We start from the raw sequence: 48,621 nt of genomic DNA, 5'->3' as shown, positions 1-48,621 counted from the left end.
CTCTGTCATAAAACCTACCATGACACTTTTAAATAGTTCTCGTTCATCAATTCTCATTTTACGCTCCGTTTCTTTCTTCTGAAAGAGTATCGTAAATGAAAATTGCGAACTTTATTTTACACTATCATTAATGAAGTCAGAACTCACACGGAAAGCATATTGATAATCATATTTCTTTGCAAGGTATAGCCTCTGGGATAAGACGAGAAAATTAATGGGAACAGAATTAATGTTCCCATTTACTGCCATTTTACCAAGATTAGGGTAAACTTCGAGCATGAAGATTATAGACTTGGAAAATCAAACTGACCTACCCGTAGATATAGATGCACTTGAAGAGATAGCCCAGAGTCTTACGACCAGGGAAATTGAACTTATACTCACAGATAATGCATCGATCCGGGAACTTAATCAGGAACATAGGGAAAAAGACAAGCCTACTGATGTACTCAGTTTTCCTATGGATGCCCCTTTTACGGAACAATCCATATTCGGTATGCCTCTGGGGTCGATCGTGATCTCTGCGGATTTTGTAAAAGAAAAAGCCAAAGAGCTAGGACACACTGTCCAAGATGAGCTCTCTTTGCTATTTATCCATGGAATGCTTCATCTTCTTGGTTTTGATCATGAATCTGATCATGGAGAAATGAGGGAAAGAGAAAAAGAGATCATTGAACAGTTCCATCTCCCTTCAAGTCTCATAGTAAGAACAAGTCACTAAGGAAAATTATGAATTTTGTCATTTTTATTATCTCTATGGGTGTATTGATCTGGGGTGCGGAGCTGCTGATAATTCAAAGTGAGCGTATTGCTTTAAAATTTAAAATACCTGAATTTATTATTGGAGCGACACTGATAGCGCTAGGAACATCTTTACCTGAAATGGCAGCCAGTATGGCGGCAAGTGCATCAGGAAAAGCAGATATTGCCATAGCCAATGTCATCGGAAGCAATATACTCAACATCACTCTTGTACTGGCAACTGTTTTTCTCATCGCTACAAAGATCAACCCCAATAGAGACTTCTTTGCAAAAGACAGTACCTGGGCGCTGGTTCCGGTACTTGTATTTGTTTTAATGATACTAGACGGTGTGATCTCAAGATTTGATGCTGCTTTGCTGCTACTTCTCATGGGTGCCTATCTGCTCTTTTTACTTCAGGATGCCAAAAATATTCCGGAAGAGGATCTTGATGAGATAGATATCAGTCATTTTTCATGGCTCAAAACCGGTAGCATTCTTTTGGGTGGTTTTATTCTAGTGATCATCGGTGCCCATTTTACAGTAGAAAGTGCCTCTGAAATCGCCAGAAATTTTGGTATCAGTGAATGGGTCATTGGTATTATTATGATCTCTTTGGGAACATCTCTTCCCGAGTTGGTTGTCAGTGTTTCTGCCGCGATGAAAGGAAAAGTCGACATGGCAATAGGAAACATCATCGGATCAAACATGGCAAATACAACAGTGGTTCTAGGTGCATCTGCTTTAATAAACCCACTGCATATCAATGCAGCTGCCAATCTTTTTGATATCGCAACAATGATCATTGCTACAGTTATTCTTGTCTTTATCACAGCGAACAAACTCTATAACAAATCGGCAGGGATCAGTCTCATCATTATTTTGGGGCTCTTTTTAAATAACACTTTACAAAGTATGTAAGTCAACGTAAACCATGCTATTTTGAATTATTTACATCTATATTTACTGTATTCTTTGGGGGCTTCTTTTTAAAATATCTGTTTCTATAAAGCCACTTATAAATATCTGCGGCAATAGGACCTGCTGTACTTCCTCCATGTCCTCCATGTTCTACCAGTACCGTTACAACGAACTCCGGATTATTAAATGGTGCATTCCTCGTTCCCACGTTGCACGTGGGAATGCATACTGCAATTAGAAATTAAATGACAATATGACATATTTTTACACCTTCGCATTTTATTCAACTATAATACAAGAAAAAAGACAGGGTACCCCCTTGAGGGTATAAAACTATGGGCAGAAGCAGATATAAAATATATGAACCAACACATCCACACTTCATTACATGTACGGTACTCAACTGGATACCACTCTTCACAAGGAAAGAAAGCGTAGAGATACTACTTGAAAGCTTTAGATACCTACAAAAAACTGATAATTTCAAACTCTATGCTTATGTGATACTTGAAAATCATCTACATATCGTAGCCCAAAGTGATGACATAGGTAAAAGTATAGCAAAGTTTAAAGGGCATACGGCAAGAGAACTCATTAAGCTTTTACAAAGAGAAAATGTAAAAACCATACTAGAACAACTTGTTTTCTATAAAAAAGCCCACAAAGTAGACAGAGAGTACCAATTATGGCAAGAAGGCATACAACCAAAACTCATGCAAACAGATGCGATGATGATAAGCAAGATTAAGTATATCCATCATAACCCTGTCAAGCGTGGGTATGTAGATGAGGCATCATATTGGAGATACTCCAGTGCTAGAGATTATGAGGGGATTGATGGGTTATTGGAGGTTGAGCGTTTTTGGTAGTTTTAGTTGATGTATGCATTCCCACGTGCAACGTGGGAACGAGGAAACTATAGCATTAGCATCACCCGACCCCTATGCCAGACCCCTATGCCGCTATGCCCTAAGGGAATGATAGTCCCCTTTATTTTATGTCCCCATACAATATATATCCTGCTCTAATTCAATATTTGTATCATTCAAAAATGAAATAATTTTATGTTTATAGACAAAACTTGGCATTGATTTTTTTGAGTATACAATAATACTGATTTTTTTAATTCCATCTTTTAAATTAATTAATTTTTTTTTCTTGGGCAAAAGTAAAATCATCAGTTCTTCCAAAAACTCATCTATGTGCATTACATTGTCTTTTTTTAACTCTATTTCCCAACCATTACTTTTGTACTTAATGGTTCCTTTATTGGTCTTCAAATCTCCTTCTACCCATGTTTTTGAAGGTTCAATATTTAGATAACTAGTAATTTCAAAATGCTTTTTTTTAAATTTTTGTATTGAAAATTTTATAAATACTTCATTATCTGCATTATCTATCATTTCTTATTCCTTAGAAGTCATTTATATTTAAACCTGTCGGTTCGCCAGGTCCTTTCCCGCCTTTAGGCTTTACAACTATATTTCCATTTTTATCTTTATATAAATCTTGTCTTGCATTTTCTTTTAAATCATGGGGATGAACTCCACCTTTTTTAAGTTTATCAATTTCCCCTGGAGAAAGCATCTTGTCTCCTTTCGCATAACAAACATAATCATCCATTACAGAGTCATTCTCTCCATAATGATCCCACCATTCTGCCAAAGCGTAGCCTGTATCATAACCCAACATAGCAGATTCATACACCATACCTGCACCAAGTGTTGGGAAAATTGTAACAGGGCTTATTGTAGGGGTGAACGGAATTGCAATTGCTGTCAATCCATTCTCATCAATCCAGTTAACTGGATCAGCCCAAACATATCCATACAAATTCGAGTCCCCACCGGCAAACCCGCTAGGGTCTTTACTCGTCCACTTGCCGGTATAAGCATCATACTCTCTAAATCCAAAGTGCGTCAGCTTCGTATCGGGATCATAAAGCCCTCCAGCAAAACCAAACGGCACTTTTAAAGAACGATTTGTATCGTTTATGATATTACCATAAGTATCATAGGTTATTTCTTTGACGATATTGTGATTGGTATCCGATACCGCACGAAGGCTTCCTACCTGATCATAATGCAGATAATATCTATTACCACTCTTATCGGTCATGGAGACGGGCATCCTACCATCGGCATATTCGAAACGCCATACGAGGTTATCCTCTTTGTCATAGACGGCAAGCAGTGTCGTGAGGTCTTCCCAAAGGTACTTTTCTGTAATCGTGCCGTTTACCTCTTTGGTGATGCGTCTGTTCATCGGATCGGTAATGTAGTGTATCTGTGTGCCGTCAGGCAGTGTGGCATCGGTGAGGGCTCCGAGGGTGTTGTAGTCGTAGGTGTAGCGGCTGCCGTCTGGGAGGGTTTTGGCTATGAGGTAGCCGTCTTCGTCATAGCTCTGCTCAAGCTGTCCGATGAGGGTGATCTCATCATCGGCATTGTAGGATTGCAGCTGATTGGTGATGTTGCGCTCTTTGCTTGTGGCGGTGAGTCTGTTGCCGTTACTGTCGTAGGTATAGTGCTCTACTACTTTTCTGTTCTTTCTGACAGTAGTAAGTCTGCCTCTGGCATCATAGCGGTAGGAGTAGGTGGTCTTGTTGCCTTGGAGGGTCTCACTCTTTTTGGTGATCTGTCCTGCTTTGTTTCTGTAGAGCTTCACCCCAAAGAGTGCATCAGACTGCCTGCCAAGCTCTCCGTAGAGGTTGTAGTGGCTTGTCTGTGTGTAGCTGCCGTCTGTGATGTTGATATCCAAGCCGAAGTGGATGGTGCGGGTGATGGTGGCTGAGTTTGGTGCAAGTCTTGGATTGTGGGACATGGGGTTATTTTAGCGTAGTGTGGCTTTAGGTGGGGCTACCACGTGAAACGTGGGAGCTAGAGAAAATGGGAGCCAGAGAACACCCTGCTGACGACCATGAGGCTTCCTACTTGGTTATAGGTATGTTTTATGAGGTTCTTGTTATCTCCTCTATATTATTATAAATAATATACCTATCAGAATTGTAAAATACATTGAAAAACAATATAGACTACTTTGGACATTACTATTTTTATTCTCTGATAGTAATTCTAAAAAATCATCTCTTCCAAACGATAAAAATATAATTAGAAACAGAAATTTTAATCCGATGTACAAAAATTCTTTTGAAAAAAGTGTATCCAGTAAGATTATTGAGATCAATAAAAATAAAATTAACTTATTTCTTGATATTTTATTAAACCAAGCAATTTGTTTGACTAGTATGTTTAATTTATTGGGCAAGTAATCACAAGACATGCGTCAAGTCCTCCTTCAGCACCTAAGCCTATGTTTTACAATATTTTATAAAGCACAAATAGAATTGAGATATATGGATATGTACTTTTAAAATAGTTTGGAAAATATCCTAAAAAAAACATAACTAAAGAGATAATACAAACAATAGGGAGGGCAATCATTGCAAATAGATACAGTAAGTAGGTCACTCCTCCCAATATATCATTTTTTGGTAGATAATCCAGCATAAAAGGAAACAACAAAAAGATAAACAAAATAACCGGTACAAAATTTATAATTTTCATAATCACTGTCCATACAAAGGAATCAAATGACATTCCCAAAAACACACAGGATGATCACTATAATAATAAGAGAAATCAGGATCATCACCGTTACATCCAACTTTTTTAGCTAAACATTTTCTAGTGCAATTAAAGTAAGGAGTACTTGGAAAACTTTTACAAATAGAATGTAATGCTTTTCCTTCGATAGTTGTGCTTGGATATTGTGAACAAGAAATATATGTTGGATCATATGGCAATTGGTCGGAAGGGAAAGGGTGGTAGTTCCTGTTATGCCCATGTCCACCGCTACGGTTTATCAATCCATCTGGGTCAAAAAAGCTTACCGGATCCCCCAACACATACCCATACAAATTTGAGTCCCCACCGGCAAACCCAATGGGGTCTTTGCTCGTCCACTTCCCGGTATAGGCATCATACTCTCTAAAGCCGAAGTGCGTCAGCTTCGTATCAGGGTCGTAGAGTCCGCCGGCGAAACCAAACGGTACTGTCAAAGAACGGTTGCTGTCGTTTATGATATTACCATAAGTATCATAGGTTATTTCTTTAACCAACTTGATGGTGTTGTCGGGGGACAACACCCTACTGATGGCTCTTAGGCTTCCCACCTGATCATAATGCAGATAGTATCTCTTACCGCTTGCATCGGTCATGGAAATAGGCATCCTGCCATCAGCATATTCAAATCTCTGAATCAAATTATTATTACTGTCATAAACTGCCAATAGTGTCGTAAGGTCTTCCCAGAGATACTTTTCTGTTATCGTGCCATTCACCTCTTTGGCGATACGTCTGTTAAGAGGGTCGGTGATGTAGTGGATCTGTGTGCCGTCAGGGAGTGTGGCATCGGTGAGGGCTCCGAGGGTGTTGTAGCTGTAGGTGTAGCGGCTGCCGTCGGGGAGGGTTTTGGCAGTGAGGTAGCCGTCTTCGTCGTAGCTCTGCTCAAGCTGTCCGATGAGGGTGATCTCATCATCGGTATTGTAGGATTGCAGCTGATTGGTGATGTTGCGCTCTTTGCTTGTGGCGGTGAGTCTGTTGCCGTTGGCATCATAGGTGTAGTACTCTACTACTTTTCTGTTCTTTCTGACGGTAGTGAGTCTGCCTCTGGCATCATAGCGGTAGGTGTAGGTGGTCTTTTTGCCTTGGAGGGTCTCTATCTTTTTGGTGATCTGTCCGGCTTTGTTTCTGTAGAGCTTCACCCCAAAGAGTGCATCGGATCGTCTGCCAAGCTCTCCGTAGAGGTTGTAGTGGCTTGTCTGTGTGTAGATGCCGTCTGTGATGTTGACATCCAAGCCGAAGCGTTTGGTGCGGGTGATGGTGTAGCTGCCGCTTTGGATCAGTTCGTTGTCTTTGTTGTAGCTGTAGGCGGTCTGTGATCCTGCGTAAGTGATGGAGAGAGGCAGGAAGTCGTTGTTGTAGCTGTAGGCGATGCTTTGGCTTAGGGTACCTGAGAGTGCGATACCTGTTATCAGGGTACCGTCGTAACTGTAGGCGATGCTCTCACTGCCTTTGGTGATGGCAGAAGGGTAGCTCTGGCAGGCGTAGGTGTAGTCTATGGTATCTTCTGGGGTTGTGACTTTGGAGACCCTGCCGTTTGTGTAGGTCGTCTCGATGCTTTTGCCGCTTGGCTTGGTGAGCTTAACAAGCCGTCTTTGCTTGTCGTAGCTGTAGGTGGTGACCTTTTGCAGCGGGGTGGTGTAGGCGGTGCGTTTGTTCACGCCGTTGTAGCCGAAGGTATGGTCTGTTGGGATTGGTGTCTGCAGCAGTGTCATGTTGCCGTTACTGTCATAGGCGTAGTGCAGACTGGTACCGTCCGGGTAGGTGACCTCTGTGAGGCGGTCACGGCTGTCGTAGCCGTAGTGTGTCGTACGCCCGAGAGGGTCGGTCAAGCTCTGCATGTTGCCTCTGTCATCATAGCTGTAGGTTGTTGTGCGGAAACCGGTTTTGGCTTTGGTGACCCTGCCTTTGTCATCGTAGGTGTAGGTCGTTTTGTACTGCGCATAGGGCTTGATGGAGAGGAGATTGACATTGCGGCTGTCGTAGCGTGTCGTGATCTTTTTGCCAAGAGGCGAGATCTGCCATGCACGGTGGCGCAGATAGTCTCTCTTGGCTTTGTAGCGTTTGGCGTTTGTGGTGGTGGCGGTATAGATGTTCTTCAGTGTGCCGTTGTCATCTGCTCTGTAGCGCTTCTCTACTGTCGTGACTTTTTGCAAACCGCCTGGTGTTCTGACCGTACTGCTCTCTAACATGCGTCTGTTTGTGTAAGGATCCTTATAGAGTGTGCCGTCGGCATTTTTCTTGTAAATCCTGGTTGTTCGCATCCCACAACTTGTCACGGTACTGTTGGTATCATCTATTGCATTTTCATACGTGATAATGTCACCTGTTGGCAGTCTCTTCTCTGATTTAAGTACACCGTTTTGTACAAAGTGGTTTTTGTAATAAATCATATCTCCAGAGGCTTTTGTGACGGTATGGCTACCAAAGTCAGTACCTATGGCTGAAGCAAACTCCCACTCTGCCTGCTCGGCATCAATGACTTTAAAGACCTTACCGTTGGCATCAAAGAAATGTAAAAAGGCATTACCGTTGGGTTCTGTCTCTTTAGTCATTAAATGGCGCTCATAGCTAAAGGCATACGAGCTGGTATCTTCATACTGTACTTCTAGCAAATCACCGTTACTGTCTATATGTAAAAGCGTTCTCTGCCCCGTAGGAGCGACGATAGCCGTTACCGTACCATTGGCATCGCGTTCTAGTGTTGAAATTTCTCCATAAATATCGGTGATTGTTACCAATCTACCCATATTATCGTACCCAAAGGTGTTTTTTGTCTCTTTTGTGTAGAGATCACGGGTTTGTAGCAGTGTGCCATTGTCATCAAAAACATACTCCATGTTGCCAGAGGGCATCAAAGTATGGTTATTCTCTCCAAATACGATTGTTAATGTATAAATCTGCCCGCTTCCATAGTAGAGCCTGTCTCCATCCAGTCTCGCATAATTACTGAGACTCCAGCCATGGGCGATGTTCATATCATCAACATTGGCAGAGGAGTAGTGCAGACCAAAGTCTGCTCCCGTCACTTCAATGTCTTCATGGAAGACACCATCACGAGGAGAGACGTAAGAGCTGATAGGTTCGTTTTTTTCTAAAGGACAACTGTCTGTGGTTTTTACACAACGGTATTGCTTTTTACAAGAAACACGCTTCTCCTGTACTGTACCCTTGTTCTCACTACACTGCGCACTTCTGTCTTTTGGTTCAGACCATATGTCTATGACTTCTTCATTACTTGCCTGATGTGGGAATGTGGTATCAGGCTCATGACACACTGGTGTAGACTTCCAACACTTAGTGTTTGTACCACAACACCCAGTTTTCCATGTTTGCACCAAAATGTCTGAAGTGTTGTTATCACTACATTCCTGCGGTAGAGCAGTATTGTCTTTACATGATTTTTCTGCTAAGAGTTCCCATTGGGTTGTGTTGGTATCCTGCGGAGGGTCTGGTACCGGATCGGAGGGCTCGGTACAAGCAGCACAAACATAATTATCAACAACAACATGACCTGTTAAATTAGTAAAACAATAAGCTGTCCCATTAATATATCTTGTATCATCACATTTTGTATTAGTATACCACTCAAGATGCAAATGATTAGTTCCCATTTTAAAACAATCCATAAAAAAAGCTGGAGGGAAATACCCAGTTTGTTTATAATAATCTGAATCAGTTGTATGAGGTGATTGTACCAGTTCCCAAGTGGTATTACAAATACATTTTTCTCTATCTGATAGGTCATTACTACGGAAAGCATAAAGACTTTCAAATTGAAAAAAAATAGCAACAAATATAATAAAATATTTCATGTTTTGTTCCTCCTATAAAATATAAAGCATAACCAAAAAACGGGGGGGGTGTCAAGGATAGAGATACTCCAATCTATTATAACCTACTCACATTCGTATCTATTACTCTAGGTGTGTATTGCTGCCCCTTAAAATACTTGTTTCTATAAAGCCACTTATAAATATCTGCGGCAATAGGACCTGCTGTACTTCCTCCATGTCCTCCATGTTCTACCAGTACCGTTACAACGAACTCCGGATTATTAAATGGTGCATAGGTAGTGATCCATGCATGGGATCTGAGAAAATATGCCAACTCATCCTCTTTGAGACGTTTCTTGGTTGACTGTGGAACAGAAGTGACTTGCGATGTTCCTGTCTTCCCGGCAACAATGATAGGTAATTTACTCATCGTTCTAAATGCCGTTCCTTTTTTAACATTACAGACATCATACATCCCATTTCTTATCTGATTCAGATAATAAGGATTGAACTTCATAGGAATAATCTTTCTTGATGTTGCGTTATTATCAACAACACGTGCAATACGTGGTGTTACCAGTTTGGATGTTGCAATAAGTGCAGTATAGCGTGCTACCTGTAAAGGCGTTACAAGGTCATATCCCTGTCCTATTGCAGCTATTACTGTTTCACCTTTATACCAAGGCTGCTTATAACGTCTCATTTTCCATTGTTTATCGGGAATGACACCAGAGTACTCACGAGGAAGATCTACTCCTGTTTTTACACCTAGACCAAAAGAACGTAGGTTTTTCGCCATTGCATTGATACCTACTTTGAGACTCTTATTGTAGAAATAGACATCGCAACTCTCTCGTATAGCTTTCCTTAGTCCAACAGTTCCATGTCCCCATCTGGACCAACATCTGAATTTATGCTTACTTGACCCAAGTGTAATAAATCCTACACAATGCTCAGTAGTTGCAAGGATATTGGGTTGTGCTTTTTCAAAAGCCAATGCCATTCCCATTTTAATAGCTGATCCAGGAGGATAGGTTCCATGAATGAACTTGTTTGTGAAAGGATGGGCAAGATTGTCCTGAAGTGCTTTCCAGTCTTTAGAGCTGATCCCGCCTACAAAAAGATTAGGATCATAAGAAGGGTAACTTACTGCAGCAAGTATTTCACCGTTTGTACGCATCACTATGGCTACACCTGTTGCATTTCCAAAACGTTCATAGATCATCTTCTGCAGGTTTATATCAATATTGAGTTTAATATTTTTATTGTCTATTGGTTCCTTTTTCTCTAAAATATCTATGGCTTTATTGGTTGCCGTTACCTTACTGATCTTATATCCTAATTCACCCTCAAGTACACTATTATAGTATCTCTCCAATCCACTTTTTCCGACTTTCCCGACTTCATTGACCACCGGATCTTTTTTATTCTCTTTTTTATTGGATCTTCCCGTATATCCTACAATATGTGCAGCATATTTTCCGTAGGGATAATAGCGTTTGGTCTCTGCCTCTATTTTGATCTCTTTATGCAGACTCAGTTTAGGATAGGCACCCATCATATCAGGGTAATGAATAAAATCCACCACCTTAATGAACTTATGATTATAGGGTGAGTTATGCTTCCTATAGACTTTGACCATAACCGTTTTATTAAGATCAGGGAATGTTTTTACAAGTATATCCACAACCCGTTCCAAGGTATGATCTCTCTGTTTTAAGTGAGGCATAATAGAGATAGAAAAACCTATCTGATTCATAGCAAGCAGATTCCCATTAAGATCAGTAATCTCTCCTCTCACAGGTTTTATGAAGCGTTTTCGCTCTATATTATCTTTTGCCAGCTCTTCGTAGTAGAAATTGGATTTAATGCTCACATGATAGAGTCTGGCGATCATAATTCCCCAAATAAGCAAGAATATCGCTATAACGATCTTATATCTCATAGGATCACCACGACCAAAAGATCAACTATCAGTGAATAGAGCAATATGTTATCAAGCACTATACTGTGTGACTGAAAAATAAAATCATAGGAGAGCAAAGAACCCAGGTAAAGAGCATCTAAAAGCAATACACTTAAGATGGGTCTGCATATTCTGCATCTTCTAAAATAGGTTAAATGGCGATAAAAAAGCACATACACAAGCAAAGAAGAGATAATGGTCAGGAAAAAAGGCAGAGAGAGGTTCACTTCAAGGTTAATGAAATAGACAACGGCAATCAGAATATAAGAGAGTTTTCCTTTCTCGATACCCTGCATCAAAATATATCCCATAATACCGATCAATAACGGCAAGAACACATAAATAGAGATGAGCATTGGATAGAAAATAATAAAAAATATGACCGATATCCAGATAATCGGCAATTGTATTGACTTATATACTGTATCCATTTTTATACGTACATACTTTAGGATAGTTTATATACTAATGCTATTTCATTGCATACAGGGAAATGAATACATTTAATACAATCTGCCCAGATCTTATGCTCAGGGATGACCTCTTTGTTGATCTCTTTAAAGCCTAGTTTCTCAAAAAAAGCAGGCAGATAGGTTAAAACAAGTACATCCTCCTCCACCCCCAGTTCTCTGGCTTCTTCCAGGGCAAATTCAACCATCTTCTGCCCGATCTTCTGCCCACGGTATTTTTCATCGACAATGAGGCTCCGGATCTCCGCAAGTCTTTTGGAATGGATATGCAGTGCCGTATACCCGACAAGCTTTTCATCCTCTTTTGCCAAGACATAGGAGCGTATATTGGTTGCCACTTCATCCTCACTGCGATTGAGGATCACCCCTTCTTTTACCTCTGAAAGGACCAATGCCTGCATAGCAGAGATGTCACTCAGTTTTGCTTTTACCAATTTTATCACGTATCACTTGCCTCACTCTTATTTTTTGCTCCATCATCTACTCCAAATATCGTTTGAAGTATTTTATAATGTACTCTCTCATGTCCATTTTTTTTAAGATTTGAAAGGGTAATAGAACCGGGAAATTCCCGTTTGAGTTTTGCACGCTCTTTTTGATTAAGTTTGTCTATTTTGGTAAAAACCGTAAGATATCTTTGATCAGGACGAATAAACTCTGCAATGTAACTCTTTACATCATCATCAATCTTCGCATGAGGATGACGGGCATCACGCAGGTGAATGAAAAGTCGTATAGAAACACGGTGCTCTATGAACTCAACAAGGTTCTTCTGCCATACTTCTTTAAGTGTTTTGGAGACTTTTGCATATCCAAATCCGGGAAGATCCACAAATCGGACAGGATAACTCTGTTCATTGTACAAATAGCGTGTCTCGAAAAAATTGATGAGCTGTGTCTTCCCCGGAGTAGCTGAACTTTTTGCAAGACTCTTTCTTTGTGTCAGAGAATTCAGTGTGGAACTTTTACCCACATTTGAACGCCCCAAAAAGACTACTTCACTCATATTTTCAGGCAAAGAATCTGCTATACTTTGTGCTGATTTAATGAATTCAGCTTCTACTACACGTGGTGTACTCACTTTTTCTTCTCCCCCATATCAAAAATAAATTTTACCGGTCTTTTCTTATTGCCTTTCACATTTGCATTGCCTGTTATCATATCAAGTGTGATCTCATCACCATTGACATGACGTTTGTTGATTAGATCATCTATCACTGCTTTCCCTGTCAATATATATTGTGATTTTACAGGATAGTAGGTTACTTTGTCTGCACTTCCCTTATAATGACTCTTCTCTTTTTTAAATTCAAAAGTTACTGTGCCTATAGCTTCATACTTGTTTGTTTCATTATTTTCATCAAAATAAACAATGACCGTATCGCCATGTAACCAACTTTGTGACTGCTTAACCATAACATTACCCATGAAATGTACCTCTTTTTGTACATCCTGTGCTTTCATAGCATCAGAGGTCACTTCAACCTTTTCTGCAAAAAGCATACCTGTAAGAGAAATCAAAAATATTATTTTTAGAAAATTCAATGTAAAACCTTTATAAAAACATGATTATATCATTTTTCAACCGTATAAACGACAGCATCTATATCTTTGGCAAAAGCCTCTTTTTTCTTTGTATCATAACGCAGAGTATTTCCATGTATGATATTCTTATTCATTATCGCAGTGAAAGTAGATGTAATGTTCAAAATTTGGGTTTTTTTGTCATAGACCGCATGTTCTGCACAGTAATCAAAACCTTCTTTCTGATTTAGTGTAATGTTATGATCCAAATATACTTTGTTATCTTTATAGATACCTTTTTTTGCCCGAAGCAGGTTTATAGTATCTGTATGATATTTCAGATCATACAAGGTCAGAACTCCGGCATCCCGAATGCCATAGGTACTAAAAGCTCTTCCTAATGTTTTATTTGTATCTGTTTCTATAAATGTCGTTTGTGTAAATTCAAGCTCTTTGGTCGGGTATTTCCTCGTAGAAGTATGATCTGTAAACTTGACCATATATGACCCCATGAGGATAGACAGGATCGCAAAAATAAGAATGATCTCTAATTTTAAGCCCATAATTCCAGATACTTCTCTTCAAGTCCCTCTTTTTTTATAAGATACTCTATCATCTCACGCACAGCACCGTTCCCTCCTTTTTTAGAAAGGATAACAGTTGCCATTTTGTCAACATAGGCACTTGCATCTCTTGGCACAAAAGAGATCTTGGCTGATTTTAGCATCTGCAGGTCATTAAGATCATCACCGATTGCTGCAACATTTTCCATAGTAAGATCCAGCTTCTCAAGTAATACCTCAAGCACCTCTTTTTTGTTTTCAATTCCCTGGTAAAAATGTTCGATGCGTAACTCTTTGGCACGACGTGCCACGATATTTGAGGAACGTCCTGTAATGATGGCTACCTGCCTGCCAAGTTTTCTCCAACTGGCAATAGCCAATCCGTCCTTTACATTGAAAGATTTGATCTCATCTCCATTCTCACTGTAGGTAATACGGCTGTCGGTCATCGTCCCATCCACATCAAGTACGATCAGTTCTATACTCATAGTACACCTTTCGTACTGGGAATACCCGCATTCTCATTGACAGTAACTGCTCTACGCAAAGCAACTGCAAGCGCCTTAAATGCAGCTTCTATAATATGGTGTTTATTCCTGCCGCGATTATAAATCAGGTGAAGCGTAAGAGGAAGATTAAAAGCAAAAGCTCTAAAGAACTCCTCTACCAACTCTACATCAAACTCCCCTACTTTTCCTCCAATAGGAAGTTCATAGACTAAAAAGCCGCGACCGGAGAGGTCAATATCACAAGTAATACTTGCTTCATCCATAACCACCGTAGCATTACCGAAACGCTCTATACTCTGAACAGGGTAGATCGCTTTGTTCAATGCCTGACCGATAACAATACCTACATCTTCCACCGTATGATGGTCATCAATATGTGTATCTCCTGTACAATTTACTTCCATATCCATATGCGCATGTTTTGTAAAAGCTTCAAGCATATGATCAAAAAAACCTACACCTGTATTTATCTTGGCTATACCTTTTCCGTAAAGATCTAATTTTACAGAGATCTGTGTCTCTTTTGTCTCTCTTTTGACTTCAATCATCTCTCTTCCTTATTGATTATTTTCTTACGATAAATGCACCCGGCATTGCATGTTGTGCTTTAAAATCCCTTGCTTCCTGCTCTGATCCGAATCCCATGAGCCATACACGGTACAGAGGCGCTCCATCTACAGCAGAGAATTTCTTGATGATAGGCTTATATCTATGATCGAAATTCGCATATTTTCTTTTGTATATCCGAGCTCCCTCATAGCGTCTGAATGCACCGACCTGTACTCCAAAGTTGCTTAATCTTATACGTGTCTGGGTATGTCTGTTTTTCGCTTTTGCGATCATGGCTGCAGAGTGTACTTTTCCGGCAAAGCCTACTACCTGTACCTCGACTCTGGCGATCCCCATTCTATCTAGTCCAAGCTCCTTGCCTGCTGCATAACTACAGTCAATGATCCGTCCTCTTACAAAAGGTCCTCTGTCATTGATGCGTACGATCGTACTTTTTCCGTTCTGAAGATTCTTTACTTTAACCATGGTATCCATGGGCCATGTTTTATGTGCCGCTGTTCTTGCATGCATATTATAGACCTCACCGTTACTGGTATATTTTCCATGAAAATTGGGTCCATACCAACTTGATATACCATACATCACCTGCCCTACCTCGACGTATGTAGGATTATATCTTTTACCTAAAACTTTATAAGATCGCATTGTGGCTCTTTGACGTGCAGCACTTGTATATTTTGTTGCTCCAGGTTTTTTATATATCATTCTTTTTTGAGAGCAGCCTGTAAGAGAAAAAATGAACATAAATAGGATGATAGAAGATAGGAACATAGTCAGTTTTTTCATGAAACATTATCTCTTTATTTGACTTTATATCTGCTTTTGTATATCAATAAAACTGAAGAGATTCTACTCTTCTTTTAAGAAATTTTCCGATAGAACTTTGGCAATCAGGTCATTCTCTTCTGAGGCTTCTCTCTCTTTTGCAAGATCAATACAGTATTTTTGTATTACTCTTTTTACCTTACCAAGATCAAAAGGTTTTGTGATCGTATCATCCATGCCTATTTTTTTATATTTTTTCTGTTCATCATCCACTGCATTCACGGCCAATGCAATAATAGGTACATGCTTGAACTGATTTATCCCTTCATAGTATAATATTTTTCTCGTTGTCTCTATGCCATCCATTACTGGCATATCAATATCCATGAATATAATATCAAAATCATTTTCCCGACGCATTTCAAATGCTTCCTGTCCATTGGAAGCAACTGTCACTTTCAAACCGAATTTTTCCAGATCATTTTTTATGAGTTTTTGACTGATGATATTATCTTCTACGACCAAAGCATGAATATTTTCAAATTCTTTACCGTTTTGATGTGCTTCCTGTGCTATACGTGTCTGTTCAAGCTTGCTTTTGGCAAGTATTCTTACTATTTTACTCATTGTGATCGGACTATAAACGATATTTGAAAAATAATATTTATCGCTGTCTATACGTGATCGTAATGTACCGGTTGTAATAAGTGCGATTTTACATCCTAAGTTTGAAAATGCTTCCAACTCACCTTCAAGCCGTGCATAATTGTGATATACAAGCATAACATCCGGTAATTCTATCTCTTCTTCAGATTCGAACAGTTCATCTTGATAATAGATTTTAAATACTCCTCCAAGATAGGTAACATAGAATTCGAGATTTTTATCTATCTGACGATCTACCTCACGGGAAGGAAGAGCCAAACCGACTCTCAAATCTTTGAAGTCAGGATAGATATTCTCTTGTACTGTTTTGTTACTTTTTTCCAAAGTAAGAGTAAAGAAAAAGATCGTCCCTTCTCCTTTTTTACTCTCTATTTCAAGTTTTCCTCCCATACGCTTAATGATCCTGTCACTAATACCAAGATTTTGTATATCAATACCTGGTATAATTTTTCTGGAATTTGGTTCATTAAATGCCGCAAAGATACTCGCTAGCTCTTCTGGATCAAATCCAATACCGGAATCTTTCACTAAAAATTTTATAGTTGTACTGTCACTGTCCGTATGCATTTTTTCAACAAAGAGATCTACTGTACCGTAAGCACTTGCTGATTCCAGTGCATTATTGATTAGATTGGTAAGTACTTGTGACAGCCGTGTGGCATCACCTATGACCTTTTCAGGCAATGCCGGATCAATAAATGCACCTAAAACAATATCTTTCCGATCAGCTTTTATCGCAAAAGTCTCTACGATAGATTCCATTTTTTTAATTAGATTAAAGGTACTGTTCTGGATCTCCAATTTCTTATCAATGATCGTATGCTGCGTAGTTACTTTAGAAACAAGTTTATTGAGATTTTCTGAATTATTTTCTATAATAGAGACAAAATCACTCTGTTCAATATTCAAAGATGTCTCTTTTAATAATTTTATATATCCCAAGATACCGTTAAGCGGTGTGCGTATCTCATAGAAGGTATTGGCAATGAAGTTGTTTTTTACCTTATTTTCTTCACTTGCTTTTTTCTCTTTGTCATACAGTTCCCGATAATTGGAAAGAACATAATCATAAGCCAATTTAGGATCTTCAATACTCTCTTTTCCCACTGCAGTCTGATTGTTCTCTGAAATATCGCGTACTTTGGATGCAAGGTCATCAAGCAGTCCCTTTTGCGCATTTGTATTACGATAATAGCGTATCAAAATGAAGAAAGCAAGGATACTAAGCAGGAATGATACCAGACTCAATAGAGATACCCAGAACTCCTTTTGTATACGTTTATCCACACCGTTAAAAATATCATTGAGTAGTAAAACTTCTACACTATTAAGTACTTTTTGTTTCTTGTTTACGAGGTCGACCCACTGTGCTACATCCGATTTATAATTTCCACTTGAAGCATGAGACATAATATCCATACGTATATCTTCAATACTGCGCAAAGTACTTTGAAGTTTCTGATCCTGCCAAATTTTTTCCAGTTTAGCATAAAGAGAAAAAATATGATCCTTATTCATCTCCGGAATCTCCGATGCAGAAACTACATTACCCCAATAAATAAGATTTTTAGCCGGTATAGGTTTTTTTAAAGAGAGATAATATGCTACAAGAGCCTTTTCTGATTCAGTGGCATAAGATATATCCGATATCTCTCCATATAAGCGGATGGATTCTTTCTCACCTATGTCATTACTGTAGGTTTTAAGCTTTGAAGTATAGAATTGAAGAAATTTCTTCATCTGCTTGTCAAGATCACCATTGACTAACTTTTCAACAGCAGTTACACCACTGTCTTTAATAGAGTTTCTAATGTTATAAAGTACTTTTTCCAGTCTATATAAAGATTTGTCATTTGTCTGATACATGATCTGCTGCATAAATTCGTCTGTTGTTTTCTTTGTCTTGCTGCATACCTTAGCCATAATATCTTTATGTTCGCTCATCGTCGCAACACATACGATCTCATTGAGTAAAGAGTGTTCAAATGACTGCAAGAGTTTTGCATTATTAAGCTGTGCTTTCAAATCGACAGCAGTATGATATTTTTGCCAGGCATGATATCCAATATAGCTGCTTGCTGTGAATAATATTGTGATCGGTAATACGATAATCAAAAGTTGCATCATTTTTTTAAACATAAAATAAATCCCCAATTATTAATAAAAAGTAGAAAAAAGTCCCCCGTAACTATAATTACAGTTATAAAACTTATTCTATCATAAATATATTTGAACCCTCTGAATAACCTAGGCGCTCACAACATTTCTAAGTTATTCAGAGGGTTCAACTATTTATGACGCAATATTGTATTTTCAAAAACTTTTTTGGGAACGGGGATCACTAAAAACTGATCCAAGATCAAATAATCATTTTTCAGATGATTCACATTTTTGATCTCTTCTGCATCTGTATGGTATTTTTTTGCAATACTCTCAAGTGTTTCCCCCAGACTTACATAATGAGAAAGCATATGAGGTTTGATGGAACACCTCTTTTCAGGAAGTTCATAGCGCAGATAGAAAGCATATACTTTTTCTATAGGGATCGTGATCCTATAGCGTTCTTTCTCCTTGGGAACAATACCGTTTTTCATTTTTTTGTTAAGTTTTAAGAGTATTTCGCTTTTCATTTTTAAAAGCTTCGCTAGTTTTTCTAAAACTGTTCCACCTGCAACCTCTACCTCTATGAAAGCATTTTCTAAAATATCACTCTTCTCATTACCGATCTGTAAAGTAGCATTCTCCCCTATCATAGCAAGAAGCAGGATCTTCTTAATATATTCTCGCGTTTCATAGGGAAGATATTTTGATCTCTCATCAGTCAAAATACTTAAATCATCTGAACTTGCCTTTTTAATGGCCTTTTGTACGCATCCTTCTCCACAATTGTATGCTATAGCAGCAAGATACCATTTCCCAAACTGTTTATGCAGTTTATTGAGATAGGCTATTGCTGCGGAAGTTGAACTTGCTGTATCACAACGTTCATCATAACTCTTACAGACAGTAAGATGATAATGCTTAGCTGTTGCAGGCATGAATTGCCATAGACCAACGGCCTTTTTGGGAGAGACAGCAGTAGGAGAAAAACCAGATTCAACCATGGAGAGATAAATAAAAAGATCACTCACCCCGTCATTTGCAAGCTGTCCCTGTATGGTAGGAAGTATCTGTTTGCCTCGTTTCAGGGAACGTTTATAGAACTTCTTCAATTTCTCTTCATACTTTGAGACAAAGTAGATGAACTCTGCATCATAAAGATAGGACTCATCTACATTAAATTCATGAAAAACATATTTATAGCTGGGGTACTTTTGTGCAAGAGAGAGCGCAAAGGCATGACTTGTAAAACAAAAAGAGAGAAATAACACCGTTACAAAAAAACTTACAAACTTTCCCATTTCAAATACCAAAAAGCCTCTGTGCATTTTCTGTAGTGATCTTGGATATCTCTTCTTGAGGCAGAGAAGAGAGTTCAGCCATTTTTTCTGCTACCAATGTTGTATATGAAGGTTCATTCCGTTCACCACGATGCGGATGCGGTGTCAGATAGGGAGCATCCGTTTCGATCAGCAGCTTCTCTAACGGAATTTTGGGATAAACATTAATAAGCTTTCTTGCATTTTTGAAAGTAAGCACACCCCCTATGCCATAATAGAAATTATACTTGGCAAGCTTCAACAAAGACTCATCTGCATTATAACAGTGTAATACACCGCCTTTATCTCCGGTATACGTTTCCAGCAGTTCCAAACAGTCACTGCTGGACTCTCTGATATGCACGATCAAAGGTTTTTTGTATCTCTTTGCCAGAAGTATCTGGTCAATAAAAACTTCTTTTTGTAATTTTTTTTCACGCTCGATTTTTTCTTCATCTTCAGGCAGTCTGTAATAATCAAGCCCACACTCACCTACTGCCACACACTTTGGATGAGAAATATATTTTTCAAGGAAGTTTCTGTCATAATTTTCAGCATCATATGGATGTACTCCCACGGCAAAGTAGACATACGCATACTGTTCAGATATCATCACTGCTCTTTCCAAACTTTTGGGGTCAGCCCCAGGGATGATAAATTTTTTTACCCCTTTTTGTCTGGCATTTTCCAAAACATTATCCAGATCATCATTGTAACGTGCATCATCTAGATGACAATGTGTATCTATTATCATTTTCAGCCTATTTTTTTAATAGAATTATAGCAAAATTCTTATTTTTCATCATAGATGCATCTTATTCTAATTTTAAATAAGTTATAGTTTATCTTTTAAATTTTATTTTTATGGAGATATCTAATGTCATTTTTCTGGTTCATTATTTCCATCTTTTTGATCATACTTGGTATATTTATATATAGAACCAATAAAAGAACCCATCTGCATCAGAAACAAAAAGAAGAACACTATCCCAAAGATGAAGAGTCGATATCGATAGAAGCTCCTTCTCCTGAAGAGAAAAGTAAGGTAGCCAAATATCCTCAAGATATAACAGATACAATACAGGTCAGAGAAAAAGCAGAACTTTCCACAACTCCCCCTGAAACACAAAGAGAAATGATCAAACTGCCTAGAGCAGACTATCCAAGATTCGATCATTCACGTCTTATAGACATGGGGCTCTCCCAGGAAGAGGCAAAAACATTCATTCAGGAGCTCATTACACAAATAAAAACACAAATTCCTCTGATAAAAGAAGCAATGTATGATCTTGATTTTCACAACATGGAGCGTTTGACACACAGTATCAAAGGTTCAGCAACCAATATAGGAACAGGCGGTATTTCGGATCTTTTGGTTGATTACAATACTTATCTTAAAACAGGTACGGAGATCACTGTTGCCCAAAGATACTTTATGTATCTGCAATATCAGCTCAAAATGCTGGAAAAGCAGTATGCTGTTTAAGCCTTTGGGAAATCTCTTAGCTTTTTAGCAAATGCCAATGCCGCAGAGGTAGGATTCTCTCCTGCTATGATACGTGCGATCTCCTGTACTCTTCCCTCCTGATCCAACACTGTGACACAGCTTGTTTCACGCTCCTTGGTAACTACAATATGCTGCTGTGCTTTTGCAGAAAGATGTGGCTGATGGGAAATAGCAAATATCTGATAGACCAAAGAGAGCTTTGAGATCATTTCAGCAATCGCAATGGATTCATCTCCACTTACATTGGCATCTATTTCATCAAGTATAAGAATACCCTGCATGGTCTCATCTTTGGAAATGGACGCTGCCATTAATGCCAAACGCAGACGATTGAACTCTCCACCGCTGAGTGTTGTTGTTCTTGAATTTCCAAGCATAACATCGACACTGTCCATACCGCTTTGAGAAAGTGCTTCAGACTCAAAACAGAAGCTGAGTTCCGGCAATTTCAATGTCTCAAGATATCCCTTTAAAATCTTTTCAAGTTCTTTTGCTTCTTTTTGACGCACCACAGAGAGTCTTGCAGCAATGATATTCAGCTCCGTGAACTCTATTTGCAAAAAAGACTCCAACATACTTTTATCTTGTTCAATATGCTCATATCCTGCAAGTTCCTGGCTCTTTTGTGCTTTATATGCCAAAGCCTCTTTTATGGAACCGTAGCGATGTTTCAACGAAGTCAAGTCACTCAATCTGTCAAGCACCTCTTCCACATTTACTTCTGCAAGTTCATCCGCAAGTGTTTGGGTATCTTCAAAATCCGCACGTAACTGGTTCATCATCTCAGAAAAGAGCAAGTTTTCTTTATCTAAAAGCCGATAAACCTCTTCTATGGAGGTCTCATAATTAAATATTTCACTTGCATGACTCAAAGCATCTTTTATTTTTTCCATACGTGAAAGATGCTGTTTGATCTTTAGCAATTCTTCCTCTTCCCCTTCCTGAGGGTTGATCTTTTTGATCTTTTCGATCTCATACTTGGCAAATTCTATACGTTCAGCCAGTTTTGCTTCATCCTCCTTGATCTTTGCCAACTGCTCTGTTTTGAGTTTGTAGTTCTTATAACGTTTTTTATACTCTTTGAGTGATTTCTTGAATGTTTTGTCTTTAGCCGATAGAGATTTATCTATCATTTCCAACAGAGTTTCAGATTCAAAGCCACCTTTATCACGTACGGAAAGATATTGGACATAGGGAGAAAATAGTGTTTCTAGAGCTTTTTTAGAGATATTCTGTCCCTCAATAAAATAACGCAGTTTCTCTTTTTTGAGTGTTTTAATGGTAAGTTCATCTTCCAGTTCATACACATCACTCTGCAGTTTTACAGGTTTTTTCAAAGTAACTTCACACAATGCAGCTGCACCCTGTGCAGTATATCCGAAACTTGAAAGGATGGTTGACATAAGCACAGATTTACCTGCTCCGCTTGGACCGGTAAAAACAACAAGTCCCTTATCAAACTCTATTTCTACCTCTTTAAAGGTAACAAGATCACGAAAAAAAAGCCGTTCTACCACTGTCTATCACCCCAATGCAGTTTTTCTCGGAGTATTGAGAAATAGTTTCTCTCTTTTCTATGTAAAAGTTTGGCATTTCTTCTCGCACCTCCAATATAGAGAATATCACCTTCTTCTATCTCATATCTCTCCTGTCCATCTACCATTGCGATGGCTTCATACTTTTCCGTATCGAGTTCAATGTCAAAATCTGCAGGGACGACCAACGGACGCTGATTGGTAAGAGAGTGTGCTGAAATAGGTGTCATGATGAATGCTTTGGTCAAAGGATAAACCACCGGTCCTCCCGCTGCCAAATTATAGGCGGTAGATCCTGTCGGTGTAGAGATAATAAGTCCATCACCTCTATAGCTGTTAAACCGTTCCCCGTCAATAGACGCATTGACCTTTACCATTTTTGAAGGCTGAGGACTGGTGATTACCACATCATTAAGTGCAAAAAACTCTTTTTTCTCACCGGAACTTTTTTTCAAATATCCCTCTATCATCATACGATCATCGATCCGATACTCTTCGCTAAGCAGCTGCTCCAAAAAGATATCTACTTCATCAACAGTAATATCTGCCAAGAAACCAAGGTTTCCAGCATTGATACCCACAACCGGTTTGCGATACATATAACTACGACGCACTAAAGAAAGTAATGTACCGTCACCACCGAGAGAAACAAGAAAATCAACTTCTTTGCACATTGTTTCAAACGATATGCCTTTTTCATCTATCATATTGGCAGAACGCTCTGCCAGTACTACAGCTATTTCTCTAGCTTCAAACTGTGCTTTTATTTTCATATAAAGCGGTTTTATCTCCGGCGCATCCGGCTTAAGTATGAACCCGGCTGTTTTGATCTGTTCTAATTTCTGATGACGCATTGTTTTCCTATCTGTTTAAGAAATAATAGTGTTAGGGTAGCATAATCTTGCTTTGTGGTCTAAAAATATGTCATATTGTCATATATTTACACTGCCGTTAATAAATTCAACCCTAAAGTAGTTTTAGCTATAATCGCGACCATATTAAATAGAGGATTACGTATATGAGAACACATTATTGTGCAGAAGTAAACGAAACACATATCGGACAGGAAGTCACTGTAGCAGGTTGGGTTGCAAGCCGTAGAGACCATGGTGGACTTATCTTCATTGATCTTAGAGACAAAGATGAAGTCATCCAACTTGTCTGTGATCCGGCAGACAATGCCCAGGCACACAAACTTGCAGAAGAAGTACGTGACCAGTTTGTACTTGTAGCTACCGGTAAGATGAGAGCCAGAGGCGAAGGACTTGAAAATCCTAAACTCAAAACAGGTAAAGTGGAAATGGTTGTAGACAAACTGACTATTGAAAACCGTTCTAAACCAATGCCATTTGACTTAAATGATGACAAAGTAAATGAAGAGATCAAACTTAAACACCGTTATCTGGAACTAAGAACGCAAAAATCTTACGATATTTTTAAGCTTCGTTCCAAAGCAACAATCGCGGCACGCAACTCACTGGATGAACTGGACTTCCTTGAAGTAGAAACACCTATTCTTACAAAATCAACACCTGAAGGGGCGAGAGACTACCTTGTGCCTAGCCGTGTACATGGTGGAGAATTTTATGCACTTCCTCAGTCGCCACAGCTTTTCAAACAGTTGCTTATGGTAAGTGGTTTTGACCGTTACTTCCAGATAGCAAAATGTTTCCGCGATGAAGACCTCAGAGCAGACAGACAGCCTGAATTTACACAAATAGATGTTGAAATGTCTTTCTGTGATCAGGAAGATGTTATCAAAGTAGCAGAAAAACTTATTAGTGATGTATTTACAGCCTGTGGATTCAACATCCCTGCGACATTTAAACGTATGCCTTACTCTGAAGCTATGGAAAAATACGGTTCAGACAAACCTGATATGCGTTATGGTCTTGAAATGGTAGATGTCATAGACATTTTTGAAAGATGTGATAACGAAATTTTTTCAAGCATTGCATCAACACCTAAAAAGAACCGTATCAAGGCACTTAAGGTACCAAAAGGTGACGAAATATTCTCAAAACGTCAAATGAAAGGATTTGAAGAGTATGTACGTAAATTTGGTGCCTCAGGACTTGGTTACTTCCAAATGAAAGAAGATGGTCTTAAAGGACCACTTGCCAAATTCTTTACTGAAGAGGATCTTCAAGCTATTATAGACAGATGTGAACTTGAAGTAGGTGATGCAGTATTTTTCGGTGCCGGTGAGAAAAAACTGGTATGGGACTACATGGGACGCTTTCGTATCTACCTTGCAGAGACAATGGATATTATCCCTGAAAATGTCTTTGAATTCCTATGGGTTATGGATTTCCCTATGTTTGAAGTGGAAGATGGTCATGTCAAAGCACTTCACCATCCATTCACTCAACCTAAATCACTTGACTTCAATGATATTGAAGAGATAGAATCTATTGCCTATGACATTGTACTTAACGGTACAGAACTTGGTGGAGGCTCTATCCGTATCCATAAAGAAGATATGCAGGCAGAGATCTTTAAACTTCTTGGTATTTCCGAAGAGGAAGCACAGGAGAAGTTTGGCTTCTTACTTGATGCACTCAAATATGGTGCACCACCACACGGTGGATTTGCATTGGGATTAGACAGACTTATTATGCTTATGACAGGTGCAAGCTCTATTAGAGAAGTAATCGCCTTCCCTAAAACACAAAGAGCCCAATGTCTGCTTACACAGGCACCAAGTCCGGTAGATGCTGAACAACTCAAAGAGTTGAGCCTCAGAATACGTCAACAACCTGCTACCTAACCGTAGGGTGTTGTCCCATGACAACACATTTTATGGAGATACAAATTTATTGGTGTTGTGAGGGCACAACACCCTACATTAGATAAGGAACCAAAACATGAAAAAACTATTTTTAATCATCGGAGCACCAGGCTCAGGGAAAACAACAGATGCCAGCATCATTGCTGAAAAACATGACAATATTGTGCACTATTCTACAGGAGACATGTTACGTGAAGAGGTAGCAAAGGGAAGTAAACTGGGTCAGGAGATAGAATCTTACATCTCCAAAGGGGCTTTGGTACCGCTTAAAATCATTGTAAACACGATTGTATCTGCTATTAACAATGCACCCGTAGACAATGTGCTTATTGATGGCTACCCAAGAAGTACTGAACAGATGACTGCCTTTGATGAACTTGTAAGTAAAGAAGAAAATATTACTTTGGCATCCGTGATCGAAGTACGAGTCTCAGAACAAGTAGCCCGTGAAAGAATTTTAGGTCGTCGAGCAGAAGCTGCTCCCGGTGAAGAGAGAAGTGATGATTCAGAAGAAGTATTTAACGACAGAATGAAAATATATACTGATCCGTTGGCTGAAATCCAAAAATTTTATACAGACAAAGGTCTTTTGACAGTGATCGATGGAGAGAGAACACTGGAAGAAGTAGTAGAAGATATGGAGAAATTCATTCTTTCTAAAATTTAATATATTATTTGAGATAAGAATTACCTTATCTCTACTTCCATCTTTATGTAAACACTCTTTCTCAAAAAAATCAACAATCTTTTTTCTTTGATAATGTCTCTCAAAATATCCAACACCTGTCAATACTTCATTAAGAATAATAGGCATATTTTTCCTTCTGCAAAAGAATTTTGTATCTATTCCGTTACTCTATAATGAAGATATCCTTCTTCTCTTAAATTATCAGGTTCTAAAAACTTTAAGTGTTTCAAAAAGTGCATCAAACTTTCTAGTTTTTGGTGTAAATTGTGGAATACAATAAAGTATTTTAAAATTTATATTCCTTTTTTAATAGCATTAGTAAAATCAAAGAGATATTAGAGTATCTTTCGATTAAAATTAACATTTTGGTAATAAACTATTATTATAATAATTTATATATAAAATATAATAAAGGAAATAAATGGAAGAACTTATCATAGAAAATATACATGAAACATATAATTATAAACTTCTTAAAGAAGTATATTTTGACATATTAGTACCATGTTTCCCTGATCCTGAAGACCATATGACATGGAAAGAAATGAAAAATATGGCAAAAAATAGCTTTGAGAATCCAGAACAAAATGAACATATTCTTATTAGTATTTCAAAACAAACCATGCCTGACAGATCAATAAAACCTGTTTCTTTTTTCGTAGGTGTATATTATGAAAAAAGCTCTACAGGACTTATCTCTTATATGGGTATGAGAGCTGGATGTAAAGGATTATCTGCCTCAAATATACAAAAAAAAGTTTTGATGGAAATGGAAAAAGAAGCATTGAAATATAAACAAGAATTAAGAGCTGTTCTAAGTTTAGTAGATCTTCCTGAACATGTAAATCCTAAATACGTTACCTTACCTCCTACACAACGTATTATGATCATGGAAAAAAATGGCGCTTCATATATTCCTATTGATTTCTATTATCCTATATTTAAAAACACTTTTCTCTCATTCTTTAAACCAAAGATAAAGTATAAGAAAGATGCTGCCCTCTTAGGATATAAACTTTATGGAAAACTTCCTACAGAATTACCCGAAGCTCTAAAGGATTTTTTAGATGATTTCTACCGATTTTATGGCATAGATCCTAGAAAAAATGCTGTAGTAAAGCAAATGAAACATGAAATTGATTTTATTCCACATGGCATTAATATTAAGCTTTCAAAAAGATATCGTCTAAAAGAAAAAGAAAAAAAGAAAAAAAGAGTTTATTAACTATTCTAATATCTCTTCTAACAAAATAATAAATGATTTGTTTGTTCAATAGTCTCATTCTATAATAATTATAAGTCAATTCTATAATTCTACAATATCTATAGATTTACTTGACATTAAAAGATAATTCAACTATACTGCTTACACACAAATAAATACTTCAAGGAAAATGATGAAAAAAAGTAAATTACATTTACTCGGAACAGGTATTGCTTTGTCACTTATGACTTCGACACTTCTGCATGCAACAAATGGAGACAGTCTTATTGCTGTAGGTACAAAAGCCAGAGGTATGGGGGGAACCGGTATTGCTATTAGCCATGGTGCCGAATCAACTTTAGTCAATCCTGCCTTGATCACAGGTATTGAAGATACAGAAATTTCATTTGGGGGTATTTTATTTATGCCTGATATTTCAACAAATTTTGCTGGAGCACCTTCATATAGCAGTGATGCAGATACAAGTTTTACTCCCGAAGTTTCCATTGCACATAAACTGGATGACAACTGGTTCATCGGTGTAGGTATTTGGGGAACAGCCGGTATGGGTACCGACTACAGCAATGCACCTGCCGGTGCAAATTTCAATATGGTAACCAATCTGCAGCTTCTACAGTTTGGTATTCCTATTGCCTATAAAGCAAATGGATTAAGCCTCGCTGTAACCCCGATTCTTCAGTATGGTAATCTTGACATAGATTATGGTATGCCAACTCCGGGTGGTATTCAAAAAATAGGTGCCGGTTTGGCACAGGATTTTGGTTTTGGATACAGACTGGGTGCAACTTATGACTTTTCATCTCTTGGTGTAAATGGACTTACCGTAGGTGCTGTCTATAAATCTGAGATCGACATGGAATACAAGCACCAGATCACAACAGCTACAGGTCCCTTTGGTCTGGCACTCAGTGATCATCTTGAACAGCCTGCAGAAATAGGTGTAGGTATTGCCTATACTATGAAACAACATACACTGGCATTTGATTATAAAAAAGTCAAATGGTCTTCTGCCAAAGGGTATGGTGATTTCGGTTGGGAAGACCAAAATGTATATTCACTAGGTTACGAGTTTTCACAGGACAACTGGGCACTTAGAGCCGGGTATAACTATGCCAAAAGTGCTGTAGTGGAAGGTCGTGATCCTCGACTGAACCTCTTTAATCTTTTAGGCTTTCCTGCAACATCAGAACAACACTATACAGTAGGTGGCACATATGGATTTACCGACAAATTCTCTTTGGATCTAGCATACGTTTATTCACCCGCATCAAACAAAACATATGATATAAGTGCTTTAGGTATGCCTAGTTCGTCCATCAGTACTGAACATAAAGAAAACAGTGTTTCATTCCAGCTAACTTATAAGTTTTAATTATTATTCCTGCCTTACATGGCAGGATAATATTATGGAGGTAATCAATGCTTAAAATTATTCTTCTTTCCCAGCTTCTCACACTCTTTCTCGTTGCAAACAGCTTTACTGTCACAGGTACGGTTGTATCCGATAATAAAAAATATATCGGTGCCCGCTACATGGGGTATGTCAAAGAAGTCTATGTAAATATAGGAGACAAAGTCAAAAGAGAAGATGATCTCTTTAAAATGGAGTCAGCTGAATTTGACATTCTCAAAGAACAGGTCAATCTGGGTCTGGAACAGGCAGAGATCCTGACCGATGTCTACCGTAGTAAACTTGACGAGATACGTCGTAACAAAGCAGTGCTTTCACGCAACAGAAACAACGCAATGAATTTTGAAGATATGAGTGAAAATCTTTCCATTACCGCAGAACATACCGAGTCCATGCTCAAAGCAATGAAAGCGATCGTCAAAAGTGCTTCACAAAAAGCCAAAGAGGTCAGTATCATATCACATTATCTGGAAGTGAAAGCACCCAGCAACGGGATCATTGTACAGAAAAATCTGCATGTAGGTGACATGGTTATGCCCGGTTTTCCTGTCATGATCCTGGTTGATCTTGATCATTTGGAAATAGAAGCCCAAATTTCAGAGAGTGATATATTAAAGATCAATGAGGGAGATTTTATAAAATTCCAAATACCCTCTATCAGATATAAAGGAAGAGGACGCATCAAATCTATTGTACCTTCCGCCAATCCTATGACACATACTTTTACCATTCGTATTTCATTTAAGCGTGACCATAAGAAGATCTATCCTGGAATGTATACCAAAATCACCATTGAGTATATACCTTCCACACACAATCTTTACAAATAATCTACCCAGATTTTATTTCTGTTTTTGGTTTAAGAGATCTTTTTTACTTGAACCAAATATATACTTTTCATCTATTTTTTAAAGACTTTTTGTATCTTCTCAATAAATACTCTGATCCTGTCACGCCATTTTGTAAAGATGTCACGCTCTCTCAAAGGTTCGTTTCCGTCATCACTACACTCTTTTCTTGGAAAAAGAATCCCTTTGATATTATCAGTAAGTACACATAAGCGTCCCGGTATCTCCTCTTCATCCTGACATTCGGACTCTTTTTCTCTATGCAGTTCCATCGCTTTGGTATTGGACATTAGCACAGGAATAAAAAAGAGTGCCACAACCGTTGCCGCAATACTTCCAAATATAAGTGCGATTCCAAGACCTCCAAAAATAGGGTCTGTCGAAAGCAGTAAAGAACCGAGAATGATCGCCACAGCAGTCATTAAGATCGGTTTGGCACGTGTTGCCGTAGAGAGCGCGATTGCACGGTTCTTCTCCATTCCCTCCAACATCAATGCTTTTGAAAAGTCTATCAGCAAAAGAGATCCTCTTGCACTGATTCCCATGAGAGAGATAAATCCTATCAGCGAGGTTGCTGTAAGGAAAAAGTTAATATCTGCAAAAGCAAGCGATATTTTATCAGTCACCCAATGCCCGACGATCACCCCTATAATAGAAAGAAAACTTCCGGCAAGTACAATACCGCTGAGTGCAAATGACTTATAGTAGACTACCATCAGCAGAAACATAAGGATCAGAGCAGCAATAAAAGCACCACCCAGATCACGAAACGTATCGAGAGAAACTTTCATTTCACCATCCCAACGTATGAGTACTTCTGCTCCTGTTAATTTATCTTTGGCTTTCAAATCAAACATATAGGTTGTGATACCGGGTATTTTTTCTACATCATAATAGTTTTTGAGTACCTCAAGCATCTTGTCACGGGCATCAAGCAGTGGATAGACCTGAGATACCATATCACACTCCGCAGTGATCACTGCCATATTCTTCAGATCTTTTCTTAAAATAGAGGGGCTGGAGTCACGCTTATGAATATCTAAAATTTCAATAAGTGGTACCATCATCCCTTTTCTATTCATAAGCTTGAGTGATGAGAGTCTCTTCTTTAGCGCATCCATATTCTCACCGGAAATGACACGGAACTTTTCCTGTAATCTCAAAAAGATCGGGATCTGATCCTGTTGGTCTTTGCTGTTCTTCACAGCAATAGGCATACCTTTGAATGCCAGGTAGATGATCTTATTCACCTGATCCACACTCAACCCGCTGCGAATGATCTTCTCCTTGTTGGGTGAAAGCATATAGGTCGGATAGATATCATCAAGCATCACATCTACATCAACAAGACCTTCAGTATGAGAAAGTATAGCTGAAACTCTCTGTGCCATATCTCTTAAAACTTTATTATTTTTAGAATAGAGTTCTACTACCACCGTTGCCAACGTAGGAGGACCAGAAGGCATTTCAATAAATCGGATACTCGTTGAAGCATGTATCTGACCGCATGCTTTTTGAATGACCGGACGTATACGATGCACCATTTTAAAAGAGGGTTCATCACGATGGTGTTTATCAGTAAGATTAACCACGATCTCAGCCTGATTCTGCGTACGTTTAAAGGCACTTCCTTTGACAAGACCCGCATAGTCAAGCGGTGCACCCTGCCCCAAAAATACTTCCATATCAGTCACTTCCTGCTCTTTTTCCAGTGTATGCACGATACACTGGGCTACTTCTTTTGTCTCCTTTACCGAAGCATTGGTTGCCGTATCAATATAGATAGAGAATGTATTGGCACTTTTACCCGGAAGCATTTTTGCCAGTACAAGTTTAGTCGGAATCATCATTACCGAGCCCATTAAGGCAAGAAGTATCAATCCAATGACAATCCATTTTTTACGTCTGCTTTCAAGAATACTGTAAAGAAATTTCTCAAATTTCATTATACTTTTTCCTCGTTGGATTCTTTATGAGATTTTTCACACTTTTCATGATGTGCCAGTACATCTGCTTTTATCTTTTTAAAATTGATGAACTTTCTTGCCAAATAAGGTGCAAAGACATATGCCACAAAAAGCGATACTGCAAGTCCAACCGGAACATTCAGAGGAATAGGCTTCATAAACTGTCCCATCATTCCTCCGACAAATCCCATAGGTACCATGGTAAGAATAATGGCAATGGTGGCAATATTGGTTGAAGGACCGATCTCATCGGTTGCCTGCACAATGATCTCATCAACACTTTTTTTGTCTATATCCAGATGCAGACGCCTGTGTATATTTTCAATCACAATGATGGCATCATCTACGATGAGCCCTAATGAGAGCAGAAAAGCAAACAGGGTAATACGGTTGATCGTCTGATCGGTCAGCTGAGCAATAAACAGGGTTGCTGCCAGGATCATCGGCACAGCAACAGTAACGACCATCGATTCACGCCAACCAAGAAAGGGAATAAGGATCAACATAATAATAAATATAGTGATCTCAAGATGGTGCACGAGTTCATTGACCGCTTCATCTGCACGCTCTCCATAGTTACGGGTGATAATGAACCCGACACCTGCATTGTTAAGTTTCTTTTTCGTCTCCTGTATCTTTTTGATCGCCTCTTGGGCAATATGTACAGCGTTGGTACCTTTTAGTTTGGAGACAGTCAATGTGATCTGCCCTGCCATATCTCTAAATTCGGCTTTTTCTGCATGCTCCGCTTTCATTGCTTCGCCTTTTTTATGGCGATGCATATTATATTTGATCGCTTCAGGCTCATTGTCCATACCCTTCTGATAGGAGATCAGTGCATCCTGGTAATTTTGAATATCATAGTTATATGCCACTGTTGCAATATTTTTCAAATAAATGGGAGAGCCCATATATTGTGCAATAATAAGTTCTTTAAGATCATCAATCGTATCAATAGCATTCTCAACACCAAATACCACCAGTTTACCTTTGTTGTTTTCTGTATCAATCATCGGGGCATTGGTAGAAATAGACTTAATCGCCTGTGCTATCTGTCCTAGAGAGATATGATAGGCAGAGAGTTTATGCAGGTCAATAAGTACATTGAATTGTGGGCGTTTGACCCCTTTGAGTGTTGTTTTGGAAACATTATCCAGTGCATTGATCTCCTGCTGAAGATCCCGTATGATCTTATAGAGTTTCACAATATCAGGCTTGGTATGGGGCAGATTATAAAATGCCGCTGTCAATATCGGGATATCAATATCAATATCAAAGGGTTTAACCAGAGGAGGCATGGTACCTTTAGGAAGTTGATCCATATTCTGCATGACTTTATCGTAAAGTTTCAGATTGGATGACTCCCTGTCTTCACCGATAAAATACTGTACATTGACCATACCGACATTGTTCATTGCCATACCGTAGACATGCTCTACCCCTTTGATCTCACGAATACGGCGCTCTAAAGGTTTCACCACAACATTGAGTACCTCTTGTGGTGAGGCACCGGGCAATGCAACCATTACAGCACCACCACTCACTTCTATCTGAGGATCCTCTTCGCGAGGCATCGTCTGAAGGGAAATAAATCCCAAAAGCAAAATTGCAATGGCTAAAATAGGTGTTAACGGATTACTTAGAAATATCTTTGAGAGATACCCTGCAATATTTTTGATCTTATAGTATTCCATAAGAAAATTATATCATTTTTTATGGTTAAATATAAATATTATTTATTATTCTTCATAGAAATATTCAATCTGTGTACATAATATACAAGAAAATCTATAAATTTACTCTACTTTAACATTTCTTCCAGCGTCACTTTCACATTCTGCCCCAAAGCTTCAACATCATATCCCCCTTCCAAAAAGAAAACATATGGCACATCTGCCTGATCCAATATCAGCCGTACGAGCTTTCTGACACCTTCTGTCGTCACATTCAACTGTGCCAAAGGATCACTTTCATGCAGATCGTATCCTGCAGAGACCAGAATAATATCAGGCTTAAAATGATCTACATAAGAAGGCAGATCATTTTCATAAATATCCAGCACTTCATGGTCTCCACTGTCCGGCATGACTAAAAAATTGGCAGTGTATCCTGCTCCCTTACCTACTCCCTTCTCCTTCTCCATCCCTGTACCCGGGTAGGCAAAAGCCTGATGAGAGGAGAAGTAAAAAACAGTGTTGTCCGCATAAAAAGTCTCTTGTGTGCCGTTGCCATGATGCACATCAAAGTCGATGATCATCACCTTTTCATACCCTTTACTCTGCGCATATTTGGCAGTAATAGCAATGTTATTAAAAAGACAAAAACCCATTGCCTGTGTCGGTGTGGCATGATGTCCGGGAGGACGTACCGCACAAAAAGCCCTCTCAAATTCTCCTGCTTTTATGCCGTCTATTGCAACAATACCTGCTCCCACAGCCTTGGTTGCTGCTTTATAGGAGTCCTTGCTGCAAAGTGTATCGGTATCGATAGGCAGACCAAATTCACTTGATTCTATGATCTTTTCAATATGCTCAGCACTGTGTACACTTTGAAGTATCTCTTTGGAGACCCATACCGGCTCTTTTTCTATGAGTTGATGCCGTAATGGCTCAATGGCTCTATTAATAGCGATCAAACGTTCTTTGGACTCAGGATGCGCACCTGTATCGTGTTTCAAATAGATATCATCTGTGATGTAGGCTACTTTCATCTGTGCTCCTTCATAGAGGAATTTTTAGAGGTTCCCTTTATTATAGCCTCTTTTTAAGTGCATCCAATTCTTCACGTAAAAGTCTCACTTCTTTCTGTAGGACCTTGATCATCTCTTTTTCTGAAGCTCTCTCTTTCTCTTCTATCGGTACGATCCCCTTTTGAACCTCTTTTTCTATTGTCTCATCCAAAACAATATAGGTGACTTCCTTACCGTTCTCTTCTATGCTGTCTGTTTTTAACTTTCCAGATTTTACCATCTTCATGACATTAAAAATACTGAGTTTGTGTTTGACTGCATAAGCCTTAATGGTTATTCGCTGCATGGCTCTTCCTTATACACAATTGATTTACGTTTCTTTGATATAATGCACTAAATTAGTTTAAGGAATAGCCTATGAGAAAAATATTTAACCCTTTAGGAGTCATTATAGCAATGATGCTACTTTTTGGAAGCTATGCAGCAGCCGAGCCTGCTTCTGTGATTGAAGCTAAAGTTAATGAAGCGATCAAACAATTTGACAAAGAGGTAAAGGGAGGTGAAAAATTCCTCTCAAATGTCAAAGGCTACCTTGTCTTTCCTTCTGTCTATAAAGGCGGGTTCGTTGTCGGTGGGGAATATGGTGAAGGTGCACTGCGTGTTAACGGTGAAACACTTCATTATTACAGTTTAGCATCAGGTTCCATAGGATTGCAGGCAGGATTACAAAAAAGATCTATCATCATTGCTTTCGTTTCAGAGACAGCTTTAAAAAGCTTTATAAGAAGCAATGGATGGGAAGCAGGTGTAGATGGCTCTATTACTGTTGCAAAATGGGGTATAGGAAAAGATATCAGTTCTATCAGTTATGAAAAACCCATCTATGCTTTTGTTTACGGAGAAAAAGGTCTTATGTATAATTTAACATTTGAAGGTACAAAATTCACAAGGATCATTCCAAAATGATCTTAAGAGAGGTTAAACCTCTCTTTGTAAGAACATTTTTGACATAACGCTTCTACTGCTTTACCTGCTTTAAATCCTTCTATCATCGTCACGGTACGATGATTTGACAAAATATCCTTCAAATTCTGGGCATGCATATCACCCAGTTCAATGATACCGTCACAATCCAAACAACACGGTACTACTTTTCCACTTGCCAAAATAGCAATATGGGACTGCAGTCCCTGACATGTACCATCGCCGTAATTTTTATTCTTTAAAGAAGGCCATTCGAAGTAGTTATCAAAATGTACACGTATCTTAGAAGCTAAACGTATAGACTTTGGACATTTTTCATAAACAGTTTTCAATTCCAGTTTTGTATCAAATACCTCATTAAGCTTAGAAAAGAGTATCTCATTGAAAGACTTCTCGCTCATCATTTCATCCAAGTTCCATACACGCAGATTAATGAAAAGTTCCTCTTCTTGCCTCAATTTTTCCCGACAAAGATTGAGTACCGGTGTTATATATTGCTCAAATGTGAGTGCCGTATCATTTTTGTTAAAGCTATTGAGTGAAATATTGATCTGTTTGACACAGGGATGAAAAAGTGTATCGTATCTGTGTTTTTTTAAAAAGTAACCACTGGTAGTAAGCACTGCTTTAAGCCCATATTTATGGATGATATCAAGATATTCATCTAAATTTGACTGAGTGAGAGGATCACCCACGACATGGCAGGCTATTTCTTTGGTATACTCTTTAGCCTGTATTATCACAGACTCAAAAAATGACAGATCCATCTGCTTGGCAGGCAACTCTTTGGTAGGGCAAAAACTACAGCTAAGCCCACAGACATTGGTAAGTTCAATATAGATACGATAAAATTTCACTATTTTATACAACGTGAAAGATCGGTAATATTCTTAGCACTTCTGATGCATTTCATTTTTGATTCCAGCAGTAAAATATTCGTATCAAATGCATCTAATATTTTCTCTTTTTCTTTGCCTTTCCATACTTCAATACTGCTCTTTTTATTTTTCATCATTTCATTCTTTAAGTCCACCAATTCATCCAAACAGCTGTTTGCCGCTATCCAGTCAGGTGCCTGCTGCAGACATACCCGTGCTTTTTTCATGCTTAATAAAAATTCAGGCAAAAGTACTTTCTGCTTTTCAAAAATATTTTCTCCTATCTTCTCCAGCCATATTTTTCTTTTTTGCAGTGGAAGCTCTGATTGGGTGATATTGTTTTCTTTTAATGTTTTGTGAAATGCTTGCGATATCTCCAGTAAACGTTTTGAAAATGCTTTTGGAAGTTTTTTGCTTTTTGTTTTGATATTGGTTTTAAACAATGCAAACTTCTGAACAGGATAACTCGGTATCGTATACTGGTTTAAAGAAGTATTGATATCAAATATTACACTGACAGCTTTTTTCTGATAGGTGACACCCAATACACCATATTCAAGAAGAAGCGGGATCCCCTTATAAATACATTTTCGTATCCCCTCTCCTTCCCACATATCGCAATTATAGCCGGCGATCTTTTCTTGGTGTGTGCGAACCAAACCGTTTGTAACAGCACTGTATTTGATTTGAGGGATCTGACGCTCCATGATCTTTTTATGTTTAAAATCAACATCCAATTTCTTATCGTGACTAATTTTCTTACATACTTGCGTAGTCTCAATATTTTTGATAGCACCGGAAGTCGTTTCTTCAACAGCTTCTTCAAAAAGTTCAATTCTGCCCCACTCTTTAAAACGCAGTTTTCCCTTACCTTCTACCGTAAGATTCGTCTCAGGGGTCAATACGCCGCCACCACTGATCATATACTCAATCATACCGGATCTGACATCATACCTCCTTTGTTCAACGCTTGCATAAAGAACTATACTGTTTAGCATTAAAAGAAATAAAATTGCAACTTTAATGTTAAGAAACATTTCTTTGTCCTTGGAACCCTTACATAAGAGGTAATGTTTAGTTAATATAATTGTAGCATAATATTGCTCTTGGCACTCCATTCAATGTATCATCAACTTTTTACAGTTATCATTCTTATAAAAAACCTGTAATTTTACTTTCTGTTTCTAACACAAGTCCTCCCCCTCCATTTTTTTGAAATTCGTGTCAAATAGTATAGTTTTCATCAATGTTGTTTGGGAAGATCAAGAGATAAATGACAATGCTATCAGAAGTTTAGTGAAACGATTAAGACAAAAACTTAAATATAAATTCATAGAAACTTTTTCTACACGAGGCTACAAGATCTCTCCCTATCAACTAAAATAAGATAAAAATTGTTTTGATATAACTATCAAGAAATTAAAGCAATCAGCATTTAAATTCCCAAAATTTTGAATGCAGGAGATACTGTCATCGCGACAATGCGTTCAAAACTATCATGTAGATCCAGCGGTCTGATAAACATTTTTGTAGCCATTTTATAAGGATAATGTTTTTTTGCAACTTGGCTTAACTGCTGCAGATACGCATCATAGCTTTCATCACTTTGAAGTGCTTCAAATGCTATTTTCATATCTTCATTGTTGATCTCTTTAAGTCTTATATACAAAATTTTCGTAATTTCTTTTCTAGTTAATTTCTCTTTATCTTTATATTTTTTAAATACTTTTTCAAACATTTCAAAGTGATAAACTTCATCTTTTGAAATTTTCAAAGTCAAAGATTCAAGTACCGGCTCATTTATCTCTTTAGCATAGTTTACCAATGCTTTATAAAGAGTTGATGTTCCCGTCTCTACCACCATACGTGCCACCATTTCTCGAGCACGCGTGGACTCCAAGGCATCCACTTTACATAAAGGAAGATAGTTTTTAGTAAATACATTATAATGCTTTTCCCACTCAAACTCAGGCCATACAGTGTTAATATATTGCTTCAGCGACTTACCATGCTGAATCTCTTCTGGAGCCCATGTTTGATTAAGCCATTCTACAGTCGTATCATCACCCTTGTAATATTCACTGAGATTTGCATCATAAACATCCGAAGTAATTTCAATAAATGACGCAATAGCAAGCGTTTCAAAAAGAAAACGATTTTCTTTTATCTTATCAATATCAATATTTTCATACGCTATATCATTCTCATAATTCCATTTCATGATATCCTCTTTAATCTTATTTTTTTAATCATAACACAAACAAATTTTTAAATCTGTTACCTAAGTAACATCAGTTACTAAATATCCGTCTTGCTTTTCTCAAGATGTTCTTTCGCAATCATTCTACCCAACTCAATTATCTCGTAGGCTCTATTGAACTCATAAAAGCCGCATGCATCTTTGGAAATACCGATGATCATATCGGGTGTATAGCCTGCCATTTTACACTCCTGGACACTGTTCTGCATTACATCGATCGTGCGTCCGATAATGTCGAACATATCCATCTCATTAAACTCTTTTTTCCGATCTCTGACAATGAGTGCCTCTGCTTTCTTCTTCATCTCAAGGATAAGATTCTCCATACCACTTGCTTTTTCAAGCTCTTTTTCAGGTACTGGAATATTGTATATTTTGGAAGTGGTAGCACTCAGACTTACGGCAATCGTCATATCTGTATCATCTGCAATAGTCGGTGCAATAGGAAGTGGATTAAGCACACCCCCATCTACAAGATAGCGATTGCCGATTTTTTTAGGTGTAAAGATCGTCGGAATGGCTATAGAAGCACGGATAGCTTCGATAACTTTGCCTTTTTGCAACCAAACCTCTTTTTGCTTCAAGAGATTAGTCGCTACAGCAGTAAACGCTATAGGAAGCTCTTCTATCAATACATCACCGATCATCTCCTCTATAACATGAAAGATCTTATCTCCCTGAATGATCCCCTTTCCCGTAAAGGAAAAGTCAACCAGTTTCGCCACATCCAGAAAGTCAAGTTCCAAAACCCATTCTTTATAGGCATCCAGCTTTCCGCATGCATAGAGTCCACCAATGAGTGCCCCCATGGATGAACCTGAGATAGATTTTATCTCATAGTCCTGTGCCAGAAGTGCTTCAATGACACCGATGTGTGCATAACCTCTTGCACCTCCACTTCCCAGTACCAGAGAGAGCATTTTTTTCTTTTGCTTCATTTTCACTCTCCTTTATTTTATATTATACATTAGAACAACTTCCCAATCTTTCTTAAAATATATTATATATATTACTCTTTGATCTTTCCTTCATACCACTTTCTCAGCCATCTATCCAGAGGGTTGATTATTTTATATATAGCTGGTACAACCAGCAGTGTCAAGACCATAGAACTGAGTAGCCCCCCGATAATTGCGATTGCCATCGGTGCTTTGGTTTCACTTCCAAGAGAGTGGCTCAGCGCCAACGGAAGCATAGCAAATATCATTGCAATTGTCGTCATCAAAATAGGTCTGAGTCTCTTTTCTCCCGCTTCCAGTAATGCAGCATTGGCATCTTTTCCTCTTGCCACAGCTTCATTGGCAAAGTCCACCAAGAGGACAGCATTCTTGCCGACCATCCCCATAAGCAACATAAAGCCAATCATAACAAATAGAGAAAAATGCTGACCCGTCAAAAAGAGGGCGAGCATTACACCAATGATACTCAGAGGCAATGCCATCATAATAATAATCGGCTGAATAAGAGATTCATAGAGAATAGCAAGAATGATGAACATCAGGATCACGGAGAGTCCCAGTGCTGCACCGAAAGCTCTATTTGTCTTGACCATCTCTTCGGCAAATCCAGTAAATTTATAACTTACACTCGGTGGTAACAGTTTATCGATACCTGCTTTGGTGTAGTTAACTGCTCCACCAAGATCGAGACCGAACAGATCGGAATAAATTGTCACCTGACGCTGCCTGTCATAGTGGTAGATAGCTGCGATTGATTTGGTCTTGACAAAATTGACCAGACCATCCAGATAGACCAGTTTGTTATTTGCTGCCCTAAGCTGTATCATTTTAAGATCTTCAAGACTTACTCTATGGGCATCATCAAAACGCAGTGTAATGTTATACTGTTTTCCTTTTTCTTCAAAATAGGATATTTCCAGATCACTTGAAAAAGCAATAGCAATCGCCTGTGCAATTTGAGACGCGGAGATACCAAGACGATTGGCATTCTCTCTTAAAATATTGATATCTATTTGAGGTTTACCCTCATCCATATTGGTATCAATATCTACAAAGCCTTTTTTCTTGGCGAGATAAGCCACTAATTTCTTTTTTGTCACTTCAAGATCTTTAAATGAATCAGATTTCAATACAATCTGGTATGGAACAGATACTCCTGCTCCCTTAATATTTGGAATAGCTGCAGCCGTAATGAACATCTTTTTTTGATAAGGTTTAAGCTTGTCTCTAAAGTTCTGAATAATCTGTTCCTGACCAATACTTCTTTTATTTTTAGGTGTCAGTTTGACATACATAAGTGCCTTGTTTTTTTCTTTGACTGAGTTATACCCAACACTTAGTGTAGTAAAAAGAACATTTTTGTCTTTTCTGACCATATTTTCAATAGCTTTGGATTCCTGAATCATCTCTGCAAGAGAAATACCAGGGTGTGCACGCAGTTTGATCTCAAACTCTGCCTTATCTTCTTTGGGAATAAAATCCATACCGATCTTTGGAAAAAGACTTAATGAACCGACAAAAACTGCCAATATAAGAATAAGCGTGATCGCTTTAAATCGGAGTACAAACTTCAAAGTCACATCATATATCTTCTCAAGCACTTTAAAGAATGGCTCCGTAACATTATAAAACCAACTCTCTGTCTTGTGCAATACTCTGGCGCTCAAACTAGGCATAAATGTCATTGCAACCGTATAGGAGATCACTACAGCAAATCCGACAGTCATTGCAAAGGATTCAAAGAATTTTCCGACAATACCACTCATATTCGATACAGGGATGAACACGGCAAGAAGCATTGCAGAGATAGCTAAGATAGCAAAAGCCATCTCTTTTACCCCTTCAACTGCTGCTTTAAACTTACCCATACCCGCTTCCATTTTCTTATAAATATTTTCCAGGACAACAATGGCATCATCGATAATGATCCCGATAGCGAGTGTTAATCCTATCAGTGTCATTTTGTTAAGATTAAATCCCATAAAGTTCATCAATGCGATCGTCCCCATAATCGAGATAGGAATGGAGAGCGCAGAAACAACAGTGATAGTAACGTTGCGTAAGAATAGAAAAATAATAATCACTGCCAAAAATGCCCCGTAGATCAAGTCAAACTCCACATCTTTGAGTGAGTGTATAATGAAGGGTGTCGTATCCTGAAGGATTTCCACACCATACTTATCTCCTGCCATTTTCTGAAGTCCTGGAACTGCCTCTTTGACACGTTTGACGATATCAAGCGTATTGGTTCCGGAAATCTTCTGTACCTCAAGCATTACACCTGGAATCCCATTACAGGACGCATAACTGTCAGGATCACTGAGTGTATCTTCTACTTTTGCAACATCTTTAAGCCGTATATCATCTTTAATAATAATATTCCTAAGCTCTTCCACACTCTGTGCATCTGCCTTGGTTTTAAGAATGAACTCTTTAGTACCTGTAATAAGCTTCCCTCCACCGATCTTTACATTTTCATGCTTGACAATAGTATTCAATTCCCTAACAGTGATACCATACTTGTTCAACATCCTGATATCAGGTAATATTTTGATCTCTCTGTCACGATACCCGATGATATTAATAGCACCTACACCATTGATCTTCTGCAACGAGGGTTTGACTTTTTCATCAGCAAAGAGCATCAGGTTCTTCAGTTTATCTTTTTTTGCGGTTAAAAAAACATTGACTACCGGTGCACCGCCAATATCAAGTTTACTTACCAACGGGGTTTTTGCATCTTTGGGGAGGACAACAGCAGAGACTTTGTCACGTACATCGTTGGTTGCTTCATTGATATCACGTTCCAAAAAGAACTTAACCATCACCACCGAAGCACCTTCTGAACTGGTAGATGTAATGGCATCCACTCCACCGATACGTGAGATTGCCTCTTCTATCTTGTCTGTAACCTGAGACTCTACTGTACTTGCTTCTGCTCCGGGATAAATAGTCTTGATGGTGACTATCGGAAAATCAACATTTGGATAAAGCGCTGCTGGCATACTTTTGAAGCTCAACCATCCGAAAATCACCAAAGTAAAGATATACATCAGTGTCGCAATAGGTCTGTTTATAGCTAATTTATACATCTTCCTGTCCTACTTTGTATCAGGGAGAAGAATAGTACCATTCCCAAACAATCCGGGAGTAAAGCCCTTGGCTTTCACTTCCGCTTTTATCTTTCTGTTTCCACTGTTTGCAAAAGGATAGATTTTTGAAAGAGTACCACTGTATTTTGTATTGTCACCATCTATACTATAGTTGAATGTCTGACCAACTTTAAGCACTTTCCAATACTTTTGATCAATCTCCAATACCAGTTTTCTCTTCTTTATACTTTGTACTCTCATGACTGTACGGATCATAGCACCGGAGACAGCATCTCCTGCCTCAAGATTTTTTTCGTAGATAACCCCGTCAAATGGTGCTTTAAGCTGTGTTTTGTCAAGGAGTGCCTGCTGGTATGCAAACTGTGCTTTGGCATTTTCATATCTGAATATATAACTATCGAATTTCGAAGCATCAACAAGTTTTTTAACTTTTACCTGTCTTTCATACTCTTTACGTGCATACTTAAGAGCAATAGTTGCAATATCCAGCGCGGCCTTGAGGTCATCATTATTCAACTCTGCAAGGATCTCTCCTTTTTTAACTATAGATGCCACATCCACATTTACCTTTTCTACTGTTCCACTGGAAACAAAAGCCAAGTCAGCATGCTGTGCAGCCTCAACATTAAATGTTGCATAAATTTCTTCTGCCTGAAGGCTCAATACCAATAGCATTATACCCCATAATATTCTTCTCATTTGATAAACTCCTTGGGATCTTTCCCTGCATAATAGTAATAGATCGACTTCTTCACTTCATAGTCATATACTGTCTCTTTATAGCTTGCTTTGGCAAGTGTCATCTGTGTCAAAGCATCAAGATAGGCAATATCATCGACCAATCCTGCTTCAAATTTCTGCTTCAAAACTTTATAAGTGCTTGTGGCTGCTTTGAGTGCAGATTTGGCACTTTTAATCTTCTCTTTTGTTGTACTCAAACCTTTTTTTGCCAATTTAAAGTTCATCTTCTGTTCTTTCTTTGCCTGAGCTATCCGTGAAAGCAGCGCCAATCTCCTGTATTTCACTGCTTCACTCTCTTTAGCCATTTTTCCATGATCAAAAATACGCATATTAATAGAAATTTCTACTTTGTTCTGATGATTCATCAAAAAGCTATCAGCTCCGACACCCGGTATAGAGACCAGATCATTAAAATGTGATCTGTGATATGTATCGGACAAATTAACCTGTGGTAAATAGCCCGCATCTATCGCTTTTGCATTTTCATCTATGGTATGGGCATTTGCCTGAAGTATCTTGATATTTTCAAACCATTCAAAATGTACGTTTCCGGGCTCCATAAAATAATTACGTCTCAAATATTTGGCTGAGAGTCCACTGATCAGCTTAAGATTCTCTTCACTGGTTTCAACAGCCAATGTTGTATTTTCAATCATATATTGGTTATTGTCATAGGCTGACTGAAGCTTGTCGACTTCTTCCTGTGTTGCCAATCCTGTCAGTTTAAATTTCCTAATACGTACTATTTGTGCTTTAAGTTCTTTGGAACGTACCTTTAAAGCCTTCAGTGTAGCAGCGTATTGCTTAGCAGCATAATAGTAACGTACGATCCGCAGTGTCATACTCTTTTCAAAAGCAGTTTTTTCAAACAGTGAAGCTTCATGCTCAAACCCTTTGCCACGTAAAACAGCTTCTTTCCTGCCACCATCATAAAGATTCAACTTTGCAGAAATAAATACATTGCCTGTCCTGCCTGGACTTACCACATACTTAGGGGACTGAAAACTATAATCAGCGCCAACATCAACCGTCGGCCAATAAGCGCTCTTTACTGCTTCTATCTCTTTTTGTTTTGATTGTATATTAAGTACTTTCTCTTTCATTAACCCATTGTTTTTTTGGGCATGGATAATCAATGTTTTTAAACTGTAACTTTGTGCAAAAAGAAAAAACGGCACAAAAAAAACAAATACTATTCTTCTCATTATTGTCCTTTTACAGAGAGAAGTTCAAAAAGCGTGTTGATATACTTATTTAACTCCTCTTTTAGATCTACTATACTGTGTGTTGTCTCAGATGCAATAAACATCCCCTTCGCCGTAGCGAAGATCCCTTTGGCCATTTTTGTTGCCTCCGGAGCAATTTCATTATTTTTAACACCCTCTTCTATCAGTTTTTCAAACCAGAGATAATAAGCATCAAAACATTCTGTTTGAAATGCCATCATCTCTTTGTGTGAATGTAAGAGAGATATACCTGTAAACATCTTATATAATACTCTAAGATCAGCACTCTCTTTGTCATAAAAAAATCCGGAAAATATTTTGATCTTCTCTTTGGTATTTTCTGCATTTTCAAGTTGCTTTTCTATCTTGATATTATGCTCACGCATTAAAATACTCACCAACTCAAAAAGAAGCTCATCTTTACTTTTAAAATACTCATAAAAAGTACCTTTACCTATCCCTGCTGTTTGGGCTATTTTGGAGATAGTCGGTTCCTGCATTCCACCTTTGATAATAAGATCTTTACAGGCTAGCGCGATATCTCTTTTCTTTTGCGTCTTATCTACAATAATCGCCATATTCTCCCTTTCAACTAGAGGTTCTATTAAATGACCGACCGTCAGTCAATTAAAGTATAGCAAAAAAAAACTTACCCGTCAAGAAGGGATCAAAAATCCTTGATCCCTTCTGCAATATCCTTTTCCAATCTGCCAAATGCACTATCCATCGCAGATACAATGTTTGAGGCATCTCGTTTTGTTGGTACTGTTGTACTAAAGAGTCTTGCTTTACGTTTATGGGTACGTATATTCTCCACTTCCCAGTTGGCATCAAGATAGACCCTCTCCCCCTGAGCGATGAAACGAGTGATCTGTACTTTTACTTTTACTGTAGGCTGTCTTTCTACACCCCATGGATAGGCATAGACATTAGGCTGATTGAACTTTTTTTGCAAAAACCCTATAAGTCTTTGTGTCAACCCGGCATCCAAGTCTTCTGCCCATACTGCACCGTCTAAAAAAGTGATCTGACTTGAAGTCTTGGCAACGGCAATTTCACGTTTGAAAAGATACTTGGGGACAATAACCTTCTCTACACCGATCACTCTATGTTTTTGTGCATAATGATGCAGAGGTTGTGAAGCTGTAGACAGTACATAATAGTTGTTACTTGACACACAACCACCTAAAATGAGCAATAGAGGTAAAAGCCATGATTTTTTTAACATTAGTGATCTCCAAATATGAGTGAGTTTGGTTTACGGTTTAACATTTCCAGAAACTGCTGCATCTCTTTGGATGTCTCAGTAACGATCTTGAGTGTCTGTGAAAGCTGCTTGGTGATCAGTGAATTACTGTCATACCCTTTGACTACTTTTTTGGTTGTCTGAAGTGTTCTGGTCAACTCTTTTAACATTCTGTTCACCTCATCAGGCATAGCTGCAAACGATCTCTTGTTTGTCATTTTATTGATATTCTCCACACTTCTCTTCAGATCAAGCAGTACAGCATTGGCATTTGCTACAGGTTTGGCACTCTCATCGACTACTTTGTTCAGTGATGCCAAAAGCTTTTCAAGAGGAAGCCTGTTGATCTTGTCCAGTATTTTCGTTGCACTTGCCATGATGTTTCCGGAACTGTACCCCACCGTTGGCAAAGATGCATACCTGCCCTCTTTGGTGATCACTCTGCTAGTATCATTACGGTCAAACACAAGATCCACATAGAGCATACCGGTAATAATATCTGTCGGTACTATCTGTGCACGCAGTCCCTCTTTGACTGCCTGATAGAGATTCTCCTCTCCTGTGTGCTGTGTGTCATTTTTGTCTTTAAACACAGAGGTATCTATATCAACTACTACTTTACCTCTCATTTTATGGGTAGATCTTTCATAAGAGAGTGAGATCTTTTTCACTTTTCCTACCTCAAATCCCTCATACCGTACTGCTGCATTCTCTTTGAGTTTGGCAAGGGAACCCTCTGTATGCAATATGAATGTTTTGATATATTTTCCCCCATACCCTACTTTTTTCCCTTCGATGATATTTTTATTTTTATAGAGTTCAAAAACAAAACTGTTGGGAACAGTGCGGTTACTCTCTTTTCCTGTCGTTGAAAATTCAATGGCACCCTGGATCAAGTCTGTTACCGGTGCTACGGTAATATCAAGATTACCGTTTTGCAATCCTGCATCCAAGGTACTCCTCACCCAGAACTTTGAATCAGTATGAATGTAGGGTACATAGCGTTTATCAATAAACACAATAACATCCACAGAGGCATCATCCAGTGCCAATACGACATATTCAACCTGTCCGACCTTTACATTTTTCAAGTAGATAGGGGTACCCACTTTCACTGAACTGTCACCTCTTGGGGTATTGAGTACAAAATACTCACCTCCACCGATATTACGGTAGGCATGATCCAGTCCTGCAAAATTCTCTTTATAGTTACCGTTCTTTTGTGCAAACATGTTGATGTAAGTACCTGAGATAAGGGTATCCAGTCCACTGATCCCTGAAACACCGACTTCTGGTTTGACTATCCAGAATTTACTGTTTTCATTCAGATAGGGGGTGACGCTCCTGTCCATCCGTGCAACAACAACAACCCCTTCACCATCTTCCTGCAACTCGATTTTATTGATCACACCAATGGGTACATCTCTGTATTTAATATGACTTTGACCTGCCTGCAGTCCTTCATTCTTGGGAAAAGTGATCCTGATCTGGGGTCCTAACTCAGAGTAATATTGATATGCCAGCCATCCTGCGATAAGCAGTGCAATGAACGGAACGATCCATATAGAAGTAATAAAATTAAATTTGGTTGATTCTTCTATTTCCGGTATTTCTTGAGACATCTTATCTGTTTTCCTTTATGAGTCGTGTATCAAAGGCATGTGCCGCCAACAGTGTAAAAAAGACCGAGAGGGCAAAAGCAGTGGCTGCCGTACCTGCAACAATCTCGATATTTGCCAAATGTATCAATGCTGCCAATATAGCCACAACAAAAACATCTATCATTGACCACGGACCTGCCACTTCTGTCATATAGTAAAGTTTATGTTTATTGACTTTCCTGTCTTTTCCTATAGGGTATTTTACACTAATTAACAAATAAAACAAGATAAGGAATTTTAACACCGGTATAACGATAGATGCAAAAAAGATGATCGCCGCTATAGGGTAGGATCCGTGTTCCCACAGCATGATCACACCGCCAAGTATCGTACTGCCCTGGGTTGCTCCAAATTTTTTGGTAATAAGCATCGGATAAAGATTGGCTGGAATATAGGCAATGATCGCTGTGATAAGATATGCCCAACTCTTCTCTGTTTGAAACGTCCGGTGCTTGTAAATATGTGATCCGCATCTGCGACATACATTCTCTTTGCCCTTGTCTATATTCACTGCTTCACAGACAGGGCAGCGCAGCAGTTCATCTTCTTTGACTTCTATCATTGACACTTCTCTTCTAAAAATATTCTTTTTCTCAGCATCCATATTTCAGAAATGTGTATTGTTTTTGTTATATAAAGATCGAACAGTACAAATAAGATTAATGCCCAAAAAGCGATCCCCATATGTATCTGAGCATATCCTATAAGCTTTACCAGTGCCACCAGTATACTGATAAGAAAAATATCACTCATGCTCCATGGAGTGATATGTGAAAGCAGTATCAACAGCTCCTTACTCAACTTCTCTCCTGTTTTCAGTTTTAAAAGTAAAAAAAGAAATATATAGATAAAAAATGTCATCAAGGGAAAAATAAAGATCAGAAATGCACACAGTAATCCTACAATATAAAATCCGTTATCAAAAAGACTCACAAAGGTCTTGGGTATCGTAATGAACTGTTCATGTCCCAGTATTTCTATCTTGACCAGAGGGAAGAAATTTGCCAATGCAAAAAAGATCAATGCTGCAATACTCAATGCCAAACCGTGTTCTGCAAGTTTACTATCATATCTGTAAAGCACAGTCTTGCATTCCCGGCAGCATGCCTTAGAACCGTCCTGTATAGTGATCTCTTTATGGAGCGTATGACACTTATGGCAGATGACCAGATCATCTAACGCATCTTCATTTTCAAGTTTCATGGATATAATTATAGCTGAACCATCTGATAATTATAAGGACTATCATGCGTATTCTATCTATCGGCAAAACAGTGTATCATGACAAACTGGATATCACTTCCATAGAAGAGTCCATGCTTGACAGCCATACAAATATTGAAGTGTATGACTATATCATCATTCATGGAGGTGACGGTACC

Annotated in this window: 46 protein-coding genes (1 of these 46 cut by a window edge); 12 read left to right on the top strand and 34 right to left on the bottom strand. The window is 38.4% G+C overall.

Annotated features, from left to right (window positions below; genetic code table 11):
• Window positions 1-277 precede the first annotated feature (277 nt).
• Together ybeY and MVE01_RS09625 are read left to right on the top strand one after the other, a co-directional pair.
• On the top strand, window positions 278-721 hold the full coding sequence (ybeY, locus tag MVE01_RS09630; protein ID WP_472561973.1) for an rRNA maturation RNase YbeY: 444 nt from the start codon (window positions 278-280) through the stop codon (window positions 719-721).
• Window positions 722-729: 8 nt separating this feature from the next.
• Window positions 730-1,662, top strand: coding sequence for a calcium/sodium antiporter (locus tag MVE01_RS09625; protein ID WP_472561972.1), 933 nt, complete (start codon window positions 730-732; stop codon window positions 1,660-1,662).
• 16 nt (window positions 1,663-1,678) lie between these two features.
• Here MVE01_RS09625 and MVE01_RS09620 read toward each other — a convergent pair whose 3' ends face one another.
• Complete coding sequence (locus MVE01_RS09620) at window positions 1,679-1,870, bottom strand: hypothetical protein (RefSeq protein WP_472561971.1); 192 nt, start codon at window positions 1,868-1,870, stop codon at window positions 1,679-1,681.
• Between the two features lie 127 nt (window positions 1,871-1,997).
• Between MVE01_RS09620 and MVE01_RS09615 the strand changes: the two genes are divergently transcribed.
• The gene (locus MVE01_RS09615) at window positions 1,998-2,531 is read left to right on the top strand and encodes an REP-associated tyrosine transposase (protein WP_472561970.1); all 534 of its coding nucleotides are present in this window, start codon (window positions 1,998-2,000) and stop codon (window positions 2,529-2,531) included.
• A 126-nt stretch (window positions 2,532-2,657) separates the two neighbouring features.
• Here the strand turns inward: MVE01_RS09615 and MVE01_RS09610 are convergent, their stop codons facing one another.
• The 15 genes from MVE01_RS09610 to MVE01_RS09540 all read right to left on the bottom strand — a co-directional run bounded on the left by MVE01_RS09610 (window position 2,658) and on the right by MVE01_RS09540 (window position 20,264).
• Window positions 2,658-3,065 (bottom strand): DUF4279 domain-containing protein, encoded by a 408-nt coding sequence (locus tag MVE01_RS09610; protein WP_472561969.1) that lies wholly within the window; start codon window positions 3,063-3,065, stop codon window positions 2,658-2,660.
• Window positions 3,066-3,075: 10 nt separating this feature from the next.
• A complete protein-coding gene (locus MVE01_RS09605; protein ID WP_472561968.1) occupies window positions 3,076-4,482 on the bottom strand; it encodes an RHS repeat-associated core domain-containing protein in 1,407 nt (468 codons plus the stop codon).
• Window positions 4,483-5,227: 745 nt separating this feature from the next.
• Complete coding sequence (locus tag MVE01_RS09600) at window positions 5,228-8,896, bottom strand: RHS repeat domain-containing protein (protein ID WP_472561967.1); 3,669 nt, start codon at window positions 8,894-8,896, stop codon at window positions 5,228-5,230.
• A 277-nt stretch (window positions 8,897-9,173) separates the two neighbouring features.
• Window positions 9,174-11,003 carry a penicillin-binding protein 2 gene (gene mrdA / locus MVE01_RS09595; RefSeq protein ID WP_472561966.1) on the bottom strand — a complete coding sequence of 610 codons (1,830 nt, stop codon included), beginning with the start codon at window positions 11,001-11,003 and terminating at the stop codon, window positions 9,174-9,176.
• A complete protein-coding gene (locus MVE01_RS09590) occupies window positions 11,000-11,455 on the bottom strand; it encodes a hypothetical protein (RefSeq protein ID WP_472561965.1) in 456 nt (151 codons plus the stop codon). The genes mrdA and MVE01_RS09590 overlap by 4 nt, the downstream gene beginning before the upstream one ends.
• Before the next feature lie 17 nt (window positions 11,456-11,472).
• Window positions 11,473-11,937, bottom strand: coding sequence for an N-acetyltransferase (locus tag MVE01_RS09585; RefSeq protein WP_472561964.1), 465 nt, complete (start codon window positions 11,935-11,937; stop codon window positions 11,473-11,475).
• Entirely contained in the window at window positions 11,934-12,575 is a 642-nt protein-coding gene (yihA, locus tag MVE01_RS09580) for a ribosome biogenesis GTP-binding protein YihA/YsxC (RefSeq protein ID WP_472561963.1), read from the bottom strand. Before yihA ends, MVE01_RS09585 begins: the two co-directional genes overlap by 4 nt.
• Complete coding sequence (lptA, locus tag MVE01_RS09575; protein ID WP_472561975.1) at window positions 12,572-12,997, bottom strand: lipopolysaccharide transport periplasmic protein LptA; 426 nt, start codon at window positions 12,995-12,997, stop codon at window positions 12,572-12,574. Before lptA ends, yihA begins: the two co-directional genes overlap by 4 nt.
• A gap of 71 nt (window positions 12,998-13,068) precedes the next feature.
• Entirely contained in the window at window positions 13,069-13,581 is a 513-nt protein-coding gene (locus MVE01_RS09570; protein ID WP_472561962.1) for a hypothetical protein, read from the bottom strand.
• On the bottom strand, window positions 13,572-14,069 hold the full coding sequence (locus tag MVE01_RS09565) for a KdsC family phosphatase (RefSeq protein WP_472561961.1): 498 nt from the start codon (window positions 14,067-14,069) through the stop codon (window positions 13,572-13,574). The genes MVE01_RS09570 and MVE01_RS09565 overlap by 10 nt, the downstream gene beginning before the upstream one ends.
• Window positions 14,066-14,638 (bottom strand): imidazoleglycerol-phosphate dehydratase HisB, encoded by a 573-nt coding sequence (hisB, locus tag MVE01_RS09560; RefSeq protein ID WP_472561960.1) that lies wholly within the window; start codon window positions 14,636-14,638, stop codon window positions 14,066-14,068. Before hisB ends, MVE01_RS09565 begins: the two co-directional genes overlap by 4 nt.
• Window positions 14,639-14,654: 16 nt before the next feature.
• On the bottom strand, window positions 14,655-15,446 hold the full coding sequence (locus tag MVE01_RS09555; protein WP_472561959.1) for a septal ring lytic transglycosylase RlpA family protein: 792 nt from the start codon (window positions 15,444-15,446) through the stop codon (window positions 14,655-14,657).
• Window positions 15,447-15,509: 63 nt separating this feature from the next.
• On the bottom strand, window positions 15,510-18,230 hold the full coding sequence (locus tag MVE01_RS09550; protein ID WP_472561958.1) for a response regulator: 2,721 nt from the start codon (window positions 18,228-18,230) through the stop codon (window positions 15,510-15,512).
• Window positions 18,231-18,379: 149 nt separating this feature from the next.
• Window positions 18,380-19,492, bottom strand: coding sequence for a lytic transglycosylase domain-containing protein (locus MVE01_RS09545; protein ID WP_472561957.1), 1,113 nt, complete (start codon window positions 19,490-19,492; stop codon window positions 18,380-18,382).
• A gap of 1 nt (window position 19,493) precedes the next feature.
• The gene (locus MVE01_RS09540; protein WP_472561956.1) at window positions 19,494-20,264 is read right to left on the bottom strand and encodes a TatD family hydrolase; all 771 of its coding nucleotides are present in this window, start codon (window positions 20,262-20,264) and stop codon (window positions 19,494-19,496) included.
• A gap of 123 nt (window positions 20,265-20,387) precedes the next feature.
• Between MVE01_RS09540 and MVE01_RS09535 the strand changes: the two genes are divergently transcribed.
• The gene (locus MVE01_RS09535) at window positions 20,388-20,996 is read left to right on the top strand and encodes an Hpt domain-containing protein (RefSeq protein WP_472561955.1); all 609 of its coding nucleotides are present in this window, start codon (window positions 20,388-20,390) and stop codon (window positions 20,994-20,996) included.
• Here MVE01_RS09535 and MVE01_RS09530 read toward each other — a convergent pair.
• Together MVE01_RS09530 and MVE01_RS09525 are read right to left on the bottom strand one after the other, a co-directional pair.
• Entirely contained in the window at window positions 20,993-22,534 is a 1,542-nt protein-coding gene (locus MVE01_RS09530; RefSeq protein ID WP_472561954.1) for a DNA repair protein RecN, read from the bottom strand. The genes MVE01_RS09535 and MVE01_RS09530 overlap by 4 nt on opposite strands.
• Window positions 22,528-23,406: an NAD(+)/NADH kinase gene (locus tag MVE01_RS09525; protein ID WP_472561953.1), complete on the bottom strand. Its 879-nt coding sequence runs from the start codon at window positions 23,404-23,406 to the stop codon at window positions 22,528-22,530. The genes MVE01_RS09530 and MVE01_RS09525 overlap by 7 nt, the downstream gene beginning before the upstream one ends.
• A 164-nt stretch (window positions 23,407-23,570) precedes the next feature.
• Here MVE01_RS09525 and aspS point away from each other — a divergent pair, with 164 nt between their 5' ends.
• From aspS to MVE01_RS09500, 5 genes are all read left to right on the top strand, one after another.
• The gene (aspS, locus tag MVE01_RS09520; protein WP_472561952.1) at window positions 23,571-25,322 is read left to right on the top strand and encodes an aspartate--tRNA ligase; all 1,752 of its coding nucleotides are present in this window, start codon (window positions 23,571-23,573) and stop codon (window positions 25,320-25,322) included.
• A gap of 97 nt (window positions 25,323-25,419) precedes the next feature.
• A complete protein-coding gene (locus MVE01_RS09515) occupies window positions 25,420-26,010 on the top strand; it encodes an adenylate kinase (protein ID WP_472561951.1) in 591 nt (196 codons plus the stop codon).
• 442 nt (window positions 26,011-26,452) lie between these two features.
• Window positions 26,453-27,256, top strand: coding sequence for a hypothetical protein (locus MVE01_RS09510; protein ID WP_472561950.1), 804 nt, complete (start codon window positions 26,453-26,455; stop codon window positions 27,254-27,256).
• A 172-nt stretch (window positions 27,257-27,428) separates the two neighbouring features.
• Window positions 27,429-28,628, top strand: coding sequence for an OmpP1/FadL family transporter (locus MVE01_RS09505; protein ID WP_472561949.1), 1,200 nt, complete (start codon window positions 27,429-27,431; stop codon window positions 28,626-28,628).
• Between the two features lie 47 nt (window positions 28,629-28,675).
• The gene (locus tag MVE01_RS09500) at window positions 28,676-29,497 is read left to right on the top strand and encodes an efflux RND transporter periplasmic adaptor subunit (RefSeq protein ID WP_472561948.1); all 822 of its coding nucleotides are present in this window, start codon (window positions 28,676-28,678) and stop codon (window positions 29,495-29,497) included.
• A gap of 71 nt (window positions 29,498-29,568) precedes the next feature.
• On the opposite strand, the gene MVE01_RS09495 is transcribed toward MVE01_RS09500, so the two are convergent.
• The 4 genes from MVE01_RS09495 to MVE01_RS09480 form a co-directional block, all read right to left on the bottom strand.
• On the bottom strand, window positions 29,569-31,461 hold the full coding sequence (locus tag MVE01_RS09495) for an efflux RND transporter permease subunit (RefSeq protein ID WP_472561947.1): 1,893 nt from the start codon (window positions 31,459-31,461) through the stop codon (window positions 29,569-29,571).
• A complete protein-coding gene (locus tag MVE01_RS09490) occupies window positions 31,461-33,176 on the bottom strand; it encodes an efflux RND transporter permease subunit (protein WP_472561946.1) in 1,716 nt (571 codons plus the stop codon). Before MVE01_RS09490 ends, MVE01_RS09495 begins: the two co-directional genes overlap by 1 nt.
• 107 nt (window positions 33,177-33,283) lie before the next feature.
• Window positions 33,284-34,192 (bottom strand): histone deacetylase family protein, encoded by a 909-nt coding sequence (locus MVE01_RS09485; protein WP_472561945.1) that lies wholly within the window; start codon window positions 34,190-34,192, stop codon window positions 33,284-33,286.
• A gap of 40 nt (window positions 34,193-34,232) precedes the next feature.
• Complete coding sequence (locus MVE01_RS09480) at window positions 34,233-34,517, bottom strand: DUF5320 domain-containing protein (protein WP_472561944.1); 285 nt, start codon at window positions 34,515-34,517, stop codon at window positions 34,233-34,235.
• A 71-nt stretch (window positions 34,518-34,588) separates the two neighbouring features.
• On the opposite strand from MVE01_RS09480, the gene MVE01_RS09475 reads away from it, so the two are divergent.
• Window positions 34,589-35,137 carry a lipid-binding SYLF domain-containing protein gene (locus MVE01_RS09475; RefSeq protein ID WP_472561943.1) on the top strand — a complete coding sequence of 183 codons (549 nt, stop codon included), beginning with the start codon at window positions 34,589-34,591 and terminating at the stop codon, window positions 35,135-35,137.
• A gap of 2 nt (window positions 35,138-35,139) precedes the next feature.
• Here the strand turns inward: MVE01_RS09475 and MVE01_RS09470 are convergent, their stop codons facing one another.
• The gene (locus MVE01_RS09470) at window positions 35,140-36,012 is read right to left on the bottom strand and encodes a radical SAM/SPASM domain-containing protein (protein ID WP_472561942.1); all 873 of its coding nucleotides are present in this window, start codon (window positions 36,010-36,012) and stop codon (window positions 35,140-35,142) included.
• The gene (locus MVE01_RS09465; RefSeq protein ID WP_472561941.1) at window positions 36,012-37,070 is read right to left on the bottom strand and encodes a hypothetical protein; all 1,059 of its coding nucleotides are present in this window, start codon (window positions 37,068-37,070) and stop codon (window positions 36,012-36,014) included. The genes MVE01_RS09470 and MVE01_RS09465 overlap by 1 nt, the downstream gene beginning before the upstream one ends.
• A gap of 184 nt (window positions 37,071-37,254) precedes the next feature.
• Here MVE01_RS09465 and MVE01_RS09460 point away from each other — a divergent pair, with 184 nt between their 5' ends.
• Window positions 37,255-37,419, top strand: coding sequence for a winged helix-turn-helix domain-containing protein (locus tag MVE01_RS09460; protein ID WP_472561940.1), 165 nt, complete (start codon window positions 37,255-37,257; stop codon window positions 37,417-37,419).
• 49 nt (window positions 37,420-37,468) lie between these two features.
• On the opposite strand, the gene MVE01_RS09455 is transcribed toward MVE01_RS09460, so the two are convergent.
• The 10 genes from MVE01_RS09455 to MVE01_RS09410 form a co-directional block, all read right to left on the bottom strand.
• Window positions 37,469-38,254 carry a ferritin-like domain-containing protein gene (locus tag MVE01_RS09455; RefSeq protein ID WP_472561939.1) on the bottom strand — a complete coding sequence of 262 codons (786 nt, stop codon included), beginning with the start codon at window positions 38,252-38,254 and terminating at the stop codon, window positions 37,469-37,471.
• A gap of 77 nt (window positions 38,255-38,331) precedes the next feature.
• Window positions 38,332-39,231 (bottom strand): patatin-like phospholipase family protein, encoded by a 900-nt coding sequence (locus MVE01_RS09450; RefSeq protein ID WP_472561938.1) that lies wholly within the window; start codon window positions 39,229-39,231, stop codon window positions 38,332-38,334.
• 71 nt (window positions 39,232-39,302) lie between these two features.
• A complete protein-coding gene (locus MVE01_RS09445) occupies window positions 39,303-42,344 on the bottom strand; it encodes an efflux RND transporter permease subunit (RefSeq protein ID WP_472561937.1) in 3,042 nt (1,013 codons plus the stop codon).
• A gap of 9 nt (window positions 42,345-42,353) precedes the next feature.
• The gene (locus tag MVE01_RS09440) at window positions 42,354-43,064 is read right to left on the bottom strand and encodes an efflux RND transporter periplasmic adaptor subunit (protein ID WP_472561936.1); all 711 of its coding nucleotides are present in this window, start codon (window positions 43,062-43,064) and stop codon (window positions 42,354-42,356) included.
• Complete coding sequence (locus MVE01_RS09435; protein ID WP_472561935.1) at window positions 43,061-44,311, bottom strand: TolC family protein; 1,251 nt, start codon at window positions 44,309-44,311, stop codon at window positions 43,061-43,063. Before MVE01_RS09435 ends, MVE01_RS09440 begins: the two co-directional genes overlap by 4 nt.
• Window positions 44,311-44,910 carry a TetR/AcrR family transcriptional regulator gene (locus MVE01_RS09430; protein ID WP_472561934.1) on the bottom strand — a complete coding sequence of 200 codons (600 nt, stop codon included), beginning with the start codon at window positions 44,908-44,910 and terminating at the stop codon, window positions 44,311-44,313. Before MVE01_RS09430 ends, MVE01_RS09435 begins: the two co-directional genes overlap by 1 nt.
• Before the next feature lie 89 nt (window positions 44,911-44,999).
• Entirely contained in the window at window positions 45,000-45,560 is a 561-nt protein-coding gene (locus MVE01_RS09425; protein WP_472561933.1) for a PqiC family protein, read from the bottom strand.
• On the bottom strand, window positions 45,560-47,200 hold the full coding sequence (locus tag MVE01_RS09420) for a PqiB family protein (RefSeq protein ID WP_472561932.1): 1,641 nt from the start codon (window positions 47,198-47,200) through the stop codon (window positions 45,560-45,562). The genes MVE01_RS09425 and MVE01_RS09420 overlap by 1 nt, the downstream gene beginning before the upstream one ends.
• 1 nt (window position 47,201) lies before the next feature.
• Entirely contained in the window at window positions 47,202-47,801 is a 600-nt protein-coding gene (locus MVE01_RS09415; protein WP_472561931.1) for a paraquat-inducible protein A, read from the bottom strand.
• A complete protein-coding gene (locus tag MVE01_RS09410) occupies window positions 47,798-48,442 on the bottom strand; it encodes a paraquat-inducible protein A (RefSeq protein WP_472561930.1) in 645 nt (214 codons plus the stop codon). Before MVE01_RS09410 ends, MVE01_RS09415 begins: the two co-directional genes overlap by 4 nt.
• Before the next feature lie 44 nt (window positions 48,443-48,486).
• On the opposite strand from MVE01_RS09410, the gene MVE01_RS09405 reads away from it, so the two are divergent.
• Window positions 48,487-48,621, top strand: partial view of a diacylglycerol kinase family protein gene (locus MVE01_RS09405; protein WP_472561929.1) — the beginning only. The gene runs 564 nt beyond the window's last position; the window shows 135 of its 699 coding nt (coding positions 1-135); the start codon lies at window positions 48,487-48,489; the stop codon falls past the right edge of the window.

This window comes from Sulfurovum sp. (assembly GCA_026990595.1).
In the GTDB taxonomy this organism is placed as follows: Bacteria; Campylobacterota; Campylobacteria; order Campylobacterales; family Sulfurovaceae; genus Sulfurovum.
This window is presented reverse-complemented; position numbering and strand designations above follow the sequence as displayed.

Coding starts and splice junctions, on each gene's coding strand:
- ybeY (WP_472561973.1), top strand. CDS start 278: ATGAAGATTATAGACTTGGAAAATCAAACTGACCTACCCGTAGATATA.
- MVE01_RS09625 (WP_472561972.1), top strand. CDS start 730: ATGAATTTTGTCATTTTTATTATCTCTATGGGTGTATTGATCTGGGGT.
- MVE01_RS09615 (WP_472561970.1), top strand. CDS start 1,998: ATGGGCAGAAGCAGATATAAAATATATGAACCAACACATCCACACTTC.
- MVE01_RS09610 (WP_472561969.1), bottom strand. CDS start 3,065: ATGATAGATAATGCAGATAATGAAGTATTTATAAAATTTTCAATACAA.
- MVE01_RS09605 (WP_472561968.1), bottom strand. CDS start 4,482: ATGTCCCACAATCCAAGACTTGCACCAAACTCAGCCACCATCACCCGC.
- MVE01_RS09600 (WP_472561967.1), bottom strand. CDS start 8,896: ATGGGAACTAATCATTTGCATCTTGAGTGGTATACTAATACAAAATGT.
- mrdA (WP_472561966.1), bottom strand. CDS start 11,003: ATGAGATATAAGATCGTTATAGCGATATTCTTGCTTATTTGGGGAATT.
- MVE01_RS09590 (WP_472561965.1), bottom strand. CDS start 11,455: ATGGATACAGTATATAAGTCAATACAATTGCCGATTATCTGGATATCG.
- lptA (WP_472561975.1), bottom strand. CDS start 12,997: ATGCTTTTTGCAGAAAAGGTTGAAGTGACCTCTGATGCTATGAAAGCA.
- MVE01_RS09570 (WP_472561962.1), bottom strand. CDS start 13,581: ATGGGCTTAAAATTAGAGATCATTCTTATTTTTGCGATCCTGTCTATC.
- MVE01_RS09565 (WP_472561961.1), bottom strand. CDS start 14,069: ATGAGTATAGAACTGATCGTACTTGATGTGGATGGGACGATGACCGAC.
- hisB (WP_472561960.1), bottom strand. CDS start 14,638: ATGATTGAAGTCAAAAGAGAGACAAAAGAGACACAGATCTCTGTAAAA.
- MVE01_RS09555 (WP_472561959.1), bottom strand. CDS start 15,446: ATGAAAAAACTGACTATGTTCCTATCTTCTATCATCCTATTTATGTTC.
- MVE01_RS09550 (WP_472561958.1), bottom strand. CDS start 18,230: ATGTTTAAAAAAATGATGCAACTTTTGATTATCGTATTACCGATCACA.
- MVE01_RS09545 (WP_472561957.1), bottom strand. CDS start 19,492: ATGGGAAAGTTTGTAAGTTTTTTTGTAACGGTGTTATTTCTCTCTTTT.
- MVE01_RS09540 (WP_472561956.1), bottom strand. CDS start 20,264: ATGATAATAGATACACATTGTCATCTAGATGATGCACGTTACAATGAT.
- MVE01_RS09535 (WP_472561955.1), top strand. CDS start 20,388: ATGTCATTTTTCTGGTTCATTATTTCCATCTTTTTGATCATACTTGGT.
- MVE01_RS09525 (WP_472561953.1), bottom strand. CDS start 23,406: ATGCGTCATCAGAAATTAGAACAGATCAAAACAGCCGGGTTCATACTT.
- aspS (WP_472561952.1), top strand. CDS start 23,571: ATGAGAACACATTATTGTGCAGAAGTAAACGAAACACATATCGGACAG.
- MVE01_RS09515 (WP_472561951.1), top strand. CDS start 25,420: ATGAAAAAACTATTTTTAATCATCGGAGCACCAGGCTCAGGGAAAACA.
- MVE01_RS09510 (WP_472561950.1), top strand. CDS start 26,453: ATGGAAGAACTTATCATAGAAAATATACATGAAACATATAATTATAAA.
- MVE01_RS09505 (WP_472561949.1), top strand. CDS start 27,429: ATGAAAAAAAGTAAATTACATTTACTCGGAACAGGTATTGCTTTGTCA.
- MVE01_RS09500 (WP_472561948.1), top strand. CDS start 28,676: ATGCTTAAAATTATTCTTCTTTCCCAGCTTCTCACACTCTTTCTCGTT.
- MVE01_RS09495 (WP_472561947.1), bottom strand. CDS start 31,461: ATGAAATTTGAGAAATTTCTTTACAGTATTCTTGAAAGCAGACGTAAA.
- MVE01_RS09490 (WP_472561946.1), bottom strand. CDS start 33,176: ATGGAATACTATAAGATCAAAAATATTGCAGGGTATCTCTCAAAGATA.
- MVE01_RS09485 (WP_472561945.1), bottom strand. CDS start 34,192: ATGAAAGTAGCCTACATCACAGATGATATCTATTTGAAACACGATACA.
- MVE01_RS09480 (WP_472561944.1), bottom strand. CDS start 34,517: ATGCAGCGAATAACCATTAAGGCTTATGCAGTCAAACACAAACTCAGT.
- MVE01_RS09475 (WP_472561943.1), top strand. CDS start 34,589: ATGAGAAAAATATTTAACCCTTTAGGAGTCATTATAGCAATGATGCTA.
- MVE01_RS09465 (WP_472561941.1), bottom strand. CDS start 37,070: ATGTTTCTTAACATTAAAGTTGCAATTTTATTTCTTTTAATGCTAAAC.
- MVE01_RS09455 (WP_472561939.1), bottom strand. CDS start 38,254: ATGAAATGGAATTATGAGAATGATATAGCGTATGAAAATATTGATATT.
- MVE01_RS09450 (WP_472561938.1), bottom strand. CDS start 39,231: ATGAAGCAAAAGAAAAAAATGCTCTCTCTGGTACTGGGAAGTGGAGGT.
- MVE01_RS09445 (WP_472561937.1), bottom strand. CDS start 42,344: ATGTATAAATTAGCTATAAACAGACCTATTGCGACACTGATGTATATC.
- MVE01_RS09440 (WP_472561936.1), bottom strand. CDS start 43,064: ATGAGAAGAATATTATGGGGTATAATGCTATTGGTATTGAGCCTTCAG.
- MVE01_RS09435 (WP_472561935.1), bottom strand. CDS start 44,311: ATGAGAAGAATAGTATTTGTTTTTTTTGTGCCGTTTTTTCTTTTTGCA.
- MVE01_RS09430 (WP_472561934.1), bottom strand. CDS start 44,910: ATGGCGATTATTGTAGATAAGACGCAAAAGAAAAGAGATATCGCGCTA.
- MVE01_RS09425 (WP_472561933.1), bottom strand. CDS start 45,560: ATGTTAAAAAAATCATGGCTTTTACCTCTATTGCTCATTTTAGGTGGT.
- MVE01_RS09420 (WP_472561932.1), bottom strand. CDS start 47,200: ATGTCTCAAGAAATACCGGAAATAGAAGAATCAACCAAATTTAATTTT.
- MVE01_RS09415 (WP_472561931.1), bottom strand. CDS start 47,801: ATGATAGAAGTCAAAGAAGATGAACTGCTGCGCTGCCCTGTCTGTGAA.
- MVE01_RS09410 (WP_472561930.1), bottom strand. CDS start 48,442: ATGAAACTTGAAAATGAAGATGCGTTAGATGATCTGGTCATCTGCCAT.